This window comes from Pedobacter fastidiosus, from assembly GCF_014306625.1.
In the GTDB taxonomy this organism is placed as follows: domain Bacteria; phylum Bacteroidota; class Bacteroidia; order Sphingobacteriales; family Sphingobacteriaceae; genus Pedobacter; species Pedobacter fastidiosus.
On record NZ_JACRYL010000001.1, the window covers coordinates 398,597 to 456,267 of the forward strand.

The 57,671-nt window shown below is 35.0% G+C and carries 48 protein-coding genes (1 of these 48 cut by a window edge); 22 read left to right on the forward strand and 26 right to left on the reverse strand.

Going from position 1 to position 57,671, the window contains the following annotated elements; all coding sequences use genetic code 11:
- Nucleotides 1–62: 62 nt before the first annotated feature.
- Nucleotides 63–788: a DNA repair protein RecO gene (gene recO / locus H7U22_RS01685; protein ID WP_187069602.1), complete on the reverse strand. Its 726-nt coding sequence runs from the start codon at nucleotides 786–788 to the stop codon at nucleotides 63–65.
- Nucleotides 789–912: 124 nt separating this feature from the next.
- Here recO and H7U22_RS01690 point away from each other — a divergent pair, with 124 nt between their 5' ends.
- Nucleotides 913–3,264 (forward strand): efflux RND transporter permease subunit, encoded by a 2,352-nt coding sequence (locus H7U22_RS01690; RefSeq protein ID WP_248284648.1) that lies wholly within the window; start codon nucleotides 913–915, stop codon nucleotides 3,262–3,264.
- A gap of 40 nt (nucleotides 3,265–3,304) precedes the next feature.
- Here H7U22_RS01690 and H7U22_RS01695 read toward each other — a convergent pair whose 3' ends face one another.
- Nucleotides 3,305–3,802 carry a cupin domain-containing protein gene (locus tag H7U22_RS01695; RefSeq protein ID WP_248284649.1) on the reverse strand — a complete coding sequence of 166 codons (498 nt, stop codon included), beginning with the start codon at nucleotides 3,800–3,802 and terminating at the stop codon, nucleotides 3,305–3,307.
- 141 nt (nucleotides 3,803–3,943) lie between these two features.
- Between H7U22_RS01695 and H7U22_RS01700 the strand changes: the two genes are divergently transcribed.
- From H7U22_RS01700 to H7U22_RS01715, 4 genes are all read left to right on the forward strand, one after another.
- Nucleotides 3,944–4,831, forward strand: a complete 888-nt coding sequence (locus H7U22_RS01700; protein ID WP_187069604.1) for a hypothetical protein — start codon at nucleotides 3,944–3,946, stop codon at nucleotides 4,829–4,831.
- 107 nt (nucleotides 4,832–4,938) lie between these two features.
- Complete coding sequence (locus H7U22_RS01705; protein ID WP_187069605.1) at nucleotides 4,939–5,850, forward strand: UbiA prenyltransferase family protein; 912 nt, start codon at nucleotides 4,939–4,941, stop codon at nucleotides 5,848–5,850.
- 66 nt (nucleotides 5,851–5,916) lie between these two features.
- Nucleotides 5,917–6,546, forward strand: a complete 630-nt coding sequence (locus tag H7U22_RS01710; RefSeq protein WP_187069606.1) for a class I SAM-dependent methyltransferase — start codon at nucleotides 5,917–5,919, stop codon at nucleotides 6,544–6,546.
- Nucleotides 6,547–6,630: 84 nt separating this feature from the next.
- Complete coding sequence (locus H7U22_RS01715) at nucleotides 6,631–7,527, forward strand: NAD(P)/FAD-dependent oxidoreductase (RefSeq protein ID WP_187069607.1); 897 nt, start codon at nucleotides 6,631–6,633, stop codon at nucleotides 7,525–7,527.
- A gap of 17 nt (nucleotides 7,528–7,544) precedes the next feature.
- Here H7U22_RS01715 and H7U22_RS01720 read toward each other — a convergent pair whose 3' ends face one another.
- Together H7U22_RS01720 and H7U22_RS01725 are read right to left on the reverse strand one after the other, a co-directional pair.
- A complete protein-coding gene (locus tag H7U22_RS01720; RefSeq protein WP_187069608.1) occupies nucleotides 7,545–7,709 on the reverse strand; it encodes a hypothetical protein in 165 nt (54 codons plus the stop codon).
- A gap of 233 nt (nucleotides 7,710–7,942) precedes the next feature.
- Complete coding sequence (locus H7U22_RS01725) at nucleotides 7,943–9,370, reverse strand: amino acid permease (protein ID WP_187069609.1); 1,428 nt, start codon at nucleotides 9,368–9,370, stop codon at nucleotides 7,943–7,945.
- A gap of 619 nt (nucleotides 9,371–9,989) precedes the next feature.
- On the opposite strand from H7U22_RS01725, the gene H7U22_RS01730 reads away from it, so the two are divergent.
- From H7U22_RS01730 to H7U22_RS01775, 10 genes are all read left to right on the forward strand, one after another.
- Nucleotides 9,990–10,325, forward strand: coding sequence for a PadR family transcriptional regulator (locus tag H7U22_RS01730; RefSeq protein ID WP_187069610.1), 336 nt, complete (start codon nucleotides 9,990–9,992; stop codon nucleotides 10,323–10,325).
- A 17-nt stretch (nucleotides 10,326–10,342) separates the two neighbouring features.
- Nucleotides 10,343–11,965, forward strand: a complete 1,623-nt coding sequence (locus tag H7U22_RS01735) for a PspC domain-containing protein (RefSeq protein WP_187069611.1) — start codon at nucleotides 10,343–10,345, stop codon at nucleotides 11,963–11,965.
- A gap of 59 nt (nucleotides 11,966–12,024) precedes the next feature.
- The gene (locus H7U22_RS01740; protein ID WP_187069612.1) at nucleotides 12,025–14,475 is read left to right on the forward strand and encodes an outer membrane beta-barrel family protein; all 2,451 of its coding nucleotides are present in this window, start codon (nucleotides 12,025–12,027) and stop codon (nucleotides 14,473–14,475) included.
- 23 nt (nucleotides 14,476–14,498) lie between these two features.
- The gene (locus tag H7U22_RS01745; RefSeq protein WP_187069613.1) at nucleotides 14,499–14,864 is read left to right on the forward strand and encodes a hypothetical protein; all 366 of its coding nucleotides are present in this window, start codon (nucleotides 14,499–14,501) and stop codon (nucleotides 14,862–14,864) included.
- 209 nt (nucleotides 14,865–15,073) lie between these two features.
- Nucleotides 15,074–19,411 carry a PAS domain S-box protein gene (locus H7U22_RS01750; RefSeq protein WP_187069614.1) on the forward strand — a complete coding sequence of 1,446 codons (4,338 nt, stop codon included), beginning with the start codon at nucleotides 15,074–15,076 and terminating at the stop codon, nucleotides 19,409–19,411.
- A gap of 45 nt (nucleotides 19,412–19,456) precedes the next feature.
- Nucleotides 19,457–20,119 (forward strand): GDSL-type esterase/lipase family protein, encoded by a 663-nt coding sequence (locus H7U22_RS01755; RefSeq protein ID WP_187069615.1) that lies wholly within the window; start codon nucleotides 19,457–19,459, stop codon nucleotides 20,117–20,119.
- A 355-nt stretch (nucleotides 20,120–20,474) separates the two neighbouring features.
- Nucleotides 20,475–22,244, forward strand: coding sequence for a cellulase family glycosylhydrolase (locus H7U22_RS01760; protein ID WP_187069616.1), 1,770 nt, complete (start codon nucleotides 20,475–20,477; stop codon nucleotides 22,242–22,244).
- Nucleotides 22,245–22,584: 340 nt separating this feature from the next.
- Complete coding sequence (locus H7U22_RS01765; protein WP_187069617.1) at nucleotides 22,585–24,909, forward strand: TonB-dependent receptor; 2,325 nt, start codon at nucleotides 22,585–22,587, stop codon at nucleotides 24,907–24,909.
- A 6-nt stretch (nucleotides 24,910–24,915) separates the two neighbouring features.
- Entirely contained in the window at nucleotides 24,916–25,716 is an 801-nt protein-coding gene (locus tag H7U22_RS01770; RefSeq protein ID WP_187069618.1) for a DUF4249 domain-containing protein, read from the forward strand.
- 73 nt (nucleotides 25,717–25,789) lie between these two features.
- The gene (locus H7U22_RS01775; protein ID WP_187069619.1) at nucleotides 25,790–26,749 is read left to right on the forward strand and encodes a 2-hydroxyacid dehydrogenase; all 960 of its coding nucleotides are present in this window, start codon (nucleotides 25,790–25,792) and stop codon (nucleotides 26,747–26,749) included.
- Nucleotides 26,750–27,175: 426 nt separating this feature from the next.
- On the opposite strand, the gene H7U22_RS01780 is transcribed toward H7U22_RS01775, so the two are convergent.
- From H7U22_RS01780 to mutL, 7 genes are all read right to left on the reverse strand, one after another.
- Nucleotides 27,176–29,902 (reverse strand): alpha-2-macroglobulin family protein, encoded by a 2,727-nt coding sequence (locus H7U22_RS01780; protein WP_222621775.1) that lies wholly within the window; start codon nucleotides 29,900–29,902, stop codon nucleotides 27,176–27,178.
- 218 nt (nucleotides 29,903–30,120) lie between these two features.
- Nucleotides 30,121–30,294 (reverse strand): hypothetical protein, encoded by a 174-nt coding sequence (locus tag H7U22_RS01785; RefSeq protein WP_187069620.1) that lies wholly within the window; start codon nucleotides 30,292–30,294, stop codon nucleotides 30,121–30,123.
- 117 nt (nucleotides 30,295–30,411) lie between these two features.
- Nucleotides 30,412–31,044 carry a nitroreductase family protein gene (locus H7U22_RS01790; RefSeq protein WP_187069621.1) on the reverse strand — a complete coding sequence of 211 codons (633 nt, stop codon included), beginning with the start codon at nucleotides 31,042–31,044 and terminating at the stop codon, nucleotides 30,412–30,414.
- A 90-nt stretch (nucleotides 31,045–31,134) separates the two neighbouring features.
- Entirely contained in the window at nucleotides 31,135–32,244 is a 1,110-nt protein-coding gene (locus H7U22_RS01795) for an endonuclease/exonuclease/phosphatase family protein (RefSeq protein ID WP_187069622.1), read from the reverse strand.
- Entirely contained in the window at nucleotides 32,244–33,098 is an 855-nt protein-coding gene (locus H7U22_RS01800) for a rhomboid family protein (protein ID WP_187069623.1), read from the reverse strand. Before H7U22_RS01800 ends, H7U22_RS01795 begins: the two co-directional genes overlap by 1 nt.
- Nucleotides 33,091–33,828, reverse strand: coding sequence for a rhomboid family intramembrane serine protease (locus H7U22_RS01805; protein ID WP_187069624.1), 738 nt, complete (start codon nucleotides 33,826–33,828; stop codon nucleotides 33,091–33,093). The genes H7U22_RS01800 and H7U22_RS01805 overlap by 8 nt, the downstream gene beginning before the upstream one ends.
- Nucleotides 33,829–33,856: 28 nt before the next feature.
- Entirely contained in the window at nucleotides 33,857–35,692 is a 1,836-nt protein-coding gene (gene mutL, locus H7U22_RS01810) for a DNA mismatch repair endonuclease MutL (RefSeq protein WP_187069625.1), read from the reverse strand.
- A 550-nt stretch (nucleotides 35,693–36,242) separates the two neighbouring features.
- On the opposite strand from mutL, the gene H7U22_RS01815 reads away from it, so the two are divergent.
- Complete coding sequence (locus tag H7U22_RS01815; protein ID WP_187069626.1) at nucleotides 36,243–37,877, forward strand: amidohydrolase; 1,635 nt, start codon at nucleotides 36,243–36,245, stop codon at nucleotides 37,875–37,877.
- Nucleotides 37,864–39,681 (forward strand): serine hydrolase domain-containing protein, encoded by a 1,818-nt coding sequence (locus tag H7U22_RS01820; protein ID WP_187069627.1) that lies wholly within the window; start codon nucleotides 37,864–37,866, stop codon nucleotides 39,679–39,681. Before H7U22_RS01815 ends, H7U22_RS01820 begins: the two co-directional genes overlap by 14 nt.
- Before the next feature lie 378 nt (nucleotides 39,682–40,059).
- Here the strand turns inward: H7U22_RS01820 and H7U22_RS01825 are convergent, their stop codons facing one another.
- The 9 genes from H7U22_RS01825 to H7U22_RS01865 form a co-directional block, all read right to left on the reverse strand.
- Entirely contained in the window at nucleotides 40,060–40,659 is a 600-nt protein-coding gene (locus H7U22_RS01825; protein WP_187069628.1) for a tetratricopeptide repeat protein, read from the reverse strand.
- Nucleotides 40,660–40,686: 27 nt separating this feature from the next.
- On the reverse strand, nucleotides 40,687–41,220 hold the full coding sequence (locus H7U22_RS01830; protein ID WP_187069629.1) for a hypothetical protein: 534 nt from the start codon (nucleotides 41,218–41,220) through the stop codon (nucleotides 40,687–40,689).
- A 41-nt stretch (nucleotides 41,221–41,261) separates the two neighbouring features.
- Nucleotides 41,262–41,978, reverse strand: a complete 717-nt coding sequence (locus tag H7U22_RS01835; RefSeq protein WP_187069630.1) for a sterol desaturase family protein — start codon at nucleotides 41,976–41,978, stop codon at nucleotides 41,262–41,264.
- 272 nt (nucleotides 41,979–42,250) lie between these two features.
- The gene (locus H7U22_RS01840) at nucleotides 42,251–42,913 is read right to left on the reverse strand and encodes a hypothetical protein (protein WP_187069631.1); all 663 of its coding nucleotides are present in this window, start codon (nucleotides 42,911–42,913) and stop codon (nucleotides 42,251–42,253) included.
- Nucleotides 42,914–43,054: 141 nt separating this feature from the next.
- On the reverse strand, nucleotides 43,055–43,468 hold the full coding sequence (locus H7U22_RS01845; protein ID WP_187069632.1) for a hypothetical protein: 414 nt from the start codon (nucleotides 43,466–43,468) through the stop codon (nucleotides 43,055–43,057).
- Nucleotides 43,469–43,506: 38 nt separating this feature from the next.
- A complete protein-coding gene (locus H7U22_RS01850; RefSeq protein ID WP_187069633.1) occupies nucleotides 43,507–44,949 on the reverse strand; it encodes a hypothetical protein in 1,443 nt (480 codons plus the stop codon).
- A gap of 68 nt (nucleotides 44,950–45,017) precedes the next feature.
- Nucleotides 45,018–45,611: a Crp/Fnr family transcriptional regulator gene (locus H7U22_RS01855; RefSeq protein WP_187069634.1), complete on the reverse strand. Its 594-nt coding sequence runs from the start codon at nucleotides 45,609–45,611 to the stop codon at nucleotides 45,018–45,020.
- Nucleotides 45,612–45,668: 57 nt separating this feature from the next.
- Nucleotides 45,669–46,511 carry a DUF6929 family protein gene (locus H7U22_RS01860; protein WP_187069635.1) on the reverse strand — a complete coding sequence of 281 codons (843 nt, stop codon included), beginning with the start codon at nucleotides 46,509–46,511 and terminating at the stop codon, nucleotides 45,669–45,671.
- A gap of 109 nt (nucleotides 46,512–46,620) precedes the next feature.
- Nucleotides 46,621–47,583, reverse strand: coding sequence for an isopenicillin N synthase family dioxygenase (locus H7U22_RS01865; protein ID WP_187069636.1), 963 nt, complete (start codon nucleotides 47,581–47,583; stop codon nucleotides 46,621–46,623).
- Nucleotides 47,584–47,879: 296 nt separating this feature from the next.
- Between H7U22_RS01865 and msrA the strand changes: the two genes are divergently transcribed.
- The 5 genes from msrA (at nucleotide 47,880) to H7U22_RS01890 (ending at nucleotide 53,622) form a co-directional block, all read left to right on the forward strand.
- Nucleotides 47,880–48,479 carry a peptide-methionine (S)-S-oxide reductase MsrA gene (gene msrA / locus H7U22_RS01870; protein WP_187069637.1) on the forward strand — a complete coding sequence of 200 codons (600 nt, stop codon included), beginning with the start codon at nucleotides 47,880–47,882 and terminating at the stop codon, nucleotides 48,477–48,479.
- Nucleotides 48,480–48,863: 384 nt separating this feature from the next.
- Complete coding sequence (gene cysS / locus H7U22_RS01875) at nucleotides 48,864–50,324, forward strand: cysteine--tRNA ligase (protein WP_187069638.1); 1,461 nt, start codon at nucleotides 48,864–48,866, stop codon at nucleotides 50,322–50,324.
- A 19-nt stretch (nucleotides 50,325–50,343) separates the two neighbouring features.
- Nucleotides 50,344–51,321, forward strand: a complete 978-nt coding sequence (locus tag H7U22_RS01880; RefSeq protein ID WP_187069639.1) for a M28 family peptidase — start codon at nucleotides 50,344–50,346, stop codon at nucleotides 51,319–51,321.
- A 130-nt stretch (nucleotides 51,322–51,451) separates the two neighbouring features.
- On the forward strand, nucleotides 51,452–52,309 hold the full coding sequence (locus H7U22_RS01885) for a nuclear transport factor 2 family protein (RefSeq protein WP_187069640.1): 858 nt from the start codon (nucleotides 51,452–51,454) through the stop codon (nucleotides 52,307–52,309).
- Nucleotides 52,310–52,737: 428 nt separating this feature from the next.
- Complete coding sequence (locus H7U22_RS01890) at nucleotides 52,738–53,622, forward strand: glycerophosphodiester phosphodiesterase family protein (protein WP_187069641.1); 885 nt, start codon at nucleotides 52,738–52,740, stop codon at nucleotides 53,620–53,622.
- Nucleotides 53,623–53,696: 74 nt separating this feature from the next.
- On the opposite strand, the gene H7U22_RS01895 is transcribed toward H7U22_RS01890, so the two are convergent.
- The 6 genes from H7U22_RS01895 to H7U22_RS01920 all read right to left on the reverse strand — a co-directional run.
- The gene (locus H7U22_RS01895; RefSeq protein WP_187069642.1) at nucleotides 53,697–53,891 is read right to left on the reverse strand and encodes a hypothetical protein; all 195 of its coding nucleotides are present in this window, start codon (nucleotides 53,889–53,891) and stop codon (nucleotides 53,697–53,699) included.
- A 128-nt stretch (nucleotides 53,892–54,019) separates the two neighbouring features.
- Nucleotides 54,020–54,541 (reverse strand): tetratricopeptide repeat protein, encoded by a 522-nt coding sequence (locus H7U22_RS01900; protein WP_187069643.1) that lies wholly within the window; start codon nucleotides 54,539–54,541, stop codon nucleotides 54,020–54,022.
- Nucleotides 54,542–54,966: 425 nt separating this feature from the next.
- Nucleotides 54,967–55,293: a hypothetical protein gene (locus H7U22_RS01905; RefSeq protein ID WP_187069644.1), complete on the reverse strand. Its 327-nt coding sequence runs from the start codon at nucleotides 55,291–55,293 to the stop codon at nucleotides 54,967–54,969.
- Nucleotides 55,294–55,563: 270 nt separating this feature from the next.
- A complete protein-coding gene (locus tag H7U22_RS01910) occupies nucleotides 55,564–55,953 on the reverse strand; it encodes an RDD family protein (RefSeq protein ID WP_187069645.1) in 390 nt (129 codons plus the stop codon).
- A 110-nt stretch (nucleotides 55,954–56,063) separates the two neighbouring features.
- Nucleotides 56,064–57,026 (reverse strand): AAA family ATPase, encoded by a 963-nt coding sequence (locus H7U22_RS01915; protein WP_187069646.1) that lies wholly within the window; start codon nucleotides 57,024–57,026, stop codon nucleotides 56,064–56,066.
- A gap of 5 nt (nucleotides 57,027–57,031) precedes the next feature.
- Nucleotides 57,032–57,671, reverse strand: the final stretch of a protein-coding gene (locus tag H7U22_RS01920; protein WP_187069647.1) for a peptidylprolyl isomerase. Its footprint extends 725 nt past the window's final position; only the last 640 of its 1,365 coding nucleotides appear in the window; its start codon lies off the right edge, out of view; the stop codon is at nucleotides 57,032–57,034.

Consider the following 57,671-nt stretch of genomic DNA (forward strand, 5'->3'; position numbering starts at 1 on the left):
CTCCTTTTGGGAATGCAAATATAGCGCTATAATCTTGTTTCGCAAATCTTTTTTATTTTTTTTCAGCTTAACAATGTTTCCAAAATTTTATGCGATTGCACTTCTCCGAATGATGCGGTATGTAAGGTATAGAATACCAATATCTTATCTAAAAGAAATCTTCGTTGGGTATTGGTAAATTTTATCTCAAAAATTTTTTCCAAAGGCGTATTAAATAGGGATATGAACCTTAAAGCATCCTCTAATTCTAAATAATTAGAATGAATTGGCGGTCGAGAAACAAATTCCCCTTCCTGCAAATCAAAATAAATCTGATCTGTTCTTCGCTTATCGTTTGGCGAAAACCCTAAAAAACGAGTTAATTTTAATAAAAAAGATAAGTGGAAGTTTGGGTTAAACTCTTCGCTTTCATCAAACCAAGCAACAGAATTAAAAATATAATCGAACAAACTATCATCAGCAGATTGTTGACGAATACTTTTATATAAAACTTCATTTAAAAAAATAACAATACTGCTTTTAACAATGTCGTAAGGAATTGTTTTAAAAACCGGTGTTTGTCTAACTTCAGAAACCCGCTGGATATTGGTGTTTATTTTATGATAAACAACCATATCCAATAGATGAAGTGATTGCAACATATTCATTTTAATCTTCGCCTTTGGCTTTTTAACACCATTAATCAGATAGGATTGCATGCCGAATTTATCGGTTAAAACCTGCACAATTACACTGCTTTCGCTGTAATTGGTGGTCTTTAAAACAATCCCTCTAACCTTGTGTAGCATTCTTATTAAAACAATTTTTTCAAAAGTATGTTATTTGTGCAAATTTAAATGTGTAAAAAGTAATCACCATTTATAAATAAGATTAGTTTTGCCCTTAAATATTATTATTAAAACTAAGCTGCACATGTGGGTTAAGCTATCGAGATTTATTCTTCAGAACCGTATCGCAATCATCGTATTTTTTTTATTGGGCACCATATTCATGGCTTATCAGGCTAAGAATGTAAAACTCTCTTATACAGGAAGTAAAATTTTGCCCGTTACCGACAGTGCCTTCATAAAATACAATGCTTTTAAGAAGCAGTTTGGGGAAGATGGGAGTGTAATGGTTATTGGAATTCAATCTCCAGATATTTTTAAAAAAGATGTTTACAATCAGTGGGTTCAGCTTTCTAACGACATCCAGAAACTAAAAGGCATTAAACAAGTATTGTCTTCTGGTCGGATTTTCCAACTGGAAAAGGATACGGTTAACCAGAAATTCACTTTAAAAGCCATTCCAAACGGCTTGGTTAAATCGGATGTAGAAATGGATTCGATTAAGAAAATATTATACAATACACCATTTTTTGAAGGACTGGTTTACAATAAACAAAACGCTACCTTAATGGCGATTACGTTTGATACCAAAATTTTAAATACAGCACAACGAAATCCGATTTTAAAACAAATCGAACAAAAGGCCAAAGACTTTCAAGCATCTACTAAAATCCATGTACACATTTCTGGTTTGCCTTACATCCGTACTGCGGTTAGTAAATTGGTGAGTAATGAATTTGTGCTTTTTCTTGGATTATCAATCTTGGTTTCGGCAATTATTTTGTTAATTTTCTTTAAAAAGTTTTACGCTGTCTTTTTCCCGATTTTAGTGGTTGTAATGGGTGTAATCTGGAGTATTGGAACGCTGGTTTTATTCGGATTCGAACTTACAATTTTGACCGGATTAATTCCGCCTCTTATCGTAATCATCGGGATTCCGAACAGTATTCTATTGCTCAATAAATATCAAAATGAACTCAGAAAACATGGCGATAAACAAAAGGCACTTAGCTTAACAATAGAGCGAATTGCGGTTACAACGCTTATTGCGAATATTACGGCGGCAATTGGATTTGGTGTTCTATACTTTACTGGCAGTGAACTTTTAATGCAGTTTGGGAGCGTAGCTTCTATAAACGTGATGATTACCTGGTTAATGTGTCTGTGTTTAATTCCGATAATTTTCAGCTACTTGCCAGCGCCAAAACTTAAAGCACAAACGCATGTTGAAGAAGGCTTCTTACACAAGTTATTGGTTAAAACGGATGTTTTAGTACAACAAAAAAGTTCGTTAATTTACATAGGAACAGTAATCATTGCCATCATTGCTTTTATCGGAGTTTTAAAAATCAATGTAAATGGTTATGTGGTTGATGATTTGCCAAAAAACTCTGAAATTTTAACGGATTTAAAATTCTTCGAGAAAAACTTTGAAGGAATTTTACCTTTAGAAGTTAGTGTAGATACCAAAAAGAAGAATGGCGTTTTCAATTTAACAAACCTAAAAAGAATGGAGAAGATGGAAAAAATGATTTCTGCTTATCCAGAATTCTCTCGCTCCATTTCAGTAAATATGGGTTTGAAATATGCCACCCAAGCGTTCTATAATAATGATTCTGCCTTTTTTAGACTGCCAGATAATTTAGAAAAAAACTTTATTTTGGCTTATATCGCCAATGGCGGAAAAGGAAATGCCAGTCTTTTAACCAGTTTTGTAGGTAGGGGAAATCAAAGTACAAGAATTAGTTTCCAAATGGCCGATGTTGGTTCTAAACGTTTGGATGCAATTATGAAAGAACTTAAACCTCGAATTGATAGTATTTTGCCCCCATCGAAATTTGATGTTGAATTAACGGGTTCGAGTGTAATCTTTTCTAAAGGGACAGATTATATGCTAAAACATTTATTCGAAAGTATTGGTTTGGCCATCATCTTGATCTCCTTACTTCGCCTTGCACAATTTAAAAGTTTGGGCATTATGTTTATATCGCTGTTGCCAAACATTGTCCCTTTAATTATTACGGCTGGAATTATGGGTTATTTTGGGATTTCATTAAAACCATCAACCATTTTAATTTTTACAATTGCATTTGGATTGGCATCCGATCAAACGATATATTTCTTAACACGTTATCAGCAAGAGCTAAATTTAACCAACTTCAGTGTTCCGAAAGTAGTAACCGATACCATTACGGAAACAGGAGTAAGCATGACGCACATTGCCTTAATTTTGTTCTTTGGTTTTGGAATTTTTACCGCCTCAACATTCGGCGGAACTGTAGTACTCGGATTACTACTTTCCATTACTTTATTTGTAGCGCTAATTTTTAATTTAACCCTATTGCCTGCACTGGTTTTATGGCTAGATAAAAAGAAAGTTAGAAAGATAATTTCGGATGAGGATTCTGCCAAGAACATTGGAGAATTTGATCATTAGAAAAGACAAAGCCTTTCAGGAATTTTGAAGGGCTTTGTTGTTATTTGTCTTTTAAATAATCTGGCGGATATAATTTCTGGCCATGTTTCTCCGCAATGGCTTCAAATTTTTTAATCAGTTCTGGATTCATTTCTGGTGGAGGTAAAAATACATTGGCTTCAACGGGTGTTCCAATTTCTTCAAACATTTCTTCCATTCCGGCAGGAGTAACAATGCAAAGCATGTGCGTTAAATTTTCGCTTAAATTTTTAAATTGATGCACTAAGCCACCTTTCGGGATGTTTACAAACGAACCAGCGGTTGCAGTGTAAGAACCCTCTTCTGTGGTAATTTCGATTTCTCCTTCTAAAATGTAAAATGCTTCTTGAATATCTGGGTGTGCATGAGGACCAGGCCCACCCAAAGATGGGACAAGCATATCGATAATTGCATATTCTCCATTGGTTTCCTTACCCGTAATTACGATTCTGTACGTGTCGCCAACAACCGAAAAGTTTTTGCCTTCTTTCCTATTAACGGTAGTTAGTTTATTAAGCATATTCATCATAATATTTCACTTAAGTTTTAATTATTAACAGTGGTTTGGTCAGCTTGTTTTTTATTGTTGTCTTGGTTCTTTAAACCTTTCCTAAAAAAGATACTCAAACGACCAAAACGAACTAAAACTAAACTGAATTTTATGAAACTATTTTACGCAAAACTTGTGTTTTTATGTGTTTTGTTAACTTTTTCTCTACATCAAAATATCCTAGCTCAAACCACTAACGACAGCACTTCAAGTAAAAAATCTCATTTTCGAGCATCGCTTGGCTATCTAACAAATTCGGTTTATAATGGCAGAAAAGATACTGTGGCAAATCCCTATCTTAATGCCGAAATTGGTTATTATCACAAAAGTGGATTTAACATTAGTGCGAGTGCATCTTATCAGCCAAACAATAAAGTGTTTGATGTTTTTTCTATTGATGCAGGTTACAATCTAGAAATTTCTGATCAATTAAGTGCAACTTTCCTTGCCGATAAGCCATTCTATAATAAATCGAGCACAACAGTTTCTTCTGGAATTAAGGGGAGTATAGATGCTGGTTTAACTTACGACCCAGGTTTTATTTCTATTGATGCGTCAATTGGCACTGTATTTTCAAAAAAGACCGATATTTTAATCAGCGGTTCTTTGAGCCATTTGTTTTTGTTGGATGGTTTTGATGATGAATCTTTTTGGGGAATTGCTCCAAGTTTTAGCACAAACTTCGGTACACAGAATTTTTATCAAGATTATAAAACCAGAAGCAGTAAAAAGAAATTGCTTTCTGCAAGTAGCTCTACAGTTGGCGGAAATAGCCACATTCAACTGTTAGATTACGAATTTTCGCTTCCAATTAGTTACGACACAAAACGATGGGGATTAACAGTTTTGCCCATTTATGCCATACCAAGAAATCCTGTAACCACCACAACCACTACTATAATTACGACCATAAATAAAACAAGAACGTTTGTAAGCACCGATACTGAAAAACTCCAGAATGTATTTTATGCGCAGTTTACTGTTGATTTTAAGTTTTGATAAAATATCAACCATTTAAAAATAAACCAAATCCGTATTTGTTGGTTTTTATATCGAAATTGGCCTTCAGTTCTAAGTCAGTTTTAATTAAAACCGCCGTTTAATTAATGGGAAATAAAATTATCCGTTTCATTTTTTTTGGAAATTATTTTGTGGGCTTGTTGGCCGTGGCGCTTACTTTGGAAGCTACTCAACAACTGCGCTTACCATATAATTCACTAAATTATTTTCTGTTACTTTTTCTTGCGCCAACCATTTATTACACCTACGCATACAATAGGGTGTCAACAAAACCGTCGGCTACCAACCCAAGAAATCAATGGTATTTTGTACATAAAAAATTTATAAACTGGAGTCAGGGGATTCTATTTACCATTTGTATGTTGCTTGCCATCAACCTACTTTATCAAAATTTTAACAATTTTTTGAAACTTCCTGCAAGTTATTGGATAGCAATTTTAATTATCGTAATTGCCGGTGGCTTATATTACGGACTATTACCAAAGTCTTTTTTGAAATTCAATTTGCGCAGTACGGGTTGGCTCAAAGCATTTGTAATTGGCTTTGTTTGGGCTTGTTGCGCCAATGTTTTGCCTCTTATCATGCTCAAAATAGAGACTGGAATTGGCTATCACGATTCTGTTTTGTGGACTTGGCTTTTCATTAAAAATTGGATGTTTTGCACCGTAAATGCAATTATTTTTGATATTAAAGATTACCCAACAGATAGCAATAAACACCTTCGAACTTTTGTAGTTCGATATGGCTTGCGCAGAACAATTTTTAACATATTAATTCCCCTATTAATTATTGGATTGATATCTCTCGGTATTTTTACCTACTTTAAAGGCTTTGGTTTTCCACAGGTTTTCTTTAATGTTTTGCCGTTTATGCTCACCATTTATGTAGCTTATTCCATGCATCGCAGAAAAAATATTCTTTATTATTTAATGGTAATTGATGGCCTTATTTTATTTAAAGCAATTTGCGGAATTATTGGAATGCAGTTTGTTCTTTAAAGCATAAAAACCAAATTGTAAGTAATTTATCCAATTGATAATATAAGTCATTTAATCCAAAAAATCTTGTTCAATAACTACGATAAAATAGCCAATCACTACGATACTTTAAGTCGATTGGTGTTTTTTAAATCGCAGGTAAATGCACAGATTAATCAGTTAAAGTATCTCCCAAAAGATAGGATGGTTTTAATTGTTGGCGGAGGCACAGGCTGGATTCTCGAAGAAATTGCTAAAATCCATTCAAGTGGATTAAAGATTGTTTATGTGGAGATCTCTGAAAAAATGATTCAACTTTCGCAAAAAAGAAGTTATGCTGAAAACGATGTGCAATTTATAAACCAGGGGATAGAAGACTTTGAATCGTCAATTTTATTCGATGTTATCCTTACACCATTTTTGTTCGATAATTTTTCTGAGCAAAGAGCTGTAATGGTTTTTGAAAAATTGAATGGTTTTTTAGAACCTAACGGACTTTGGTTTTTGGTCGATTTTAGTTTGGGCAATGGGATAGGAGATTGGTGGAAATCATTATTGCTCAACTCCATGTACCGCTTCTTTAAGCTTTTATCAGTTGTAGAGGCATCGCAACTTGTAGAAATGAGACCTTATTTTTCTAAGCAATATGAACTTTTACGCGAAGATTTTTATTATTCCAATTTTATAAAAGCATCCATTTTCCGAAAAAACCGCTAGTACAATTTAAAATATGACAATTTTTTAATGCAATTATGTTGCGTTTAAAAATTAAAATCAGATTTTTGTTCAAAAGGTATTGATATGGATTTTGATGTAATTATTGTTGGGGGCAGTTATGCTGGTTTATCTGCAAGTTTAAGTTTGGGTAGAGCTTTACGTAAAGTTTTAATAATTGACAATAACAAGCCTTGCAATGCACAAACGCCACATTCGCACAATTTTTTAACACATGATGGAGAGAAGCCATCTGATATTTCGGCCCAGGCAAGAGCAGAAATTTTAAAATACCCAACGGTACAATTCTTTACTGGCAAAGCAATATCTGCGAAACAAATTTCAGGTGGATTTAACGTCACTCTAAAATCCGGTGAAGTTTTTACCACTCGAAAAATTCTATTATCGACTGGGTTAAAAGATGTAATGCCAGATATTAAGGGGTTTGATGCTTGTTGGGCAATCTCCATAATCCATTGTCCATATTGCCACGGTTACGAAGTAAAAAATGAAAAGATTGGTTTATTAATGAATGGCGACCATGCTTTTGAGATGGCCTCAAATCTTTACAACTGGAATAAAGATTTGACTATTTTAACCAATGGGAAACCGCAGTTTACGGATGTTCAATTGGATAAACTTAAATCAAAATCTATTTCGGTGGTAGAAAATGAAATTGTTGAAATGGAGCATGAGAATGGACATTTAAAAAATGTTGTATCTCAAGGTGGAAAAAGGTTAAAGTTAAAAGCTATTTATGCTCGACCTGAAATTCAGCAACACTCAAATCTTTATCAAAACTTAGGTTGTGAGTTAACGGATTTGAAAACTATAAAAATTAACGATTTTGGCAAAACGACAATTGAAGGCGTTTATGCAGCAGGAGATTGTGCGTCATTATTCAGATCGCTATCTATCGTAGTCGCATCTGGTACAATAGCTGGAGTAGCTTTGAACAGAGAAATGATTGCAGAGGAGTTTTGATTAATCACCTTGTGCCATTAAAATAAAATAGCACCAGCAATTGTGGCGATAAACATTGTTGCAATTACAATTCTATCTGCAGTAATCCACTGTGCTCTAGTTAAGGGCTCAGATACTTTTGTTATAGTTTCTGCTTTCTGTCTGGCAAGCCTGAAAACTGATGTGTCTAATTTAATAATCATGGCAAATGTTTTAAGTAGGTAGTTTTCTTAAAACAAATCCTAAGCCAAAAAAATAAAAAATTGTTGAATTGTGGATAACTTTTGTTTTTTGTTAAATAACTGATATTTATACGGTTATAAACCAGAATTTATACATCTATCTGATTATTAAAGTTGTAAACACAATCTGTTATTTAAGACAGCCTATCTGTATAGTGCACAGTCTGTTAGCTTTCATATTTAATTTATTCTTCCTATTTTAACTTGCTGTGTTTTTTGCCGTACCAAAAGTAAATCGCCAATCCTATAATTAACCAAACGGCTAAACGTAACCAAGTTTCCCAGGGTAAGAAAACCATCATAGCAATACAGGTTAGAATCCCCAATATTGGGATTAGCGGAACCCATGGCACTCTAAAAGGACGTTTGGCATCAGGATCAGTTTTACGAAGAATTAAAATTCCTACACAAACCATCAAGAAGGCTAGAAGTGTACCAATGCTGGTCATTTCACCAACAACATTCATGGGCACAAAAGCGGCGAATAATGTAATGAAAACACATAAAATGATATTTGATTTCCATGGCGTTTTAAATTTAGAATGAACGTCAGAAAACATTTTAGGAAGTAATCCATCTTTGCTAATCGAATAGAACATCCGCGATTGAGCCATTAAATCAATTAAAATTACTGAAGTATAACCAATAAGAATGGCTAAAATAATAGCCTGACTTAACCAGCCGTATGGTGTTTTTTCGATTGCAATTGCAACTGGAGCACCACTATTTGCAAATTCCTTATAATTTGCTAAACCTGTCATAACATGCCCAAACAAGCCAAACAGAATAGTGCAGACCACCAAAGAGCCAATAATTCCGATAGGTAAATCTCGAGCTGGATTTTTAGTTTCCTGAGCAGATGCGGCAACAGCATCAAAGCCGATAAAAACGAAAAATACTAATCCAGCCCCACGTAAAACACCACTCCAACCAAACTGACCAAAGGTTCCTGTGTTTTCTGGAATGTATGGGTGATAATTTGCCGGATCAATATATTGCCAACCCAAAGCGATAAAAACCAAAACAACACCAACTTTTAAGAAAACTATAATTCCATTAACAATTGCCGATCCCTTTGTACCGCGGATTAAAATGGCTGTCATTAAAACAACCACCAAGGCAGCAGGGATATTTATAATTCCATTTACGGTAGAACCGTCTGCAAGCTTGGCGGTTTCTAAAGGCGAAAGCGTTAATTGAGGAGGTAAATAAAGCCCCAAGCTTGCTAAAAATTTAGTTAAATATTGCGACCATGAAATGGCAACTGTTGCACAGCCTACAGAATATTCAAGAACTAAATCCCATCCGATAATCCAAGCGAAAAGCTCGCCCATTGTTGCATATGAGTAGGTATAGGCACTTCCGGATACCGGAATCATTGAGGCAAACTCTGCATAACACAAAGCAGCAAAGCCACAGCCTAAAGCAGCAATTAAAAAAGATAATGTTACTGCAGGGCCAGAATGATTGGCGGCCGCTAAGCCCGTTATTGAAAATAAACCAGCACCTAAAGTTAAACCAACGCCAATTAAAATTAAGTTAATTGGGCCGAGTGTTCTTTTGAGCGTGCCCTCGCCACTTTGGTTTGCCTCTGCAACAATGCTCGCAATAGATTTTTTCATGAAAATAAATTAGGGTTGCGCAAAATTATTAAAATATATTAATTCTATAGCGTTTGTAGGGTAATTGTTTTTAATCTTTGGTTATTTATTAATTTTGCTTGAATGGGTTTCAACCGGATATTAAATTTCTATCGGTCGGTGAGACACCAACCGATAGAAAAAAGTGGACTACCTAATCTCTTAATTTCCTCCCGCTGATTTAAGGGATTTCCGCAGAAAAGATAGATTTAATTCCAGACGATTAATAGTGATTTGACTTCCTTTTATATAAATCTTAAGACTTTTTTTAACCTATCTGTTGGTGTCTCACCGACCGAAAAACCCAGTACAACTGGTCAGTAATCTAAACCTGAAAGAGCTAAATAGCACCTGTTTTTTCTACGAGACTATCGGCGAAAGCAGGACTACTGCAACTGAAGAATTACTAAAATTGTTCCAAATAAACTCCTTCGGAGCTTTCAAAAAAATAGAAATTGGTACATTTTATCAGCTTAAAAATCAAATATTCAAATTCTATATTAAAATTAATGCATTGATATGCAATTGTTTAAGTACTTTTTATGATTTATTTTAGTACTATGTATTGCATAGTATTGTATAAAACATATATCTTTGTTTTATGATAGCAGAAAATACGCAAACACAAATGCGGAAAGGAATTCTGGAATACTGTGTTTTATCAATCATCTCGAGAGGAGAAATTTACGCCTCTGATATTATTGCTGAATTAAGGTCGGCAAAACTGTTGGTGGTTGAGGGCACACTATATCCATTATTAACCAGGCTTAAAAACAATGGTTTGTTAAGCTACAACTGGGTAGAATCTACCTCAGGCCCACCGCGTAAATACTATACCTTAACTGAATTAGGGAAAGAAATTTTATCTCAATTAGATCAAACCTGGCAGGAGCTGGCTTATGCTGTAGGTATTTCACAAAAAGGAGCCAATTCATAAATATTAGTAAAAAGGAAATGGAAAAGACCATCATCATAAATATAGGCAACACCATCATTCATATTGAGGAAAGTGCTTACGAACTCTTAAAGGCTTATTTAATTGAGGTAAAACAACATTTTGCAAATCATGCGGATGATTTGGAAATTGTAACCGATATAGAAAACCGAATTGCCGAATTGCTTACGGAGCAATTGGAAGAACAGAAAAAACAAGTTGTAGATTCTAGCAATGTAAACTTGGTAATTGGCCAAATGGGTCGCGTTCAGGATTTTGATTCCACTGAAGAGCAAGAAGAGGAGGAGCCTATTATCAATACAACTTATCAGCACCAATACGCGGAGAAAAAATTATACCGCGATATGGATGAGCGTGTAATTGCTGGTGTTTGTGCCGGTATTGCACATTACGTAAATACAGAAGCGAAATGGATTAGATTGGCAATGTTGTTGATCATTTTTCTTGGAGGAGCTGGAATTTTAGTTTATGCCATTCTTTGGGTGATTATGCCAAAAGCAAAATCTCGTATCGAAAAAATGGAGATGAAAGGTGAGCCTGCAAATTTACAGGGTTTCCAGAAAAATTTAGATGAGGAATTACAGGCTGTTAAAGAGCGTTTATCAGAAGTAAATAAACATGCTCAACCTTTATTTACTCGTTTTGGAATTTTTATCGGCGAATTCTTCGAGTGGCTTGGTCACTTTATTGGAGGCACTGGAAAGGTAATTTTTAAAATTATAGCTGGTGTTATTATCATCTTCGGGGTTTTATTCTTGCTTTCCTTAATTATTGGGTTCGCGGCCTTTCAAGGGTTTTGGGATGAAAGTATTTACGAATATTTCCCCTTTTCTATTGTAAGCGATAGTAATAGAGGTATAATTTTATTGAGTGCTTTCGTGGTGTTTTTCATCCCGATTTTGGCGCTTGTACTTTTCTCTATCCGTGTTGCTTTTAACAAACAAGCAATTAATAAAACACTTTCTTTTGCCTTGCTAATTATTTGGTTAGCAGGTGTTGCAACAGCAGGATATCAAGCTGCAAAAATCTCTACTGAGTTTAAGCAGCATGCAGAATTAACCCAAACTACTGATTTGAAAATACTTCCAAGTTATGTTATTGACATAGATAAAAGCAAATATTTTAGCAAGGAAGACAGCGTTGCTTATCACATCAATTCGAATCAGAAAAATCAAATTGTTGTAGAAGATTTTGAAAATGGACCTTTTGTTTCGCCTAATAATATTCGGATCAACATTAATAAAAGCGAAACTGGTATCACCAGATTAACCCAAAAATTCGAATCGCAAGGCAAAACATTTCCAAGTGCGTTGCAAAATGCGCAAAATATAAGTTACGCCTACGAAGTAAAAGAATCTTCGCTGATTTTCAGTCCTCGTTTTCAGCTTAGAAAAGGAACTATTTGGAGAAACCAAGAAGTTTGGTTAAACCTTGAAGTTCCGGTTGGCACCAAATTAATTTTAAAGCAGGATGCTTATAGGTACATTAATAATTACTGGTCGTGGAGCTGTGATAACAATGAACACGACGGTAACGATTATAGCGTTTGGATTATGACTGATGAGGGTTTGAAATGTCAATACGAATTAAATCATCCAACGGAAAACAAAGAAAATCAATAGAAACTTGGCTTTAATCGTTGTTTTTGATGATGACGATTAAAGCTTAACCCAACAAAATCATGAAAAAGTTATTAATGCTAATTGCGTGCCTTTTGGTGTGTGGGGTTTCCTTTGCCCAAAAATTGAACAAAATCTCCGGTAAAATCGTAGATGAAAAAGCGGAGGTTGTGCCTTTTGCAATCGTAAGAGTTTTAACTTTTCCAGATACTGTTCTAGTTAAAAGTATTGCGACAACGCCTGATGGAACATTTGCTTTTGATCAGATAAAAAATGGAGATTATATACTCTCCATTTCCATGATGGGATTCAAAAACAAGAAAACAGATAAATTTTCAATTTCGAGTGATTTAGTATTGCCAAACATAACGATAGAAAGTAGCTCGAAACAACTTAAAGAAGTAAGTGTATCAGGAAGAAAACCTTTTATCGAACATCAAATTGATAAAACCGTTTTGAATGTCGAAAATAGCATTACTGCTTCAGGAAGCACGGCTTTAGAGGTTTTGGAGAAAGCGCCGGGCGTACAGATTGATCGACAAAACGATCAAATAAAGTTGAATAACAAATCGGGTGTTATGGTAATGATTGATGGGAAAACAAATTTTCTTTCAGGCGCAGATGTAACCACTTTGCTAAGCAATATGAGCAGTGATCAAATTTCTACAATTGAATTGATTACCAATCCATCTTCAAAATATGATGCAGCTGGAAACGCTGGAATTATAAATATAAAACTGAAAAGAAATAAAGCCTATGGTACAAACGGTACGGTTTCTTTTAACGGCGGACAAGGAATTATGCCAGATTCGCCAAGCGATTTATACCGGGGTGGATTAAATTTAAACCTAAATCATAGAGAAGGAAAATGGAATATTTTTGGAAACGGAGCAATAGCTAGGAAATCGAATTTCAACAATACATATTTAAATAGAACAACATTATCAAACGGTTTGGCAAGTTCATTAACCCAAAATTTCGATCGTAAAAATAAAGGAGTAGGTTTTCAAGGAAAATTGGGAGCAGATTATTATGCATCAGAAAAGACAGTTTTTGGTGTAATGGTTGATGCGAATACCGTAAATACAAAACTGACCAATTTTAGCAATACAAATATCAATGCAGTTCAAAATGGAAGCGCTAGCTTAAGTTACATATTACAAGATGCAAATTCAAGTTCGCCGGCGAGTAATTTAACGGCAAACTTTAATATGAAACACGATTATAATAAGGATGGTAAAAGTTTAACTTTCGATGTAGATTATTCTGGTTTCAGCAATAAGAAAGATGAAAACTTTTTGGCAAACTATTTGAATGCGTCAGGCAGTTCGACCAACAAAACCAGCTTAAGGAATATTACGGATGCAAAGATTAATGTTTATGCTGCAAAAACAGACTTTACATTGCCTTTATCCAAAACCATGAAAATAGAAACGGGTTTAAAAAGTAGCTATGTTGTAACCAACAACGATTTCCTTTCAGAACAATTTGTTTCTGGGGTTTGGCAAAACGATTTGGGTAAATCCAATAATTTTGTTTACAAAGAAAACATTAACGCAGTTTATGCTAATTTTTCGAAAGAATGGAAGGTTTGGCAAATTCAATTGGGATTAAGGGCAGAGCAAACACACTCTAATGGGAACTCAATCACCGATAATAAAGAAGTAGATCGAAATTATGTATCGCTTTTTCCTACAATCTTTGTAAATCAAAAATTAAACGAAAATAATAACATCCGCTATTCTTATGGCAGAAGGGTAGATAGACCAAATTATCAACAGCTAAATCCTTTCGTTTTTTATATGGACCCATTGGCTGTAGATCAAGGAAATCCGTATTTGAAACCCCAATTTACAACCAACTACGAGGTAAGTTACAGTTATAAAGAAGCATCGATAAGTTTAAGCTATTCTGATACCCGAGATATGATTACGCAGATTAGCAAACAGGATGATGCAACTCGTGTCATTAGCGTAATCAGAGAGAATTTTGGTAGATTTCAAAACTACTCTGCCGATTTAAATTACCCTGTAAAAATTACAAACTGGTGGAGCCTGCAAAATAACATCAGCATTTTCTATAATAAGTTTGAAGATGGAAACATTGAAGGTGCAGCTTACAACGCAAGTAAAGTAGCTGTAAATTTATATAATTCTAACTCTTTTACCTTACCTGGCAATGTTTTGCTTGAAGTGAGTTTCTGGTTAAATTCTCCACGAATTTCTGGAGTAGAACAAACAACAATCTATCAATATGCTTTAAACGCAGGAATTCAAAAAAGCATGTTAAATAAAAAGCTTAAGCTTAGGTTAAATATGGATGATATTTTATTAACCAATCGATGGGAAGGGAAGTTGGTTTACCAAAATATTAACATGAATGTGGTTAATAAATACACAAGCAGAAGAGCAAATTTTAGTGTGAGCTATAGTTTTGGAAACCAGAATGTAAAATCTGCAAGATCAAGAAATACTGCTACCGATGATATTAAAAATAGAGCTGGAGGCAATTAATCATAAACCTAATAATTAAAAAAATGAACAAATTAATCTATTTAATCGCAACCATATTTATTCCATTAAGCTTTGGCTGTAATGGCAGTGCGGATCGTTTATCGGTTTCTACAATGGATTCGAACTTCAAATTAGTTTTTAAGGCTGATTATCCAGAAGAAAAAACAGCAAAACTGGAAAAATATCTAGATAGCACTTTACATAACGATTTGCCTTTAGATCAAAATATAGATCTTTTTGTAAACCTTAACGGAAGCGAGAAATTTAATCTAAAGGCAACAAAAGGTCATTTGGAAATTCTCTTCGACAAAAAGGGGAATTCTTTAGGCAGCTATCTGAAAATTAAACGCTTAACAGAAAATATAAGTAATAAGCTTATTGAAAACTGATAGCTGAAAAAATTCGTTTCTACAAGGGTTGGTGTATTTATGCATCAACCTTTTTTATTTTAATTAAATTGTAGTTAATTGCTTCTACTTAGCAAGCAATTTTAAATTTTACTTCAATTAGCTCTATTAAACATCGACACAAAATGTGGTGTAAATAATTATCAAAGTATCTTGCAAGAATTATCCCCTATTATCTTATTACCGAGTAAATGAATAAAAATGAAATAGAAAGAGTAGCTGCGTTAAAGGGCTATGAAGTACTAGATTCGTTAAGTGAAAAAGAATTTGATAGAATTACCAGATTGGCCTCCATTATTTGTGAGACGGATATTTCTTTGATTTCCCTTGTTGATGAAAAACGCCAGTGGTTTAAATCTAGAGTTGGTTTAGATGTTTCTGAAACACCCAGAAATTTAGCCTTTTGCAGATATACGATTTTGGATGATCGAATTATGGAGGTTGAAAATGCTGTTTTAGATGATCGCTTCCACGATAATCTTCTGGTTACTGGAGATCCTAATATTCGGTTTTACGCAGGTTTTCCACTAATAGATCCAAACGGATTTGCATTGGGAACATTATGTGTAATCGATAGTAAACCGAAAGTTTTAACCGATAACCAAAAAGAAGCGCTCGAACTTTTAGCCCGAGAAACTATTTCTTTAATTGTTGAGCGACGCGAGAAGGAAGAACTTAAAAATTTTGCAAGGCTTTTTCAATTATCTGATGATTTAATCTGCGTTGCGGATATAAATGGAAAACTGAAAAAGATTAATCCAAGCTTTGAAAAAGTTCTAGGCTGGGATCATGATAAAATACTGGGGAAATCCTTCTATGATTATATCCACCCTGATGATTTAGCACTTACCAAAAGTAAACTGGGGAATCTTCGCGAAAACAATAAAGGCATCAGCTTTACCCATCGTTTTAAAACCAAAGGCGATACCTATAAAACGGTTCATTGGGTTGCTACGATAGAAGAGGGAACCAATAATATTTTTGCCATCGGCCGTGATATTTCGGTAGAGATAGAGCAGCAACAGCTTTTACTTACCAGCGAGCAAAAGTTTAAAACTTTTTTCGAAAACTCTCAGGGTTTAATGTGTACACACGATTTGGAAGGGAATTTTATCTCGGTAAATAGTGCTGGCGCTAAAATTTTGGGCTACACAAAAAATGAACTCGATAAAAAAGGGTTGTTCAATATTGTTCCAAAAGAACGCCATGATTTTCTACAAGCTTACTTAGCCGAAATAAAAAATGTTGGTCATGTTCGTGGCCAAATGATTACCAATACCAAGCAAGGTGCAAAACGAATTTGGATGTTTTCTAATGTATTGGAGCAGGATATAAATGGTGAAGCTTACGTAATTGGAAATGCTGTAGACATTACCGAACAATATAATTTAGAAATCGATCTAAAACATACCAAAGATGTTTTGGAACAAACCAATACCGTTGCGAGAGTTGGGGGTTGGGAACTGGATTTAGTAAAGAATAAACTTTACTGGACAGCCATGACCAAGCAAATTCATGAAGTTGAGCCAGATTACGTTCCAGAATTAGCTACAGCAATTAATTTTTATAAAGAAGGCGAAAGTCGGATTAAAATAAAAGAAGCGATAGATTCTTCGATTCAAAATGGCCCAGAATGGGATTTGGAATTGCAGGTAATTACGGCCAAGGGTAAGGAGCTTTGGGTTCGATCTTTGGGTAATTGCGATTTTGTTGATGGTAAATGTGTTCGTGCTTACGGAACGTTTCAAGATATTGACGAATATAAAAAGGCAGACATTGCTAGAAACGAATCTAAAAAACTGTTAGATGATGTTTTAAATGCAGCATCTGAAGTGGCCATTATTGCGACCGATATTAATGGATTAATTACCGTTTTTAACAAAGGTGCCGAAAAAATGTTGGGTTACGATTGTAAGGAAATGATTGGTAAGCATACACCCGCCATTATTCACGATCAAAATGAGATGATTTCTTATGGTAATAAATTAAGTGCAGAACTTGGCTACAAAGTTGAAGGTTTTGGTGTTTTAATTGGTTATGCAAACACAAGTAAATCAGAAAAAAACGATTGGACATTTATCAAAAAGGATAAGTCGAGATTAACAGTTTCTATTGATGCGACCGCTATAAAGGATGAGGAGGGTAATGTAATTGGTTATTTGGGTATTTCTACCGATATCACCAAAAGAAAAGAGATTGAAAAAGATTTAGCCCTAGAAAAAGCCAGGCTCTTAGCCTTTATTGAACATACACCGGCTGCGGTCGCCATGCTTGATAATAATATGATCTATTTGGCGGTTAGCCAAAAATGGATGGAAGATTATAAATTGCAAGGCAAAAAAGTAATTGGAGCCTCTCATTACGAGGTATTTCCAAATTTGGATGAAGGAAGGAAATTAAGGCATGTAAAAATTCTTGCCGGGAAAGTAGATCGAAGGGAAGAAGATATTTTTACAAATCCTGAAACTGGGGTGGCACATTACATCACCTGGGAAATGCGCCCATGGTATCAATTGGATGGAAATATTGGAGGCATGATGATGTTTACCCAAGACATTTCGCCTTTGGTAAACCAGCGAGAAGAACTTAAAATTGCAAAAATCCAAGCAGATCAAGCCAATGTAGCCAAATCTGAATTTTTGGCCAATATGAGTCACGAAATTCGTACACCATTAAATGGCGTAATCGGCTTTACGGATTTAGTTTTAAAAACTAAGTTAAACGAAACGCAACTGCAATATCTTACCATCGTAAATCAATCTGCTAATGCATTATTAAGCATTATAAATGATATTTTGGATTTCTCTAAAATAGAGGCTGGCAAGTTCGAACTCGATATTGATAAATGTGATCTGTATGAAATTGCATCTCAGGCAACGGATATTACAACCTATCAAATTCAGGCAAAAAACTTAGAAATGTTGTTAAATATCTCGCCAGATTTACCTCGGTTTGTTTGGGCAGATTCTGTTAGGCTAAAGCAGATTTTAATTAACCTTTTAGGCAACGCATCTAAATTTACCGAAACCGGGGAGATTGAATTAAAAATTGAATCTTTAAATCAGGATGAAGAAAATAATTTATTGAGGTTTAGTATTCGAGATACCGGAATTGGAATTAAGCCTGATAAGCAGGAGAAAATATTCGAAGCTTTTGCGCAGGAAGATTCTTCTACAACAAAAAAATATGGCGGAACGGGTTTGGGTTTAACCATTTCGAATAAATTATTACGAATGATGAATAGTCGTTTGAAGTTGAAAAGTACGCCTGATGTTGGCAGTACATTTTACTTTGATGTTTTGTTAAAGGCAGAAAACGGACCGGAAATTGAATGGCAAAATTTAGAAAGTATCAAGAGCGTACTTATTGTTGATGATAACGATAACAATAGAACCATTTTAAACCAGATTCTTTTACTGAAAAATATAAAAACTGATGAGGCAAAAAGTGGTTTCGAAGCACTTCAGTTTTTATCGGAAGGTAAACGTTACGATGCTATTTTAATGGATTATCATATGCCTTACATGGATGGTTTGGAAACGATTTCTAAAATTAGAAACAGCTTTTTTAATACGCATGAAAAGCAACCAATCATTCTCTTACACAGCTCATCTGATGATGGAACTTTGATTAAATCTTGTCAGGATTTACAGGTGAATCACCGTTTGGTTAAGCCAATTAAAATGCCCGATATTTATAGGATTTTAAGTAGACTTCATCAAACAAAGGCAGAAATTAAAGTGGAAGAAAATGAATCAACCTTTATGCTGCCAGAAGCCAATCCACGCAAAATAATGATTGTGGAAGATAACGAGGTTAACCGATTTTTAACTAAAACGCTAATCGATAACATTTCTCCGGGAAACAAGATTATTGAAGCTAAAAACGGTTTAGAGGGATTAAAACTTTTTTCTTCAGAAGCCCCCGATTTAATTTTTATGGATATCCAGATGCCAATTATGAACGGCTATGAAACCACTGGAGAAATTAGAAAAATAGATGCTAAGAAGACACCCATTATTGCCATTACCGCAGGTAATGTAATGGGCGAAAAGGAGAAGTGTTTGGATGCTGGAATGGATGATTTTATTACCAAACCCATAATGGAAGATACCATTGGGCAAGTTTTAAACAAATGGTTGCTTAAGGGAGAGGAAGAAAAAGCAACTACACTTCAGTTTCAAGCCAATGATGATGCCCATTTCGACCCAGGAAGATTAAGAAGTTATTATGGCCAAAATGCCGATAAGCTCAAGAAAATAGTTACTTTAACAATTGGCCAACTTAAAGAATCTGTTGCACTTTTAGGAATCGATATCTCTGATAAAAACCTAGAAAGTATTAATTTATTAGGGCACAAAGTTTATGGTACATCTGTTTCTGCAGGTTTAACAAAGCTATCTAAAATTGCTGCCGAAATTGAGAAAGTAGAAACACTGGAAGAATTGAAAGGGAACAATCTTTTTGAACAGTTTACATCAGAAATTGAATATTTGATAGGTTTTTTAAGTAAACAATATTTAGATTAAAAATTATTAATTTCAAACGTATGCGCTCCATAACATAAAATAAAAATGAAAAAATATCTTTTAGCTTTTATACTTTTCCAGCTGGTTTTTATTAACTCGTTTGCTCAAAATAAACCCAATTTTTGGGATGATGTACAAACCATCAAGAATTACGATAAAATGTTTAAACCTCCAGTAAATCCTGTTTTATTTATTGGCAGTTCATCCATTCGGAAATGGGATGATTTAACTCAGGTTTTTGCAAAATACAATGCTTTAAACAGAGGAATTGGTGGCGCAGTAACCAATGATATTACCTTTTATTTAAATGATTTAGTATTTCCTTATCAACCTCGCCAAATTGTAATTTATGTTGGCGAAAATGATTTGCCAGATGAAAAAACTACGGCAGATAGCGTTTTAAATAGAACGGTTAGGCTTTATCAATCAATTAGAGCTAAACTGCCGAATGTACCAATTGCTTATATTTCCATTAAACCTAGCCCAAGCAGAGCGAAGTTTCAAGAAAAAGCTGTGGCTTCAAATCTATTAATCAAGAGGTTTTTGGAAGGCGAAAAAAACACGGTTTTTATAAATGTATTTCCACTAATGCTTACTAAAGATGGCAATTTAAGACCCGAGTTATTTGTTGGAGATCTGTTGCACATGAATGCTAAAGGCTATGCAATTTGGAGAAAAGCAGTTGAGCCATATTTGTTGAAAAAATAGAGTCTTAATTTTATTACAAAGCGCATTCTTCTGATAGTTATCTGCACAAGCTGGTAATGACGAAACGCTTAGAACAGCGATCGCACAGCCACTTCGTCCTTCCAGAGTAGGTTGAAATCTTCATACGAAAAAAATATAATTCAAACGCACTACGATTCCTTTCCGATAGTTATCTGCACAAACTGGGAATAACTAAGCACCTAGAACAGCGATCGCACAGCCACGCCGTCTTTCCCGCGCAGGCGGGAATCTTAATGCTTTCATTTTTATAATCTTCCGGATCATAAAATTTGAGTTACAGAATAAATCCGCATCTAGGTTTACCTATCTTGGCATAAATAAATCTCTAACCCAAATGTTAATCCCGCAACTCAAATTAAAACCCTCTCTGTGGTTTTTTATCTTCAGCATTGTTTCTTTTAATAGTTTTTCTCAAAGCTTTTTAACAGCCAAAGACAAACAAATTGTAAACGAACAAGGAGAAAATGTATTACTTCGCGGAATCGGTTTGGGTGGCTGGATGTTGCAAGAAGGCTATATGCTTAAAATTAATAAAGATGGACAGCAATATAAAATTCGAGAACGAATAGAGCAACTTATTGGCGCTCAGCAAACTTCGGCCTTTTACGATGCCTGGTTAACCAATCACACCACCAAAAAAGATCTTGATTCTTTAAAACGATGGGGATTTAATTCTGTTCGTTTGCCCATGCATTATAATCTTTATACTTTACCAACTAATAAAGAACCAATTGCTGGCAAAAATACATGGTTGGAAAAAGGGTTTGCATTAACCGATAGTCTCCTCGCTTGGTGCAAAGCAAATAAAATGTACTTGATTTTGGATTTACATGCTGCGCCTGGCGGACAAGGAAATGATACTAATATTGCAGATCGAGATGCTTCAAAACCTTCTCTTTGGAATAGTGAGGCCAATAAGGAAAAAACAATCGCACTTTGGGTTAAGCTTGCGGAACGATACAAAAACGAACCATATATTGGTGCTTATGATATTTTAAATGAGCCAAACTATGGCTTTCAAAACCCAGAGGCAGATAAAAACGGAACCAAAGAAAAATTAAATGAACCCTTAAAAAAACTCATGGTTGATATTACAAAAGCCATTCGTGAGGTAGATCAGAAACACATTATAATAATTGAGGGGAATGGTTGGGGCAATAATTACAATGGTATTTTTCCGCTGTGGGATAAGAATATGGTTTTAAGTTATCATAAGTATTGGAACTATAATGATCAGGCTTCCATTGCTGGAATGCTAAAGGCCAGAGACGAGCAAAACGTTCCGATTTGGTTAGGCGAAACTGGCGAAAATTCTAACGTTTGGTTTACAGATGCGATTGAGCTTTTAGAAAAGAACAATATCGGTTGGTCTTGGTGGCCATTAAAAAAGATTGGATTTAATAATCCGATGGAAATAAAATCGAACCCAAAATACAATAGCTTGGTTAATTATTTAAATAATGGCGGAGAAAAACCAAATGCAAATGATGTGTACGAAGGCTTAATGGAGTTGGCAAAAGATGCAAAAGTAGAAAATACCATTATTCATAAAGACGTAATTGATGCAATGATCCGTCAGCCCTTCACGGATTCGACTACACCATTCAAAGCAAATCTTATTCAGAATAATACGATTATTTATGCCGTTGATTATGATCTCGGCAGAAATAGAAAAGCCTATTTTGACTTAGATACGGCGGATTATCATGTAGCAACCAACAAAAGAGGTGCAGGAAATAAAGGAAGAATATATCGGAATGATGGTGTAGACATTGCAAAAGATTCTTTAGAAAGCGATAAGTTTTTTGTAAACAGTATTGAAAAAGGCGAATGGTTACAATATACCGTTCAAGTTGCTAAAAAGGGGAACTATTCTTTAAAACTAAGTACTGCTTCTGATCAAAATGAGGGAAAACTTTCAATTTTAATTGATGAAGAAGCGGTAGTTAAAGGCCTTTCAATTCCAAATACTGGTGGTTTAAAGAAATTTAGTGTTTTTGAAGTAAAGAATATTCCACTAAAGGCAGGTAAGCAAGTTGTCCGTTTTAATACCACTAACGGAGGTTATAATTTTAGTTATTTTCAGTTGATAAAATTGAAATAGTAAAACGAAATTTAAATGCATTAAGACTCCCTACCGATAACTTCCGGAACAATTTGGGACTGACGAAGCACCGAGAATAACGATCGCATAGCCACTTCGTCTTTCCCGTGCAGGCGGGAATCTTAATACACCTTTATTTAAACAAAAGCATAGCTAAAGCATTACGATTCCCAATTAGATTGGGAATGACGAGGCGCCGAGAATAACGATCGCAGGAAGGAACTTTAATGCGAAAAGAGCATATTTAAATGGAATTTATGATAAGATTTCAACTCATTTACGTAAAAGAGATTGTATTTTGTACATTTGGAATCCAACTCTTAAATAGATTTTAGCTGGTATGCCCATAAAATATTACTTTCCTCTTCTTCTACTATTATTTCTTGTAAATTCTGCTTCGGCTCAAAATAAATATACGTTAAGTGGTACCATTCGCGATGCCGGAACTGGCGAAACCTTAATTGGTGCAACAGTTAAAATTACAGGCGCAACAACTGCTGGTACATTGACAAATGCTTATGGTTATTTTGCTTTAACTCAGGCCGAAGGAAATTATACCGTTACCATTAGCTACACAGGTTATCTTTCTATTAATAAGACCATTAATTTAACTAAAGATCTCAAGTTAAATGAAGAGCTAAAAACGGCAAACGATTTAGCAGAAGTAACTGTAAGCGCCAATAATCGCAAAAATGAAAATGTAAAAAGCGCTCAAATGGGCTTGGAGCGAGTAGATATGAAATCGCTGAATAGTATTCCAGTATTGTTGGGCGAAAAAGATATTCTTAAAACCATTCAGTTACTTCCAGGAGTAAAATCGGGAGGCGAAGGAAACACAGGTTTTTATGTTCGTGGTGGCGCCGCCGATCAAAATCTAATTATTTTAGATGAAGCAGTCGTTTACAACTCGTCACATTTACTTGGTTTCTTTTCTACATTTAATGCCGATGCCATTAAAGATGTAAGCCTTTACAAAGGTGGAATGCCAGCACAATACGGCGGTCGGTTATCTTCTGTTTTAGATGTTAAAATGGATGATGGAAACAATAAAGAATTTAAGTTTCAGGGCGGAATCGGCTTAATTGCTTCGCGTTTAAAAGCCGAGGGACCAATTGTAAAAGATAAAGGTTCTTTTATGGTGAGTTTCCGAAGAACCTATATTGACTTATTTTTAAGGGCTTCGCCAGATTCATCTATCAACGGAAGTACATTAAATTTTTACGATATTAATGCAAAAGCGAATTATAAAATCAACGATAAAAATACCATTTACATTTCCGGTTACTTTGGGAAGGATAATATAGGAGTTAAAGATTTATTCGAGAACAATTGGGGCAATGTAACGACAACCATTCGTTTAAACCACATTTTTAGTGATCGCTTATTTTCTAATACATCATTAATTTACAACAACTATAATTACACGGTTCGGTTGCTTAATGATGTAACCAATTTCAAGGCAACATCTTTAGTTCGCGATTTTAATTTTAAGGAAGATTTTCAATATTTCAGTAACAAGCATACCCTTCGTTTTGGTTTAAATGCTACACATCATCGTATATCTCCAATTGATATTACTACCAGTCAAGAATCGCAAGTAAATTCCTTAACACAAGAGAAACGTTATGGCCTGGAAACCGCTGCTTATGTGTCTGATGAATGGGCAGTAACAGATAAACTTAATTTCCTTTACGGCGTTCGTTTGGCTGCATTTTCATTATTAGGTCCAGGCAATTTTAGTCAGTATAGCGCTTCAGGAAATATCCTTTCTACAGAAAATGTTGCTAGCGGAAAATTCTATAAAAACTACTTTAATTTGGAGCCTCGCTTTTCGGTAAGTTATTTATTTAACGAGGAAAATTCTGTTAAAGCATCTTATAATCGCAATACTCAAAATATCCACATTTTAACTAATGCCACATCGAGTTCGCCTACAGATCAATATGTATTGAGCAGCAACAACATCAAGCCAGAAATTGCAGATCAGGTTGCTTTGGGATACTTCAAAAATCTAGACGAAAATAATTATGAATTTTCTGGTGAGGTGTATTATAAATGGCTTCAAAATCAAATCGATTATAAAAACGCGGCACAACTGTTGGCCAATTCAAATGTAGAATCTGAGTTGCTTTACGGATCGGGCAGAGCTTATGGTTTAGAGTTGTTTTTTAAAAAGAAGTTTGGGAAACTTAACGGTTGGGTAGGTTATACCTTATCCCGAACGGAACGGAAATTTGCGGCGTTGAATAACGGAAATTACTTCCCGGCGAGACAGGATAGAACCCACGATATATCTGTAGTGGGTATTTACAATCTAAACAAACGGTGGACATTCTCTTCCAGCTTTATCTACAGTACAGGTAATGCGGTTACTTTTCCGGCAGGAAAATATGTTATTAATAATCAAACTGCCTATTACTACACAGAGCGAAACGGAGGTAGAATGCCCTATAACATGCGTTTAGATTTGAGTGCAACACTCGAAGGGAAAAATACGGGTAGATTCCAATCCAGCTGGAACTTTGGAGTTTATAATGCATTGGCTCGTAAAAATCCGTATTCCATAGAGTTTATAAATGACCCAAAAGATCCAAGTAGAACTGTTGCAGAGCAAACCTCATTGTTTGGTTTAATTCCTTCTGTTACCTGGAATTTTAAATTTTAATTAGAGATGAAGAAATTAATTATATACTTTTCTATTTTAAGTTGCTTATTTGCTTCCTGTAAAAAGATTATCGAAGTAGATACTAATAATGCAGAAACCCAAATTGTAATTGAAGGTAAGATCACTGATAAACTTGCTGATCAGCAGATTTTGATTACCAAAACTGTAGGATATAGTGATCAAAATATTTTCCCGAAGGTTTCTGGTGCAACAGTTATTGTTACAGATGATAAAGGCAGTAAATATACTTTTATAGAAAAAGCTGCGGGGGTTTATGTTCAAGCTATGCGTGGAATTCCAGGCAATACTTATAGCCTAAATGTTAATGTGAATGGCAAAATTTACACAGCAAGCTCTAAAATGCCAAACAATGTAAAACTCGATTCTATTGGCGTAACGACCAATTCTTTTTTTGGAAATGAACGTAAAATAGCCGCTGCTTATTTGGTTGATCCAGTAAATGAGACCAATTTTTATCACTTCAATTTATATGTTAACGATTTATTTTCGAAGCGCATTTATGTAAGCAACGATCGGTTAACGAATGGGAATAAACTGCGAACACAATTGTATTACTCAGAAAACGATGACGATGATAAGGGATTAAAAACGGGTGATAAAATTAGTATTGAAATGGAGTGTATAGATAGCAACATTTTCGATTATTGGTATGCACTTAGTCAGCAATCGGGTCGTGGGCCAAATCAAGGTACTACTCCAGCAAATCCAACCTCTAACATTTCTAACAATGCTTTAGGTTATTTTAGTGCGCATACTTTTCAAAAATTGAATGTTACGGTGCCTTAATTTTGATGATGTATCTATTTTATCATAATTCAGATTATTAAAAACAGCTTAAAAATTACATTGTTAATTCAGGATGAAAGTATTTATCAGCGGAAATATAGCGCCAATTGGTTTAAAGCAATTGGAAGAAAATAACATCGAAGTAACGCAGTGGAAAGAAAATCGACAAATCACTTCGGAAGAATTAATTGAGGCTTGTCAAAATCAGGATGGTTTAATTAGTGTAGGTCCGAATAAAATTAATGCAGACTTTTTAAATGCCTGTAAACATTTAAAGGTAATCGCTTTACATTCAGTAGGTTTTGATCAAGTAGATGTTAAAGAAGCCAATAAATTGGATATTGCAATTGGCAATACACCGGGTGTTTTAAGTGGAGCAACTGCAGATACTGCTTTTTTGTTAATGTTAGCTGTATCTAGAAAAGCATTTTATCTGCACAAGAAAATTTTAAAGGGAGAATGGAAAAATTATGAGCCCACTCCAGAACTTGGAATTGAGCTGAATGGAAAAACCCTTGGTATTTTCGGAATGGGAAAAATAGGTTTAGAAATGGCGAAAAAATGTATTGGAGCTTACCAAATGCCTGTTATTTATCACAACCGAAGCAATAATGAGGAAGCTGAAAAAGCAATTGGTGCCAAGTATGTTTCTTTTGAAGAACTTTTGGCACAAAGTGATGTGTTGTCTATTCATACCGCTTTAACAGATGAAACGAAAGATAAATTTAATCTGGACGTTTTTAAACAAATGAAGCGAGAAGCTATTTTTATCAACACGGCAAGAGGCGGTATTCATAATGAGCATGATTTAACGGAGGCTTTGGAGCAAGGTATTATTTGGGGAGCTGGTTTAGACGTAACCAATCCCGAGCCTATGTCCGCAGATAATCCTTTGTTAAATATGGAAAATGTAGCGGTGTTGCCTCATATTGGTTCGGCAACTCAAGAAACTAGAAATGCCATGGCAGAAATTATTGTTAAAAATATTCTTGCTGGTATAAAAGGCGAACCACTTCCACATCAGGTTAACTAATCTCTTGGTAGCAGATCGCACAGCCATATTGTCATTCTTGCGTATGCGGGAATCTTAACGCGAAATAAAAGCAGAGTTAAATCATTCTTCCCAAGGAACTCCTGCAGGAGCGATTGCCAGTTAAAGTTGAGAATGACGTGGCATTGAGAACGGCGGATCGCACAGCCACATCGTCATTCTCGCGTATGCGGGAATCTTAATGCGAAATAAAAGCATGGTAAATAATTATCCCAAAGTGACTCCTGCGGGAGCGATTGCTAGTTAAAGCTGCGAATGACGTGGCGTTTAGAACGCAATCGCACAGCCTCGCCGTCTTTCTCGCATATGCGGGAATCTTAATGCGAAATAAAGCATAGTCAAAATTATTAACCTAAAGTGACTCCTGCGAGAGCGATTGCCATTAAAAGCTGAGAATGACGAAGTATTTTACTTCACCGTATATCTAAAAATAGATCTTCCCACGTTTCCGCTTGCATCAATACCTTCTACAATTACTTTGTATTGTCCGCGTCCGTCTGCATTGTAGAACTCGAATGATGAATTTCCGGTTGCATCGGTAACTACCTTCGGATTCCAATAAATAGTGGTTCTTAAATCATTTCTATTCATGCTTGCTGGTGCATCATATTTTGGCGAATAGAATTGTTTTTCTTTGCTATAACCTTGTGGAGAGAAAGTTACCTCGTAATTTTTTGGTAACATATCCATCAGCTGTGCCTTAGAAATTTTGGTTCCCTTTGGTGCTTTTTTCTGGTTGATCACAATTACGCCATTAATGTTGTTTGCTCTATTTACCAAGCCAAGCTCATCTCTCAAAAATACTTCAATTGATTCTATTTCATTTGGATTTAGCGTGTTGATTTGGTTGGCATCAACGTTCATTCCGTTAATAAAAATCCCCATCGGAATTCTTCCACCTGCATTATAATCTCTCGTTACATAAAAAATGTTATCTATATAGGTAACGCCAGGAAGCATGGTTGATAAGCAGTTTATCAGCAGATTACAACCCTGTAAACGATCGCCAGAAATTTCATGATCGGCCATTTGGCTTAATCCAGAAAGTGCCGGATAATCTTTATGACTTACCTTCGGGATAGCTGCGGCCTTAATAACTACATCTTTCAAAGTATGTAAATAAGCGTATTGTCTTTTACTGTTATCAAGATAGGTATTTAGTGCGCTATCAATGTTTAATACTTCATCGGGGGCGCTAAAATTTCCGCTAATTGCAGGAACTGGCGAGCCGGTAAGACTAACCACCATGGCTTTATAATTTACATTGTACTTCGCCGAAATGGTCACTTTGGAAGAATCATTGAAAACCAGATTCTGAAATTTAAAATTCCCAACTGGATCTGTCGTGCCTTCTAAATTAAAGCGCTTATCTGGAATGGTTAACAGCAAAGCGCCTTTTCTAACAGGAATTCCATTCGCCATTCTCAAAATACCTGCAATCTGAATTCCCTGCTCAGGCAAGAAATCTATTTTGGGCAACTTATTGGCTAATACATCGGTATAGGCAAAACTGCGGAAACCTTGGGTAAGTAAGAGCACATCAAGATCGGCGTTTTTCTTTGCATCAGGTGCATTGAAATAATAATTTGGTTTTTCTACATAACCTTTAACATCGCTACTTAACAATAAGCCTGTTAAAATTGTGCTTGAAGCATCATCATTAAAAGGAACCTTTGTTTCATCAATAACTGCTACAGAGAAACTGCCTTCTACGGGAGCGCCATCTTTTTTTGCCGAAACATTTATTTTAACTTTTTTCTTGATTCCATAGCTGGCAACAGGACTCGTTACACCAATTGTTAAACCTGTTTTGTGTTGTACAAATACAATCCGCTCACTCAATGGTTTCCCGTTTTCGGTAAATAGAGTAAACTGCGCAATTCGGGCTGGAAATTTAGATTTTAATATAGACGTTGTATATTCTTTATTGGATAAAGCAGTTTGTGCGCCATAACAGATTACACCTTTACTTTGAGCAACCAAATAAAACTTTTTGCCTTGATTTTGCTGAAAGAAGCCATCATTGGAAGCAATTTTTACAGTGATATTATCAGGATTGCTATTGTCTATATTAATGCCGATTCCACTTTCTGTAACGGCTGGTAAATTGTAGTTCTGTGTAGTGCCATCAGCATAAGTAACGCTGGCTTTATATGTTTTTCCGGCTTCTGCTAAAAGTTGAAAAGAACCCATCCCTAAATGCTGTGCAGTAAAAGTAGCAACCTGTTTCCCATCATTATCGGTTACAGTTCCTTTGGAACTTATTCCAAGTCCATCGCTTTTTATAGCTTTAAATGCAACTTTGGTGGTAAGCCCTGCAATTAAACTTCCACCCTCTGGGAAGAATTGAAAATCTTTATTAATAATGGCATTTTTAAGTTGGAAACTCGTGCTTGCAATATCTTTGTCAGTTGTATTGATACTTGTAACCAACTCGCCTTTTTGTAATTGATATTCTGCCTTCTGCGCTGTGCTCATCGAGATGGTTAAAAACCCATTTGCATCAGTTGTTCCGCGTCCTTTTGCAATTACGGTATAGCTGGTAACAACCTGCCAGGTTACATTTTTATTAGCATAAGGTTTATTGTTGGCATCCTTAAACTGGACTCTTGCATCAATTTTTTCTTGTTTATCAGTCGAAGTATTTTTGTATGAAATCTGTGTTTTTAGTTCTTTATCAATTGCTTCTCCTATGAAGAAAGTTTTATTAAAAAAAGCTGGGTTTTCAAAGTTCAGCATCCACAAGGTGTAGGCTCTAATGTGATAATTGCCCTGTTTATAATTTATTTGATCCAGTGGGAAGTTGCCATAAGCCAATCCGCCTACAATTGGAAGTTTCAAAGTTTGGATTAAGGAATCGTGCTGGTTAATTACATCGACATAAATAATTTTACTAATTCCCGATAAAAAATTCTGGTTCTCGGTAACGTAGGCTTTGAACCAAACTGTATCGGCTACGGCATAATACGGTTTATCAAAATGGAGGTAAATTTTCTCGGCTGGATAGTCGTTTAAAACTTTATTGGTTTTTGCAATTAGCGAATTAATGCTAATGGTATCGGTTTGAGCCGATGAAGAAAAGTTTAGTACAGATAAAAGAGAAAGTATTATAAACGATATTCTAAAAATCTTCATGAAATGGAAATTAAATACTGATGATGTAAATATATCCAATTATAAATAGAGCGCCTAGAATGTGCAGATGTTTAACATTTTTTTACATAAAAATCTCTTACATTTTTACAATCTAAGAAGATTAAAAGTTTTGATAAATCTTGCAGGCATCCAAAGCTTTGACAACTTTTATTGGCAGAGTGCTCAAAAGTTGTCGAAGCTAAAATAATCAAGAATTTCTAGCGTAAAGTTGCCATCAAAATTTTTGGTAAATTTTTTACGTATCCAAAGCTTTGACAACTTTTATTGGCAAAGCGCTCAAAAGTTGTTAAGCTAAAATAATCAAGAATTTCTGGCATAAAGTTTTGATAAATTTTGCAGGCATCCAAAGTTTTGACAACTTTAATAACCAAAATGCTTAGAAGTTGTCAAAGCTGAACATTGATATAATTTGTTCGTAATGATTTCTAAAAACAAAACGAGCCAATAAATTGGCTCGTTTATAAATGGTACATTGGGATGTAAATTTCTTATTTAAATTCGATAACGAATTCGTTCATTGGTGTACGTACTTTTTTAAGGTTTACCAACCAATCTCCAGCTTCGTCTCTATTACCTAAAGGCAATAAAGTTACACTGCGTAATCCTAGTTTATTTAAGCCTAAAAGTTCATCTAAAGCTGGTCCGTTAAAGCCTTCCATTGGTGTAGAATCAACTTTAAGCAATGCCGCTTCAGCAATAGCAATTCCAAAACCAATGTAAGCCTGACGGGCAGCATGGTTAAAGTTTTCTTCGGCAGATTTAGATAAAATCATACCTTTTAGTTGCGTTTTATAAGCATCTGTTGCATCCAATGGTAAACCGCGTTCAGTATTCATTCTATTAAAAACAGCATCAATACCTTCTTCAGTATAATTTTCTTGTGCAGCAAAAACTAACAAGTGAGAAGAATCTACAACCTGAGACTGATTGAAAGCGATTGGAGCAATTTTTTCTTTAAGCTCCTGGTTAGTCACCACGATAACTTTGAAAGGCTGTAACCCAGAAGAAGTGGGCGCTAATAAAGCGGCTTGTAAAATTTTATCTACTTTATCTTGGTCAACCGGCTGACCATTCATTTTTTTTACGGCATAACGCCAGTTAAGGGCATCTATTAAGCTCATATTTATGATATTTTTTTCAAATTTATGAAGCAAATATCAGTATTAACTTAAAACTGTTTGTTGATGTATGGTAAGAAAATGCGAATTATGCTATGGAGTTTTAAACTTCAAATCGCTTCTAACTGGAAAATGATCTGATAATTTTGCTTGTGTAATGTTGTAATTTAAAACATCCAAATCCTTGCTTGTGGCGATATAATCAATCTGGAAATTCGGGAATTTACCATTATAGGTTTTTCCGAAGCCTGAGCCTTTTACGGTAAATGTATTATTTAAACCTTTTGTAATCTGATTAACTACATAAGATGCTGGTGTATCGTTAAAATCTCCAGCTATAAAATATGGGGTTTTGCAATTGGCCATTTCCCTTTTCATTACATCAACTTGGCCACTGCGTTCTTCAAATGCATATTTTAACATTCCCAAAATCCGCTTAGAAGCATATAGTTTTCCTCTCGTTTTTTTAGTCAGTTGATCTATAAATTCATAATCCTGTGGCTGAAAACTAATCGACTGAAAATGAACGTTAAAAACTCGCATAGTTTTGCCGTTGATATCAATATCGGCGTAAATGCTCATGTTATCGCCATTGGCTTTAAAAAGAATTTCACCTTTATCTTTAATTGGATATTTAGAAAATATTGCCAATCCGAATGCTTCGTAATCATTTTTAATGGCCGGACGGAAATAATAATACTTCGCATTAAGTAACCGTTTTAAACTATCTATTGTATTAAAATCGCCTTTATAGCGAGTATAAAACTCTTGAAAACAGATTACATCGGGATTTTGATCTTTAACAACTTGGAGCATTTTCTCTTTTGCCGAAACGGTGTTGGTTTCTCCAAAAAGTTTAAAGCTATGTACGTTATAAGTCATTACCCTAACGCTGCCCTCAACCTTTTCTGAAGTTCCGGTATCGCCACCAAATCCAAAAGTAGAATGAACGGTTTTGTAGCCAATGGCGATGATGAAGAATGTGATCAATGCAAAAACCCACTTCTTGCTTAAAACCCACCAAACTAAAAAGATTACATTAAAGAAAAGCATAAAAGGATAGGCAAGGCCGAAATAAGCAACAAGAATGCTTTTTCGAGGATCTATACCTGCCGCTAAAGTTCCTATGAAAAGAGAAATTGCCAATATTACTGCTATTGGTAAAAGTATTTTATCTAAGAAATTGTATTTCCGTTTTGCCATTAATCTTTACTTGCCTTGAATAATTTTTCTTTTTCTACAGGGGTTAAAGTGTCGTATCCTGATTTTGATATTTTATCTAAAATCGAATCGATTTCCTGTTGCGAAACACCCGTAAAAGCTTGTTTTTTTATCGGCTGATCATTTTTTACAACCCTTAATTTTGGTTTCCGCTCAAATAATTTACTCCAGTCATTTCCGTTCTGCAAGCTTTTTATAAATACGAAGCCTAATATTGCGCCACCAATGTGAGAAAAATTTCCACCTTCATTACCAGAACCAATACTAATAAAATCTAACACGAAATAAACAATTGCTATCCACTTAATTTTTACTTCTCCAATAAGCAAAAGCATAATGGTGTAGTTTGGAACCAAAGTTGCAGTTGCGGTTATAATTGCCATAACAGCTGCAGAAGCACCAATAATGGTCGCATCAGTTAAACTTCCGTTAAACACCGGGAATAAATTTAATGCAGCTACGGCAAATAAGCCTCCAAAAATGCCACCTGCCAAATAAACAAAATGAAACTGACGGCTTTTTAAAAAGTTCATAAATATGCTTCCGAACCAAAAAAGCCCAAGCATATTAAATAAGATATGGAAAATGCCAGCGTGGAAAAACATATAAGTAGCCACGGTATAAAAATGGGTGGGAAGCTTTGAAAATTCTGCAGGTAAAGCAACGTAATCTGCAATCAAAACCTCGGTGCTTAAAACTCTGCCGCCGAGATAAAATACAACAGAAGTTATGGCAACCAACAAAAATACAATGGTATTTAACCCAATGTAAAAATATAGCGGATTACCCGAACGGAATACTTTGAAAATTAAATCTTTAAAAAAATTATTATTCATAAAGCGTATAAAATGTATCGTTCTTGTCTTTCCAAATTTTAACTAATATAAAACCAATTAAGGCCCCGCCTAAGTGTGCATAATGAGCAATTGAATCTCCTTGTATTTGTGCAACTCCTAAAGATAATTCAACTAAAATATAAATAGGAATAATATATTTTGCTTTTACAGGTACGGGAATAAACATAATCAACAATTCTGCATTTGGATAAAGCATCCCGAAGGCAACCAATAGACCAAAGATTGCACCCGAAGCACCAACCATTGGGCCGAAATATATCCCAGCCAAAGTTGCGGATTGTGATTCATTAAAAAGATTGGGATTATATTGGCCCCTAAATAACATTTCTAGTGGAATCTGCCCTTGATCTAATATATGCCCGGTTATTTGATACACCTCAAAAGCCTGAACCGCCCATTGTAATAATAGCGCCCCTAAACCAGTTATAAGATAAAATATAATGAATTTTTTAGTACCCCATTTAGATTCTAAGATTGTACCGAAAGAATATAAAGCAAACATGTTAAAAAATATGTGCGCTATACCGCCATGCATAAACATGTATGTTATCGGTTGCCATATCTCAAATTTGGGCGAATTGAAATAGTATGCACCTAAATAAGTGCCCAAATCGATTCCTTTTTGCCCCAATAACCAAGTTGCAATAAAAAATAAGATGTTAATAATTAGTAGGTTTTTAACTACTGGTGGAATATATATATTGTTCATTTAGTGTATTTCTATTTTGTCTTTAAGCTTACTTTTCAAACTTTTTATCTAGCTCTGCCAAAGTGATGGTTTGAATAATCGGCTTTCCACTAACGCTAAAGTTAGGCGTTTTACAAGCAAAAAGCTCATCAATTAAAGTATTGATTTCTTCTTGACCCAATGCCGTACCTGCTTTAATGGCACTGTTTTTTGCTAAACTTCTTGCTAAGCTATCGCGTTTACTTAATTTTAATTCTTGTTGCGAATTTTTAAAACCCTCAATTAACTGCTCAAATAGTTGGGTTTCATTCACATTGCTACTGCCTAAATCAACAGGAATGCCTTCTACCACCAACGTGTTTTTGCCAAATTCGCGTACATCAAAGCCTAAACTTTTTATATCATCCAACAAGCTTTTTGCCAATTCAAAATCGTTGGCATTTAGGGTAACGGTTTGCGGAAACAAGCTCTGTTGCGAAGCGCCTTTTCGATCATCGAGATGTACGAGAAAACGTTCGTAAAGGATTCGCTCGTGCGCCATTTGTTGATCGATTACCATTAAGCCAGATTTTATTTGCGAAACAATATAACGATTGTGCAATTGCATATATTGCTTTTGCTTGGTTTCTAAAACGGCATCATCAGCATAAAACGAAGTTTGTTCGATAACAGGTTCTTGGGTAATTTCATAAAGCGAACCCCAATTTTTTGCGCTTGGTTTTGCCTCGTAATTTCTGCTCGAAGATGAATATCCTGAAACCGAACTTTTATCTGTAGCAAAAGGATTAAAGTCTGGATTAAAATTTATGCTCGGTGGTACAATATCTTCAACAGCTTTTTGCGTAATCATATTGCTGAAACCAGTTTCCTGATCAAAATCTAAAGTTGGAGAAATGTTATATCTGCCAATTGATCTTTTAACAGCTGATTTTAAAATGGCATAGATAGATTTTTCATCTAAATATTTAATCTCCGTTTTTGTAGGATGAACGTTTACATCAATTTTTGCCGGATCAATTTCGATAAACAAAACGTAAAGTGGGTAGCTATCATCAGGCAGTAAATCATCAAAAGCCGAACTTACTGCATGGTTTAAATATGGATCTTTTATAAATCGATTATTTACGAAAAAGAATTGTTCGCCACGGGTTTTCTTGGCAAAGGCAGGTTTTCCGATGTATCCTTTTAGGTTGATAATTGTGGTTTCTTCTTCAACTGGAACTAAGCGTTCGTTGTAGTTATTACCGAAAAGATGAACAATCCTTTGTTTTAAATTGCCTTTCGGGAGATTAAAAATTTCCAATCCATCGTGGTGCAAACTAAAAAATACGGTAGGGTGGGCAAGCGCAATACGTTGAAATTCATCAATAATGTGGCGCATTTCTACCGGATTGCTTTTTAGAAAATTCCTCCGTGCTGGGGTATTAAAAAATAGATTTTTTATGGCAATCTGCGTTCCTGGTGATGTGGCAACAGGTTCTTGAGAAGTTACCTGAGCACCTTCTATCGTAATACAACTTCCAATTTCATCCTCATGCCTGCGGGTTTTCATTTCTACCTGAGAAATTGCGGCGATAGAAGCCATTGCTTCACCACGAAAGCCCATGGTACGGATGGCAAACAGATCTTCAGCCTTTTTTACTTTTGATGTTGCATGGCGTTCAAAACACATTCTTGCGTCGGTAACACTCATGCCACAGCCATTATCAATAATCTGAATCAGCGCTTTACCAGCGTCTTTTATCACCAATTGAATTTTATCTGCGCCAGCATCGATCGAATTTTCGAGCAATTCCTTTACCGCAGAAGCAGGTCTTTGAACAACTTCTCCGGCAGCAATTTGGTTGGCAACAGCATCAGGCAATAGATGAATAATATCAGTCATGTAATGTGGCAAAGTGAATGCGCTAAATTATGCAAAATAAGCTTAAAGAACCCTGTTTGTTTAAAACTCAACACGTAAATGACTGTATATTATCGCAAATAAGTTGTAACCTTCTCCAGTTTATATAATTAATATTTATTTTAGAAAAGCAGGCTTCGGTGCTTATCGGTTCCGAAAGTCCTGTGCCAAAGGCACTCCCTTTGAGCCATACACTTTACTCGTCCAATAAAAAATTGTCCTCGTGCTCGTTTCTGTCAGGTTTAAATTACTTAAGCAATCTGTTATTACACTCAACCACCCCCAGCCCCTTTTTGAAAATAAGGAGCGGAGTTAGGTCGTGCAAGATTATTGGCTTGTGCTACTATTTAATCATTGCACACAAATTCCTTTCAGTATTTCCTGTTTTGCACGAACGACTCCCCTACTAATTTAGGAGGGGCAGGGGGGTGGTTATTTTACACTTGCCAACCAAAAACTTTACAATTATTCTTATTTATTGTAAAGTCGAATTTACAAACATGAGTAATTACATTTTTCTATCTTTATCAATATGAAATCCTTTTTAACTGCATTAGTTATTGTAGCCACACTTGCATCTTGTAGCAACAAAAAGCAAGTTGATGTAATCGTTTACAATACAAAGATTTATACCGTTAATTCAAAGTTTGATACTGTTGAGGCCTTTGCAGTAAAAGACGGAAAAATTTTAGCGCTTGGTAAAACCGATGAAATCAAAAGCAAATATGCTGCAAAAGATGAAATTGATGCCAGTGGTAAAGCAGTTTATCCAGGTTTTATAGATGCGCATGCACATTTCTTTGGTTACGGAAAAAGCTTGCAAACAGCAGATTTAAGAGAAACAAAATCGTGGGATGAAGTGCTTAAACGGTTAACTGATTTTGCTAAAACACATCCCGATGGCTGGTTAATTGGTAATGGTTGGGATCAAAATGATTGGGCAAATAAAGCTTTTCCAACTAACGAGCAACTTACTTCGCTCTTCCCTAATCGACCAGTATTTTTAAACAGAATTGATGGACATGCTGCAATCGCCAATCAGAAAGCGCTTGATGAAGCTGGAATAAAGCAAGCCAAAGTTTTAACCGGTGGCGATATGCTTACTCAAAATGGAAAGCTAACGGGTGTTTTAATCGATAATGCAGTTAGCTTGGTAGAAAGCAAAATTCCATCTCCCGATGCCAAACTTGCAGAAAAGATTTTTACTGATGCACAGAAAAACTGTTTCGCTGCGGGTTTAACTACCATTGATGATTGCGGTTTGGATTGGAGAGCGGTAGAATTTGTAGAAAAACTTCAAAAGGAGAATAAGCTAAAAATGCGTTTATACATTATGCTTTCTGATAATCCAGAAAACTACGATTATCTTTTTAATCGCGGCGCAATAAAAACACCTCGTTTAAATGTTCGGGCTTTTAAAGTTTATGCAGATGGAGCATTAGGCTCTCGTGGTGCTTGCTTATTGCATCCATATAGCGATATGCCTAATAAAAGCGGTTTTCTTTTAAAGGATGTTAAACATTATGAAGAAGTAGCTAAGAAAATTGCATCTGGCGGTTTTCAAATGTGTACACACGCCATCGGTGATTCTGCAAATCGGGTAATTTTAAAGATTTATAATGCTGTTTTGAAAGGCAAAAACGATAAGCGCTGGAGAATAGAACATGCGCAGGTTGTAAACGAAAACGATTTCGATTTATTTGGAAAATCGAGTGTTATACCTTCAGTTCAGCCAACTCATGCCACATCAGATATGTATTGGGCTGGCCAGCGGTTAGGCGAAGCTAGATTAAAAGATGCCTACGCATATAAACAATTATTAAAACAAAACGGCTGGATTCCTCTGGGTACCGATTTCCCTGTTGAAAACATTAATCCATTATTAACGTTTTATGCAGCAACGGTTCGACAAGATTCGAAAGCATTTCCGAAGGGAGGCTTTCAAAAGGAAAATGCATTAACGCCAGAAGAAGCTTTACGTGGAATGACCATTTGGGCTGCCAAAGCAAATTTTGAAGAGAAAGAAAAAGGAAGTTTGGAAGTTGGCAAACTTGCCGATTTTGTAATTTTAGATCACGATATTTTAAAATCGAACCCACAGAACATATTAAAAACCAAAGTATTAAAAACCTATCTGAACGGAGAAAAAGTATATGAAGCGAAATAGATTATTTATTCTGGCTGCCGCAAGTTTCTTTAATGTTTTATGTTTATTGGCCTGTGCCCAGGAGCATGTTACCAACGAGAAAAAATTATCAATAACAAATGCCATTACCCAAACTACAGTTTTACTGAATAATCAAGATTCTATTATTCCGCTTAAAAATCTTGAGAAAAAGAGCATCGCTTCTGTAAGTTTAAGTTTTGCTTACAGTTCTGTTTTCGATAGTTTGGCCAATAAGTACGATAAAATCACTTCTTTTTCAGCTGATTCTTACAAAGACAGCGTTAACTTAAATGATTTGGAGGATGATCTGAAATATTACAGTACGGTAATCATTTCGATAGATGATCAGAGTATTAACAAAGCAAAATACATTAATTTTATAAACAGCATTAGTAAAAGTAAAGAAGTTATCGTCGCCTTTTTTGGAAATGGAACAGCTTTGAAATCGCTTGATATTTTAAAATCACCCTTGATATGGACGGCCCAAAATAATGCTGATGCCGCATCGGTTATCCCACAATATATTTTTGGAGGCATTGCAGCAACCAACAAACTCAAAACTAATTTTTCAGTCCGTTATACCATCGGTTCGTGTTTTACAACTTCTGTAACTAGATTAAAATATACCGTTCCGGAAGATGCTGGTATAAACTCCAATAGTCTTAAAGAAATTGATGCCATTGCTGCTGAAGCTATTGGACAAAAAGCCACGCCCGGTTTGGTGGTTTTGGTTGCAAAAGATGGTAAAGTGATTTTTAACAAAGCTTATGGTAACCATACTTATGATGATAACATTTCAGATAAGGTAACAGATATTTTCGATTTGGCATCTGTAACCAAAGTTACCGCGACAACGCCATCGGTTATGCGCCTTTTTGAAGAGAACAAATTAAAACTCGATACAAATATTGGTGCTTACATTCCAAAGGCTCGTACAACCCCAATGAACAATATCCAGGTTCGGGAAGTAATGTTGCATCAAGCTGGTTTTATCCCATACATTCCTTTTCATGATTACGTGAAAACTGGAGATTACAGTCGCGATTCTTCTGCAGCTTTCCCAACTAAAGTTGCGGACAACTACTACATAAAAAAGGGGTTTTTCAAGGATTTTATGTGGCCTAAAATGCTCAATTCGCCGATTAAAACCCGTGGCCAATATGTGTATAGCGATATTAGTATGTATGTGATGAAGGATATTGTAGAGCATATTAGCGAAGAGCCTTTAAACCAATATGCTTATGAGAATTTTTATAAACCGTTGGGGATGCAAACTGCTGGTTTCTTGCCTAGAAATCGATTTAAGCAAGATCAAATTATCCCAACGGAAGATGATAAATATTTTAGAAAAACCTTATTGGTTGGCTACGTTCACGATCAAGGTGCGGCGCTTGCAGGAGGTGTTTCTGGCCATGCGGGATTATTTGCTAGCAGTAATGATATGGCTATTTTTTATCAAATGTTATTAAATCGAGGTACTTATGGCGGAAAGGAATATTTTAAAACCTCAACCGTTGATATGTTTACTTCGAAACAATCGAATGTAAGTCGTAGAGGTTTAGGCTTCGATCGTTGGGATCCAGATAGCACCAAACATTATCCATCTAACTTGGCTTCGCCACAAACTTACGGGCATACGGGTTATACAGGAACTTGTATTTGGGTAGATCCATCTCGAGGTTTGGTTTATGTGTTTTTGTCAAATCGAGTTAATCCAACAGTAACCAATAAACTATCTGATTTAAAAATTAGAGGCCGAATTCAAGATGTAGTAAACAAGGCTATTGATGAATCAAAAAAATAATCAAATTGATTAATTTAGATTTGACAACTTTAATAGCCAATAGGATAGAAAGTTGTCAAATCTTACCCTAATTATAATACTATGGTGCCTGAGTTCGTTTCTCCACGAAACAACTTAATCTTTAGATTTTGAACAGTTTTTTAGATTTGATAACTTTAAGAGCCAATAGGATAGAAAGTTGTCAAATCTTACCATAATTATAATATTATGGTGCCTGAGTTCGTTTCTCCACGAAACAACTTAATCTTTAGATTTTGAACAGTTTTTTAGATTTGACAACTTTAATAGCCAATAGGATAGAAAGTTGTCAAATCTTACTATAATTATAATATTATGGTGCCTTGGTTCGTGTCTCCACGAAACAAAACAATTTGAGATTTAATCCTCCAACAGCGTTACACAATCACTACTTAAAGCTTTCAGCCGATCACTAATTGTTGCTAAAGCTTTATCGTCCTTCATGTTTTTATAAAGGTTTTTAATCATAGCTAAAGTTTCATCATCTGGATCGCAAGCCTGAGACTTTTCTAAATATTTTGCTGTTTTCAAGCTTGATTTCTTTAGCTCATCCAACGCTTTTTTGTAACCATCGCTATCTTTTGCTTTATCAATCCCGCTTAACTTTTGGTTCAGCGCTACACATTTTTTATAGTACATAAAACCCAATGCACGATAAGGAACATAGTATCCTGGAGTAATTTTTATCGATTCTTCATAGTAAGGAACAGCTTTTTCTATTTCACCATCTTCTTCGTATAATCGCCCAAGGTGATAGGTTACATTTCCAAGTTGGGTTTTCGTCAATTCCGAAGAACGTTGCAATAAAGCAATGGCCTTGACCTTTGCTTCGGGCTTTTCATCAGCATCCATTCTCACTTGAAGATAATCGAAATAAAGATCTTTGATGTCTTGCTTTTGAGCATAAGTAATTTGCGTAATCAAGAGTGCAAAGAAAGTGGTTAAAAGTATGTTTTTCATAAAGTATATTTTCAGGTGTATAATTTTTTACAATAGATTGAAGGTTAAAAAATACCAATATCCACCTTGATTTATTATTGACCACGCTAATAATTTATGTGTTTTGGGTTCAAAAAGTAATGCTCCAAGTGGCTCTTTTTTTGGATTTCGTTTATCATAAAATGTAAGTGTAAAAGGACGTACCTCATTTAATTCTCCATCTTTGTCAAAGTGCTTGTAAAAGGATGTATGATCCTTAAAAAAACTAGTAGATATTAAGTCTAAATTCTCAATACCTACAGAGTCTGCATATCTAAAGATTTTTGGGAAAATCATATCAAAAAACTTTATCCGTCCTGTAATTCTGTTCTTAGCTGTATCGGCTAACACATTATCAAAGTAAACAAAATTTTTAAATACAAAATCTCTTTGTGTGGTATCATATTTCTTGTTTTTGAAATATTTAAACATGGCTTCCATAGTTTTATAATTCTTTTCTTCGGCGCTAGTTTTAGATTGTGCAAAACAGTAAGATATTGACGGAAGTAGAAATAGGATAATTATTATCTTTTTTACAAACATAATTTTTAGATATACAATATGGCTCAAATTTAAAATAGTTATTACTTATGTACATCCCTAAATTTAAGCATATCCATTAAACGTTGCTCTTTTTCATTGTCGAAACCACACGATGTTTTAAACTCTTTAGGATTTTCATAAGTGCCAAATAACATATCCCACCAAACTATATCCCCATAATTATTAGAGTGTTTTTCATATTCGTGATGAACTCTATGCATTTCTGGTCGTTGAAAAATATAACCGATCCATCTCGGAGTTTTAACGTTAGTATGATAAAAAAATTCTCCTAAGGCGGTGCATAAAGTATAAAATCCTCCCGCTTCGGGGTTTAAGCCTAATAAAGTATAAACCAGAAGACTTCCAATAATTGAATTTACAGTCATTTCCAAAGGGTGTTTATAAAATGAAGTAATTACTTCCAAACGTTGTGGACTATGGTGAATTTGATGAAAACCTAACCATAAAAAATCGAATGTATGTCTCCAACGATGCCACCAATAAAAAATAAAGGTTGCAATAAAGTATGCGATTATTCCACCTAGCCAATTGGGAACATAATTAGATAAATGAAATAAGGAAGCAGAAGAAAACCATTTTTCCCAGGTAAAACCTGCTAAAACTACAATGCCAAGTTGAATGAAGTTAACGCCTAAAACTCTGATTGTCCAAGTAGGAACGCTAGGCAGTTTCCAGCCCGGTTTTAACCGCTCAATGAGAAAGCAAAAACCGAATGTGATGAAGATTATAAGTAACATAGATTTTGAATTTGTTATTCAAAACTACATCCATTAAATCACCCAACTTTTGACAAAAGTCAAAAAATCATTTAAAAGAAGCGCCTAAGATTTTTTAAGTGTCAGTCGGTCTGAAATTATCTTTCTAGTTTAAGATTGATTCTTACGTAATGCTGATGTATGAGGTTTTTATGTGTTTTTTTTGCTTTATTTCCATTCAAAGTGCTGGTTTTTATTTTAGTGACCGCTGGAAAACGAACACTAATACTAGAGTGAGAGGTTAATTGGTTTTATTAATTCCAAAGCCTATTTTCTCGTTGTATTTTCAAAATATCAATCATCTCATTCTGGAAATATTTAGGGTCGTTTTCGAGTATTTCTTTTAAGAATGGCTTTTTTTCTATTAGAGAATTGAGGTATTTATAAACAGAATCACTTTTCTTTGAGTTGGCACACAAAGACGTTTTTGCACTAGCACCAGCAAGAAATAAATTTCTATCAGTTCGATTTTCCACGTATTGTATATTTTCAATAATATGATCAAGGTATTTTGTGTTTCCTGTTGCAAAAAATGAAGACCAATTCATGGTATTTAACGTTATAGATACTTTAGCTTTTGAATAAACGGTATCAATATTGGACGATAAAAGGAAAATCATTAATCGTTTGATCTTTGGTTTCTTTAAAAGGGTTATTTTATTGCCGAAATCTTTTTTTATAGCTTCATCATTTAAAAATACTGCACCATAGAATCCGGTTACAATGGAGCTTAATATCTCATAGTCCATTTGCGTTTTGTTCAAATAATCAATGCTCTTTTCAACAATGCCACTGTCTTTGGATAGGTGATAGTTGCTTAATATCTCACTAAAATCTTTGTCGATATTCTGTGCCAAGACTTTTTTTGATGAAAATAAGATAATAGATAAAAGGAGCGTAATCAGTAAATTTTTCATATTTTTTTTATTTGATTTTAACTGTAATGTGTGTTCTTCAAAACTACGACCATTAAATCGCCCAACTTTTGACAAATGTCAAAAAACAAAAAAGCTGACGATTTTCGTCAGCTTTTGAACTTCTATCTTGATAATCATTATTTAAATATCAGTTTGAGTTATTTGTATTTTTGCCTTGAAACCTTTAATGATTAGTGCTGTAGAACTTATTAGAAACACAAGCAATGGGAAAAGAAAATATGGCTTTAATTTTTGATAATTTAATATGTTAGATAAAAACACTTCGTTTGCCAATAAGATAACCAAAGCAATAGCTAATTGATAACGATCGTTATATTTTTTCGCGAAACATACTATTGAAATTGACGCTGTTACTGAAATACCAACAAAACCCAATAACCATGATATTTCATATCCACCTGTAAATGAATCAATAATATCAATAAAAAATTGGTATAAACACAAGAGAATACCAGCAAAGTTGGGAATCCCATGTGGACCTAATCCGTTGATAAGTAAAAATGAGATTATTGAAATTATTTTTAGGTATTTCATAATATTAATTAGTTGTTTTTTGGTCTAATTATTATGTGTTATCTATCGCGAGTGCTTGGGCTATTACATGTTCTTTTGGTTTGAGGAGCATTTCCGTCATTACTCGTAGCATAGGGTTGGATGAGTTTCCATATTGTATCAGGCATGGTAATCCCCTTTGTATCAGTGACACCAATGATATTTAATGTGTCTAAAACTGGATTGGCGCAGTTATTTGTTGCTAAATTATAATCAGTTAAAGAGTAAGCAATGAACACATTCATAATTTTTTTCAATTGATCTGCTGTAATGTCCCCATAATTAGTTGCTACAGTATATCGATGGCCACTATCATCACCCATTATTCCTGGGCCACTAATAGTTGCAGGAAATTCATTCCTTGGATAAAAGCCAACTGTCATAACATTGGCTCCTTGCTTAATTGTAATAAAGGCATGCCCTGGTAACGATTTAAAGGTTTTTTGTGCATAAACCGTTAACTTAGCCGGTCTACTTTGATCAAAGCAACTAAAAAATTTTTTCATGTTTACTATTGGACTCTCAGGTGGTGGAGGCAATAAGTAATTGCTATCTGTACCTCCCTCTGCATCATCACCTCCTCCACTACCTCCACCACTGCCACCATTGTCTTCTGGATTTGTTGGTGGGTCTGGAAACCAAACGTTTTCGCAAACCTGTTGTTCACTATACTCTACTAAAGACCAAGTTACCCCACACCAGTTTGGGTTCATGTTACAATTAACAACCATTACAGCTCCTAGTGAACCACCGCAAGCATAACTGTCAGGCAAATAAACGCAATAACTCATTTCTGTATGGCAAATTGTTTCTATTGAAGATAGTAATTGCCTATTTGCACCAACTTTTTTTAATATTTCTACTCCTCTTTTTTTATAAGCTTCGCTTACAACTCCGTTTTTATAATCAATAATAAAAGATTCTGTTTTCTCTAGATTTCTGAGTAACAAATTTCCTGTGAAATTTTTCAAAGAAATTCTTCCGGGTGGATTATTAGGGATAGGATCATTTTGATTTACAGGTAGATAATACATTCCACAATAGAAGTTTTTCTCATTTTTTATTATTAAATATGATTTCGAGCCTTGTTCTTCAACAATAAGAAGTTTGCCATCTTTTGTTAAATTTCCAATAAGTGGATAGAAAACATAAGACACGCTATCACTTACAACCTGAGCGCTCGGGTGGCTCCAGTCTGGAACCCAATTTAAGTTTGGATTTACTTTTGCCCTAAGTTTTTTATCAAGTTTTTTTAAATAGAAACTCTTTTTAATTGCTTCCAGTCTACTTTCAAAATCAGGCGAAGATTTTAAGAGTACATTTTTCTTTGTCGAGACAGGCTCAAGTTGTTCTTTTTCTCTTGCATCCTTCTTACAAGAGTTTGCAAAAAGAAGCAATAGACATAAAAATAATATTGTTGTTTTCGATTTAGGGTGATTGTTAAGTTTAGATTTTAAGTGCATAGATTTTGTTTAAGTGAAACCAAAACTACACCCATTAAATCACCCAACTTTTGACAAAAGTCAAAAAATCATTTTTGCTTTCTAATCCTGCTTAATGTTTCCTGAGAAATCCCTAAGTAAGATGCAATGTGCCCTAACGACACTCTATTGAATAATTTGGGATTATGCAACATCAGCTGATCGTAGCGTTGCTTGGCACTTAACATTCTTAAATTATTGGTTTGTTCCTCGTTGCGGATGTAATAATATTCTGTGAGTTTCCTGCCCGAATAATTAAACTCCATAAACTGAAGATACATTTCATCTAATTTATCTCGCTTAACAGCAATCAACGTAGAATCTTCAAGCGTTTCTATATATTCAAAACTTGGCTGACCGGTAAAAAAACCATAAACAGAAATAAGCAGTTCGTTTTCAAACAGAAACCAAGTATTAGTTTCCTTGCCTTCTTTATCAAGATAATAAACCCTTGCGCCACCGTTTACAATAAAATATATGGTATTGCTATGGTCTCCAGCATTTAATAAAATGGTTTTCCTTTTAACTCCAACAACCTCGCTATTCTTAATTATGGCAACTTTTATTTCTTCGCTAAGCGGATAAATTGAATTAAAAACTGCAAATATTCCCTGATAATGAGCTGGATAAGTTTCGTTAGGCATAGCTAAAATTTATAACGGGATGTTATTAAGAAACAGGGAGAATATTCAAATATAGAATTATGAATTTAAAGTACACTTATAAATAGTAGTATTCAATTCTTCAGTATCTCGATCTTCGCAAAGCAAAAATTCAATTTTATTTTCGTACTCTTTCAGTACTGTAATGCCCTCAAATTTTTGACTGTTTGAGATCTTATGGATGAAGTTAAGCTTCAATGTGTCTAAATCTAGGCAACCTAAAAAGCTTCCCAGTATTTCTCCATCGTTATAGGTTGAGCTTGTATCTTCGGCAGTAGAGATGAAATAGATTTTGTTTTTATGTAAAACCGCATCGGTAAAAGATGAGGCGATATGATTAATGTTTGGAAGCAAAATTCGAATGAATGAAGTTTTTTCAGCCTTAGCCAAACTAGATCCCGCTATTTTAAAAATGCCATTTGTTGCAGATTCTCCATTTCCACGATTAAAAAGCAACCATTCAGATCCAGTAAAAATGGCGCCTTCGATATTAAAGTTTTCATGATTTATGGAAGATGCTGATCTTAGTTTATTGTAAACATCTGTTAAATCTGTCTGCGTAATTTTTTTATTTACCAGATCATATTGAACCATCAAATTTCGCTTGGCTGTTGATCCAGACCCTAAAATATACAGTACATTTTCATGTTGACATAATACCTCGAAATCGGGTTTTAAGGCTTTCGGAATATTCTCTGATGGAACAGATGGCCCTCCAAAAAACAGTTGAATTTTGTTCAGGCTTTTGGTGCTTATGTTGTATTCATAAAGATAACTACTATTGTCGCCAATAACATAAAGCAGGTTATTGGATAGAAATAAACCCGAAGCTGAGCCAATCCCTTTAATCTGTGCAAAAGTTTCTAAATGTATATTATGCATGGTTTTAAGGTAATAAAAAAGCATCGGGTTTTGGCCGATGCTTTTACTTAATTGGTTTTTTTTGAGGTGCCAGACTTCAAACTCCCGACTCCTGACATCCGTCTAAAATTTATTTCTTCAATCCAATTTCTCTTAATCTTTCATCAAGATATTCTCCAGCCGTCATATCGCTATACACTTTAGGGTGTTCAGCATCAATGGTTGAGGGTAAACTTGCCAAATCCATATCACTTCGTGGATGTAAGAAAAATGGAACCGAGAAACGAGAAGTTTTCATCAATTCGCGAGGCGGATTAACCACTCTGTGCGTGGTCGATTTTAATTTGTTATTGGTTAAGCGTTGCAACATATCGCCTACGTTTACCACAATATCAGTGTGATGCGCTTTGATTGGCAACCATTCGTTACTTCGGGTTAAAACTTCCAAACCATCGGCACTAGCGCCAATTAATAAAGTAATCAGGTTAATATCTTCATGTGCACCCGCACGAACTGCATCATCTGGAATAGTTTCGGGATTTTCTATCGGGAAGTAATGGATTCCTCTTAAAATAGAATTTCCGTTGTGTACGTGTTTGTCAAAATAATCAATAGGTAATTCTAAATAAGTTGCAATGGCACGTAAAAGATGCGTTCCGTTTTCTTCTAGCTTTTTGTAAATGCCACCTGTTACCTTATTAAAATCTGGAAGTTCTTCTAAGATTTCATTGTCCGGATATTGATTTTTAACAGGATCACCGTCTGTAACTTCTTGCCCAATTTGCCAAAATTCCTTTAAATCTGGAGTTTTAGCGCCCTTTGCTGTTTCTTTTCCTGCACTTGTATATCCACGCTGACCAGCAAGCTCTGGTTTTTCGTATTTTCTTTTTGTTTCTACTGGTAAGGAAAAAGCTGCTTTAATGTTTTCATAAAGTTTGTCAATCAAATCCTGACTTAAACCATGATTTGTGATCGTTACGAAACCAGAATCGTTGAATGCTCTTCCAAGTTCATCAGAAAATTTCTTGCGTTCTTCTTCAGTTCCGTTAATGTACGAGCCTAAATCTAAACAGGGAATATACGGTGTAGACATGTTTTTTAATTTTAATGTAGTACGAATTTAAAAAAGAATTGTTAATAAGTGTATTCTAGGTTGAAATTATAGATTCAATAAATTAAAAATCAATAATTTAAGTTATTAACACTAACAAGAGATTCCACAAAATGTTAGATTGTCATGTAAAATCCATTATTAATCTCCCAGAAACTTTAGGTGATTTTATTTCGTAATATAGTAGAGATTTGCCACAGAGACTCAGAATACACGGAATTAATACACCATTCTCCGTGTTTTAATCCATGTTTCGGTGGTATAAACATACACACAATATGAAAAAAATAATTTTAATTTTATTATCAGTATTGGCTTTAAATCAAGCTAATGCGCAAGGGAAGAAAACCGAAAAGGCAACTTTCGGAATGGGATGTTTTTGGTGTACAGAAGCTATATTTCAGAAATTGAAAGGCGTTGTTTCCGTTAAATCTGGTTATGAAGGCGGACAGTTGGAAAACCCTACTTATGAAGAAGTTTGTACTGGCTTAACCGGTCATGCCGAAGTTTTGGAAATTACTTATAATCCAATGGAAATTACATATTCCGATTTATTGGAAGTTTTTTGGAAAAGCCATGATCCAACAACATTAAACCGTCAAGGTGCAGATAGCGGAACGCAATATCGTTCGGTTGTTTTTTACCATACACCAGAGCAGAAAGCTTTAGCCGAAAAGTATAAAACAGAGTTGAACAAAACTAATGCCTATGGCAAAAAAGTGGTAACCGCTATTGAATCTGCTAGGCCTTTTTATGTTGCCGAAAATTATCATCAGAATTATTACCTAAAAAATGGTGATGCCCCATATTGCAGATTGGTAATTTTACCGAAGCTAGAAAAGCTTGAGAAAGTTTTTAAAGCAAAGCTGAAGAATTAATATTGAGAAGGATATATAATTTTCTAAACCCCGTTTCTTATTTGATAAATAGAAACGGGGTTTTTATTTGCTCCGTTTGCTAATCCGGATGGTTTAAACTGCTGTGGATAGCATGGAATTAATTTATTTAAACCGTATTGGAGCGATATACTTTTTTAAAGTTTTGACAACTTTAATAGTAATATAGAAAGAAAGTTGTCAAAACTTTAAAGCGAAAATCTCTTCTTTATCGAAGCGAAAAGTTTTGTTGATGTTTCATTTTTTCATTGCCAGATCCTTTCCAAAAAACCCACTTTCATTTAACAATTGTCAATTAACCAATTTGAACAATTAAACAATTAACCATTTCTCAAACATTCCGATGCTAAATATTACATTTGCAATATGAATACTGGCTTACAGCTTTATAATACGCTTTCTCGTAAAAAAGAACTTTTTCAACCATTAAATGCACCCAATGTTGGGATGTATGTTTGTGGTCCAACTGTATATAGCGATGTGCATTTGGGCAATTGTCGCACTTTTATGTCGTTCGATTTAATTTTTAGATACCTTAAATATTCGGGTTATAAAGTTCGCTATGTACGTAATATTACCGATGCTGGTCACTTAGAGGGCGATAGAGATGAGGGTGATGATAAATTTGCGAAAAGAGCGAAGTTAGAACAGCTCGAGCCAATGGAGATTGTACAAAAGTACACTTTGGGTTTCCATGATGTAATGCGGATGCTGAATACTTTATCACCGAGTATAGAACCAACAGCTACAGGTCATATCATCGAGCAGATTGAAATGATCAAGGTTATAATCGCCAATGGGTATGGTTATGAGATTGATGGAAACGTTTATTTTGATGTAGAAAAGTACAGCGAAAAGTACAACTATACCATATTAACCAATCGTAATTTGGAAGATATGTTGGCAAATACCAGAGAATTGGGTGGACAGAATGAGAAACGCGGTCGTTTGGATTTTGCCCTTTGGATTAAAGCTAAACCCGAAACTTTAATGCAATGGCAATCGCCTTGGGGCATGGGTTTCCCGGGCTGGCATATAGAATGTTCGGCAATGAGCGCCAAATATTTGGGTGCGGAATTTGATATTCACGGCGGTGGAATGGACTTGGCGGCAACGCACCATACCAATGAAATTGCACAATCTGAAGCGTGCAGTCATCATCAACCTGCACGTTATTGGATGCACACCAATATGCTTACGGTAAATGGAACACGAATGTCTAAATCGGCAGGGAATGGTTTTCTTCCTTTAGAGTTATTTACAGGAGATCATCCGCTTTTGAAGAAAGGTTATAGCCCGATGACGGTTAAATTTTTCATGTTGCAGGCACATTATCGCAGCACGTTAGATTTTTCTAATGAAGCTTTAGAGGCATCGGAAAAAGGTTTCAGAAGGTTAATGGCTGCGGTAAATTTATTGGATAAGTTATCCGTTTCGGATCAAAGCGATTTTGGGATAGATGCTTTAAAAGAGAAGTGTGTTAACGCAATGAATGATGATTTTAATAGCCCGGTTTTAATTGCCGAGTTGTTTGAAGCGGTAAGAATTATCAATACCGTTTACGATGGTAAAGGTAAAATCTCTGCAGAATCATTAGAGAAATTAAAGCAGTTAATCAATGATTTCGTTTTTGATATTTTGGGTTTAAAAGATGAAGAAACCAGAAATTTAGAAATGAATAGCGTTTTAGAAATGGTAATCGAATTGCGTAAAGAAGCAAAGGAAAATAAAGATTATGCAACTTCTGATAAGATTAGAATCGGTTTGCAAGAATTGGGAATCCAACTAAAAGATGGTAAAGAAGGCACAACTTGGAGTAAGGCATAATTTAAACTTTTAGCTTAAAATGAATAAAAAACTTTTAATCTTTTTTGCAATTGCACTAATTGGTTTTCAGGCTTGTAGAAATGATAAAAAAGATTCGAGCGAAACCAGCAATCAAGAAATTAAATTAGTTTCACCAGATTTTAATGCAGATAGTGCTTATGCGTATGTTAAAACTCAGGTAGATTTTGGGCCTCGAATTCCTGGAACAATGGCGCACCAAAAATGTGCAGAGTATCTTGTTTCGAAGTTAAAATCATTTGGTGCAGAAGTTAAAATTCAAGGCGCTAAAACAACAACTTTTGATGGGAAGATTTATCAGCTGAAAAATATTTTGGCAAGCTTTAATTCTGGCAATAAGAATAGAGTTTTGATAACTGCCCATTGGGATGCTCGTCCATTTTCTGATCAAGATGCTGATCCTGCAAATCACAGCAAATCGTTCGATGCGGCTAATGATGCTGGAAGCGGTGTTGCCGTAATTTTAGAAATGGCCCGTCAAATTCAGCAAAAACAACCAAATGTAGGGGTAGATTTTGTTTTATGGGATTTAGAAGATTATGGTAAAGCGAAAGATGAAACTCCCGATGAAATAACTTGGTGCTTAGGTTCTCAGTATTGGGCGAAAAATGCAGTCAGTACAGGTTATAAAGCACTTTATGGAATTAATCTGGATATGGTTGGTAGTGGAAATGCGCAATTTTCACAAGATGAAATTTCTCGTCAATCTGCGCCGGATGTTGAAAAAAAAGTTTGGGACATTGGTAATGAAATTGGTTATCCATCATTTTTTGTAAATCTTCCAAGCGGAAGAATTGTTGATGACCATGTTTGGATGAATAAGGCAGGCATTCCATCTATAGATATTATTCATTACAATGACAATAGCGGTTTTTATATAAATTGGCATACCCAATTGGATAATTTAGCCAATATTGATAAGAATACGCTAAAGGCAACAGGACAAACTGTTCTTGAAACCATTTATAGAGAGAAATAATTTCTCCAATTTGGTAATCTTTAAGGCAGCTCTATGCTGGATTTCCATACAGAATGTGCAATTGTTAATTACTTTTGAGTGCATGAATTGAAGAATATTTTATATTCGCCAAACATATATCTAAACCATAATGAAACAATTACTTTCAACTACAATAGCTGTTGCTTTAACATTAAGTGCTTTTGCACAAAAGAGCGATGGAACCACAAAATCATTAGTAAACGCAGAAAAAGAATTTGCTAAATCTATCGCAAAAAATGGTGATAAAGATTCGTATTTAGATTATTCACTTAGTAGTGCATTGGTGTTCAGACCAAATCCTGTAAATGCAAAAACTTTTTATGCAAGCCAAACAAAAGGGATGAATGAAGTTACTTGGGAGCCAACTTTGGCTAAAGTATCTCGCAGTGGCGATTTGGGTTTCACAACTGGTCCTTACGCAATAGGGGCAGATGATAAAAAATATGGTCAGTATTTATCTATTTGGAAAACAGAAAACGGTAAATGGAAATTGGCAATCGATTTAGGTACATCTAGTAATAAACCACTAAGTAAAGTAACCACACAATTTGTTGAACCAAAAGACCATGTTGCGCCAAAATTCCTTAATGAAAGAGAAATTAAGGCAGGTAAAGACATCATCTTAACCACCGAAAAAACCTTAAATACTTTATTGAAAACACACGGGATTGCTGCTTTCGGAGGTTTCTTAACGGAAGATGCAAGATTGCTTTTCCCCGGTAATGATGCCATAAACGGTAAAGGCAAAATCATTTCTTATTTTAATGGAATGATTAGTAAAATAAGCTTAAAAACTAATGGTGTAGATAAAGCAATAGGTAGCGATTTGGCATACACGTATGGCGTTGCAACGATAGATTATAAAGCCGATTTAAGAGAAAGCTTTAATTATGTTTTTGTTTATGAAAAAGCTGCAGATCACACCTGGAACTTAATTGTACAGGCATTTGTGCCTGCTGAAAGATAATTATAATGTGAATTTTTGAAGAGGGCGCTCCTAAAAAGAGACGCCCTTTTTTGTTGATCTTTTTTTTGCAAGCTTTAGCTAAAATACTTTTTTCCCAATTCCGAAGAATATAATGTCAATCTGAGGAACGAAGAATCCCTAGCCTATCAACCCCAAACCAGCTATTTGGATTGTACCCTGTTTTAAGCCCAGCTTTCATCATTTGGGGATTCTTCGTTCTTCAGAATGACAAAAAGTCAAAAAAAGAGGTCTCTTTCATTGTTAACGCTAGCAAATTTTTAAAGTAATTAATCAGCCCCATAAGAAATATAAGAACAACACGCTAATAGTTTCTAGCATTCATTTTTATGGTAAATTAAACGTATTTATTATCCGCACAGGTTAGTAACTTAATTCCTATTTTTACGTTTATTCCTAAAACGAATTACATGCATAAAAAATTACTTACACTCTCTACACTTATTTTATTTTTTCTAGGTGTCTCCGCTCAAAAGCAAAAATTTGATATTCAGGGAAAAGCTGGTGCCAGAGGTATTATGCCAGAAAACACAATTGAAGGAATGCTAAAAGCTCTGGATCTGGGCGTAACCACTTTGGAAATGGATGCTGTAATTTCTAAAGATAAGCAGGTTGTGCTTTCTCAAGAACCATATTTTAACAACGAAATTTCTTTAATGCCAAATGGGAAGCCGATTAGTTTCAAAGATCAGAAGAAATACAACATCTATAAAATGGATTATGATGAAGTTAAAAAGTTTGATGTTGGAAGTAAAGTACATGCCCGTTTTCCTGGTCAAATGAAATTTAAGGCGTATAAGCCATTGCTTTCTGAAACGATTGATGCCGTTGAAGCCTATGCAAAAGAACATAAGTTGGCCAAGCCAGTTTACAGCATCGAAACAAAAACCATTAAAAACGGCGATAACGAATTCCAGCCAGAGCCTGCAGAATTTGTGGATCTGATAATGGATATTGTTAATGCTAGAAAGATTTCTAAACGTGTGATTATCGAATCTTTTGATATGCGAACTTTACAATATCTGCATGAGAAATATCCTAAAATACAAACCTCCTTGTTAATTGATGAGAAAGAACCTTTCGAAGATTATATTGAGAAACTGGGTTTTAAACCAACAATTTATAGTCCGTATTCTGTTTTGGTTGGAAAAGGTTTGGTAGATCGTTGCCACGATATGGGCGTAAAAATTATCCCGTGGACGGTTAATACGGTAAAGGAAATTAAATATTTTATGAGTTTGGGAGTAGATGGTGTAATTACCGATTATCCAAACTTAATGGGGCAATTGAAATAGAAAATCTATTTATAAAAGAAATGCGCTGAGTTACTCAGCGCATTTCTTTTTACATCATTATACGTGCAAAAGGCTTAGTGATTCGCTCCCATAGGTTGCTCAGTATGTTTTGCTTCAGTTTTTTCATGTGATGAAGATTCTTCCTCATGGTGGAAAATTGGTCTGGTAAAAGCCACAACAAGGATTAAAACAATAATCCAAGCAGTTAATGGTAATGCCCAAATGCCGTTTGTTTGTTGAACTGGTGCGTGTGTGTCGTGACCTGACATATCTAAATATTTTGAGTTAAAAATTTTGTGCTTTAAAGTTGCAATAAAGATAGTAACAAAGTTTAAAATTAAAAGATTGATTTGATGTTTTCTGGCAACAGAATAAAAAGGGATAAAAGGCTAACCTTTTATCCCTGTAAATTGTAAATCATTGCTTTTGAGCTATTCAACTTATTTTCTACGCGTTTTTGATGCTCTAATAAAAGACTTTCTTCATTTTGATCGGCATTTAATAATGTTGCCTTTTTAAAATAAATACCCGCTTCAGCAAAATTTTGCTGCTGTTCTGCGCTTAAACCTAAACTTTCGTAAATCCGAGCTTCGCAAACTCCAGGCACCAATAGTGCTTTTTCAGCCAGTTGTTTAACTAGTTTGTGCATTTTTAGTGTAATGACCAATTTTAAATAACATTCGTAAACATCAGGAAATTCGCTATCCAATTCCACACATGTTTTATAATAGTAACCAGCGGTTTGGTAATTTTTCAAATGATCATGATAAATATTTCCCAAATGAAAATACGCTCTTGCATAAGTTGCATCAAACGCAATAATTTCGTTAAAATATTGAAGTGCCTTAGGCAGTTCGCCCCATTGCAATTCTTCAACGGCCTGTAGATATTTTTCTTCTACAGTTGTGTATATGTCCATAATGGATATAATTAATTTGATAAGTGCTCAAAAAATAAGCCTCATCGTGTTTTGATAAATAATTGATTTTGAATTCGGCTTTTACTTTTTGTTGCAAGTAAATGCCTTTTGGCTAGGACGAAAACCTAAATCATACCCGAGCCATTTAGCCAATAAGACGGGCTAAAGCTTAAATTTTGGATATGTTGTTGACGTAGCATTATTGTTTATTTTGATGCAAATATATTTATTTTCAGCGAATTGCAAATTTTTTATTTGGATAAGCTAAATTGGATCTATTTTTTGATTAGGTTTTCAATCTGCCTTCGATGTCTTAGGATGTGAACAATTGCATGCTCTAACAGTTGTTCAATATCATATTGCTGACCCCATTTTGTATTTATTTTTCTTGAATTTTCGAGTTCTTCCAGTCGCAAATCAGGGTTCTACTCGAATACATTTCTACAATAATTAAATGCTTGATTCAGTTTTTCTATGTAAAGTTCAACATTATTTAAAAGGGATCGTTCCGGTCGAACGGTTTTGAGCCCGAGATGGTTTTCGATGTAAACGGAATAACTAAAACAAGAAGCCAGAACATGTGTTAAGATTCCCTGAATAGATTTGGAATCTGGATCTTCGCTATCTTGATCAATAATCGAAATGAGACTTTGCTGCGATATTGGCTTTATAACATTGATTAACTCATCAATTGCCTTTTTGTATTCATCCAAAAGCGCTGCAATTGCACCGGTAAGATTTGAATTGTTCATCGATAGCGAAGATAAATTTTAACCATCAGATAATAAAGCCCAAAAGTAGAAACCATTTACAAATTGTTCAAATTTCTAGCGAAATGAATCGTTTTGTTTCGTGGAGGCACGAACCAATGCATCAAGCTCCAATACCGAGGTTCGCGTCTCCACGAACCTAAAGCTGAATATAACTTAATTGAATATGCTGTATCGTTATTGCCTGTGATTCGGGTAATGCAGGATTGGGCTTTAAAGATTTAAACGGAGAGTTGGTTTTAAAATAGCTGTTTATAGTTTAATCATTACACTTCCGGAAACCAAATCATGAATTGCTCTGCGTTCATCATTCGTGTTAATCGTTAAAAAGGAAATCCAGCCTAAGCCAATTTTTAGTGGATACCTAAGAACAGCCTGAAAAATATTTATTCTTCTGCTAGAGTCGGAATATTTTCTAACTCTAATCCCTTTTACATAATTACCAATGGTGCAACCAAAAGTCATTAACAAAGGTTCATACGCAATAAAGATGCTCACAAATAACGTAATTCTGACCCAATCTGGAACGTTTTGGAAGCGATTTAAAATATTTGAAAATATAATCATGAAAATAATCAACATGATGGTGTCGATAAAAGTCGATTGAAATCTTTGAACTAGATTTGGGTATTTTTCTTCCATGGGAGCGGTTGATATTTAATTTTACAACAAATATATATTTAAATGGAACATGATGTTTCCATCATTCTAAATATGAATTTAGTTCGAGAAATTAATAGAGAAAATGTTGCCTAAAGCAGATCTTTAATAATCTTTTCTATGGATAAACCTTCAGCCTCTGCACGATAGTTTCGTACAATACGATGGCGTAAAATAGGCTCGGCTACGGCTTGAACATCTTCAATATCCGGAGCGTATTTTCCAGTAACTGCAGCATGGCATTTAGCACCTAAAACTAAAAATTGTGATGCACGAGGGCCAGCGCCCCAGCTAATGTATTTATTTACAGCATCAGTTGCAAACTCGCTATTCGGACGTGTTTTTGATGCCAATTTAACGGCATATTCCAAAACATTATCCGTTATAGGAATGTCGCGAATTAATTTCTGGAAGTACTGAATATCATCTGCATGAATAATTTTCTGCAGTTGAACGGTTTTATTGCTAGTTGTGTTTTTTACAATATTCAATTCATCTGCAAAAGCAGGGTAATTTAATTGAATGTTGAACATGAAACGATCTAATTGAGCTTCGGGTAGGGGGTATGTTCCTTCTTGCTCGATTGGATTTTGTGTTGCCAAAACAAAGAAGGGTTTGGGCAGGGTATGGGTTTGACCGGCGGCGGTTACCGATTTCTCCTGCATGGCTTCAAGCAAAGCAGCCTGCGTTTTTGGAGGCGTACGGTTAATTTCATCAGCAAGAATAATATTTGAGAAAACAGGGCCTTTTATAAATTTAAAGTGCCTGTCTTCTCCTAAAATCTCTGCGCCAATAATATCACTGGGCATTAAATCTGGTGTAAATTGAATGCGATTGAAATCTAAATCAAGAACTGCAGCAACGGTTTGAACAAGTAAAGTTTTAGCTAAACCAGGTACGCCAACCAACAGACAATGTCCGTTACTGAAAATGGCGATAAGAACTGATTTAATTACATCATCCTGTCCAACTACTACTTTGCTTATTTCGGCTTTAATATTGTTGAAAGATTGATGAAGTGCATCAACAGCTTCTACTTCGTTCTTGTACTGCATTCGTGTTATTTTGCGGCTGTAGTTTTAGTCCAGATTTTTAATTCATCGCAGGTGTTAAATTCGTCGTCAATTTTAATGTAAGTGCTTTCACGACGTTTCTCGAACCACTCGCTCAAAGTACGATTAATTTTATCACTTTGTGCAGCATCTCTAATTTTTGGAAAATCTTGAGCTAAATTTGCTTTGTGTGGTGGAATTTTCGATTTCAAATATAAAATGCGGTATCCTTGTTTTCCATCAGGAGAAGAGAATAAATCTGGTTTAGCAATGCCACCAACTTTCATGGTATCGATTACTAAAAACACTGTAGGGTCTAATTTATCAACCGGGATAAAAGTACTCCTTGCTTGAACGTTTTCTGCATTTAGCATCATACCGCCATTAAATTTAGTTTCCTTATTATCCGAATATAAATTTGCAGCAGCAGCGAAAGTTAATTTTTTCGCTATTAAGTTGTTGTAAATACTATCTGCGTGAGCTTTAAGTCTCACTAAACTTTCTGGAGTTGTTGCAGGTCTAATTAAAATATGACGGGCGTGAACTTGCTCTCCACGACGTTCAATTACTTGCAAAATATGAAAACCGAATTCAGTTTCGAAAACTGGCGACATTTCTCCAGCTTTAAGTTTAAAAGCCCAAGCGGTA

Excerpts from the sequence above, each read along its gene's own strand:
- recO (WP_187069602.1), bottom strand. The coding sequence starts at position 788 with ATGCTACACAAGGTTAGAGGGATTGTTTTAAAGACCACCAATTACAGC.
- H7U22_RS01690 (WP_248284648.1), top strand. The coding sequence starts at position 913 with ATGTGGGTTAAGCTATCGAGATTTATTCTTCAGAACCGTATCGCAATC.
- H7U22_RS01695 (WP_248284649.1), bottom strand. The coding sequence starts at position 3,802 with ATGCTTAATAAACTAACTACCGTTAATAGGAAAGAAGGCAAAAACTTT.
- H7U22_RS01700 (WP_187069604.1), top strand. The coding sequence starts at position 3,944 with ATGAAACTATTTTACGCAAAACTTGTGTTTTTATGTGTTTTGTTAACT.
- H7U22_RS01705 (WP_187069605.1), top strand. The coding sequence starts at position 4,939 with ATGGGAAATAAAATTATCCGTTTCATTTTTTTTGGAAATTATTTTGTG.
- H7U22_RS01715 (WP_187069607.1), top strand. The coding sequence starts at position 6,631 with ATGGATTTTGATGTAATTATTGTTGGGGGCAGTTATGCTGGTTTATCT.
- H7U22_RS01720 (WP_187069608.1), bottom strand. The coding sequence starts at position 7,709 with ATGATTATTAAATTAGACACATCAGTTTTCAGGCTTGCCAGACAGAAA.
- H7U22_RS01725 (WP_187069609.1), bottom strand. The coding sequence starts at position 9,370 with ATGAAAAAATCTATTGCGAGCATTGTTGCAGAGGCAAACCAAAGTGGC.
- H7U22_RS01730 (WP_187069610.1), top strand. The coding sequence starts at position 9,990 with ATGATAGCAGAAAATACGCAAACACAAATGCGGAAAGGAATTCTGGAA.
- H7U22_RS01735 (WP_187069611.1), top strand. The coding sequence starts at position 10,343 with ATGGAAAAGACCATCATCATAAATATAGGCAACACCATCATTCATATT.
- H7U22_RS01740 (WP_187069612.1), top strand. The coding sequence starts at position 12,025 with ATGAAAAAGTTATTAATGCTAATTGCGTGCCTTTTGGTGTGTGGGGTT.
- H7U22_RS01745 (WP_187069613.1), top strand. The coding sequence starts at position 14,499 with ATGAACAAATTAATCTATTTAATCGCAACCATATTTATTCCATTAAGC.
- H7U22_RS01750 (WP_187069614.1), top strand. The coding sequence starts at position 15,074 with ATGAATAAAAATGAAATAGAAAGAGTAGCTGCGTTAAAGGGCTATGAA.
- H7U22_RS01755 (WP_187069615.1), top strand. The coding sequence starts at position 19,457 with ATGAAAAAATATCTTTTAGCTTTTATACTTTTCCAGCTGGTTTTTATT.
- H7U22_RS01760 (WP_187069616.1), top strand. The coding sequence starts at position 20,475 with ATGTTAATCCCGCAACTCAAATTAAAACCCTCTCTGTGGTTTTTTATC.
- H7U22_RS01765 (WP_187069617.1), top strand. The coding sequence starts at position 22,585 with ATGCCCATAAAATATTACTTTCCTCTTCTTCTACTATTATTTCTTGTA.
- H7U22_RS01770 (WP_187069618.1), top strand. The coding sequence starts at position 24,916 with ATGAAGAAATTAATTATATACTTTTCTATTTTAAGTTGCTTATTTGCT.
- H7U22_RS01775 (WP_187069619.1), top strand. The coding sequence starts at position 25,790 with ATGAAAGTATTTATCAGCGGAAATATAGCGCCAATTGGTTTAAAGCAA.
- H7U22_RS01780 (WP_222621775.1), bottom strand. The coding sequence starts at position 29,902 with ATGAAGATTTTTAGAATATCGTTTATAATACTTTCTCTTTTATCTGTA.
- H7U22_RS01790 (WP_187069621.1), bottom strand. The coding sequence starts at position 31,044 with ATGAGCTTAATAGATGCCCTTAACTGGCGTTATGCCGTAAAAAAAATG.
- H7U22_RS01795 (WP_187069622.1), bottom strand. The coding sequence starts at position 32,244 with ATGGCAAAACGGAAATACAATTTCTTAGATAAAATACTTTTACCAATA.
- H7U22_RS01800 (WP_187069623.1), bottom strand. The coding sequence starts at position 33,098 with ATGAATAATAATTTTTTTAAAGATTTAATTTTCAAAGTATTCCGTTCG.
- H7U22_RS01805 (WP_187069624.1), bottom strand. The coding sequence starts at position 33,828 with ATGAACAATATATATATTCCACCAGTAGTTAAAAACCTACTAATTATT.
- mutL (WP_187069625.1), bottom strand. The coding sequence starts at position 35,692 with ATGACTGATATTATTCATCTATTGCCTGATGCTGTTGCCAACCAAATT.
- H7U22_RS01815 (WP_187069626.1), top strand. The coding sequence starts at position 36,243 with ATGAAATCCTTTTTAACTGCATTAGTTATTGTAGCCACACTTGCATCT.
- H7U22_RS01820 (WP_187069627.1), top strand. The coding sequence starts at position 37,864 with ATGAAGCGAAATAGATTATTTATTCTGGCTGCCGCAAGTTTCTTTAAT.
- H7U22_RS01825 (WP_187069628.1), bottom strand. The coding sequence starts at position 40,659 with ATGAAAAACATACTTTTAACCACTTTCTTTGCACTCTTGATTACGCAA.
- H7U22_RS01830 (WP_187069629.1), bottom strand. The coding sequence starts at position 41,220 with ATGTTTGTAAAAAAGATAATAATTATCCTATTTCTACTTCCGTCAATA.
- H7U22_RS01835 (WP_187069630.1), bottom strand. The coding sequence starts at position 41,978 with ATGTTACTTATAATCTTCATCACATTCGGTTTTTGCTTTCTCATTGAG.
- H7U22_RS01840 (WP_187069631.1), bottom strand. The coding sequence starts at position 42,913 with ATGAAAAATTTACTGATTACGCTCCTTTTATCTATTATCTTATTTTCA.
- H7U22_RS01845 (WP_187069632.1), bottom strand. The coding sequence starts at position 43,468 with ATGAAATACCTAAAAATAATTTCAATAATCTCATTTTTACTTATCAAC.
- H7U22_RS01850 (WP_187069633.1), bottom strand. The coding sequence starts at position 44,949 with ATGCACTTAAAATCTAAACTTAACAATCACCCTAAATCGAAAACAACA.
- H7U22_RS01855 (WP_187069634.1), bottom strand. The coding sequence starts at position 45,611 with ATGCCTAACGAAACTTATCCAGCTCATTATCAGGGAATATTTGCAGTT.
- H7U22_RS01860 (WP_187069635.1), bottom strand. The coding sequence starts at position 46,511 with ATGCATAATATACATTTAGAAACTTTTGCACAGATTAAAGGGATTGGC.
- H7U22_RS01865 (WP_187069636.1), bottom strand. The coding sequence starts at position 47,583 with ATGTCTACACCGTATATTCCCTGTTTAGATTTAGGCTCGTACATTAAC.
- msrA (WP_187069637.1), top strand. The coding sequence starts at position 47,880 with ATGAAAAAAATAATTTTAATTTTATTATCAGTATTGGCTTTAAATCAA.
- cysS (WP_187069638.1), top strand. The coding sequence starts at position 48,864 with ATGAATACTGGCTTACAGCTTTATAATACGCTTTCTCGTAAAAAAGAA.
- H7U22_RS01880 (WP_187069639.1), top strand. The coding sequence starts at position 50,344 with ATGAATAAAAAACTTTTAATCTTTTTTGCAATTGCACTAATTGGTTTT.
- H7U22_RS01885 (WP_187069640.1), top strand. The coding sequence starts at position 51,452 with ATGAAACAATTACTTTCAACTACAATAGCTGTTGCTTTAACATTAAGT.
- H7U22_RS01890 (WP_187069641.1), top strand. The coding sequence starts at position 52,738 with ATGCATAAAAAATTACTTACACTCTCTACACTTATTTTATTTTTTCTA.
- H7U22_RS01895 (WP_187069642.1), bottom strand. The coding sequence starts at position 53,891 with ATGTCAGGTCACGACACACACGCACCAGTTCAACAAACAAACGGCATT.
- H7U22_RS01900 (WP_187069643.1), bottom strand. The coding sequence starts at position 54,541 with ATGGACATATACACAACTGTAGAAGAAAAATATCTACAGGCCGTTGAA.
- H7U22_RS01905 (WP_187069644.1), bottom strand. The coding sequence starts at position 55,293 with ATGAACAATTCAAATCTTACCGGTGCAATTGCAGCGCTTTTGGATGAA.
- H7U22_RS01910 (WP_187069645.1), bottom strand. The coding sequence starts at position 55,953 with ATGGAAGAAAAATACCCAAATCTAGTTCAAAGATTTCAATCGACTTTT.
- H7U22_RS01915 (WP_187069646.1), bottom strand. The coding sequence starts at position 57,026 with ATGCAGTACAAGAACGAAGTAGAAGCTGTTGATGCACTTCATCAATCT.